The organism is Buchananella hordeovulneris (genome assembly GCF_001907235.1).
Taxonomy (GTDB): domain Bacteria; phylum Actinomycetota; class Actinomycetes; order Actinomycetales; family Actinomycetaceae; genus Buchananella; species Buchananella hordeovulneris.
This window is the reverse complement of sequence record NZ_MQVS01000006.1, coordinates 1-56850: the sequence shown is the minus strand read 5'-3', so window position 1 is coordinate 56850 and position 56850 is coordinate 1. Positions and strand designations below refer to the sequence as shown.

Annotated in this window: 52 protein-coding genes and 1 pseudogene; 44 read left to right on the top strand and 9 right to left on the bottom strand. The window is 68.0% G+C overall.

The window, feature by feature from the left end; genetic code table 11:
• Window positions 1-64 precede the first annotated feature (64 nt).
• The 20 genes from mraZ (at window position 65) to dnaE (ending at window position 23500) form a co-directional block, all read left to right on the top strand.
• Window positions 65-499: a division/cell wall cluster transcriptional repressor MraZ gene (gene mraZ, locus BSZ40_RS06740; protein ID WP_073824513.1), complete on the top strand. Its 435-nt coding sequence runs from the start codon at window positions 65-67 to the stop codon at window positions 497-499.
• A gap of 111 nt (window positions 500-610) precedes the next feature.
• Window positions 611-1606 (top strand): 16S rRNA (cytosine(1402)-N(4))-methyltransferase RsmH, encoded by a 996-nt coding sequence (gene rsmH, locus BSZ40_RS06735; RefSeq protein WP_073824512.1) that lies wholly within the window; start codon window positions 611-613, stop codon window positions 1604-1606.
• Window positions 1603-1989: a cell division protein FtsL gene (ftsL, locus tag BSZ40_RS06730; protein WP_073824510.1), complete on the top strand. Its 387-nt coding sequence runs from the start codon at window positions 1603-1605 to the stop codon at window positions 1987-1989. The genes rsmH and ftsL overlap by 4 nt, the downstream gene beginning before the upstream one ends.
• Window positions 1990-2078: 89 nt before the next feature.
• Complete coding sequence (locus BSZ40_RS06725) at window positions 2079-3887, top strand: peptidoglycan D,D-transpeptidase FtsI family protein (protein ID WP_073824508.1); 1809 nt, start codon at window positions 2079-2081, stop codon at window positions 3885-3887.
• Window positions 3888-3940: 53 nt separating this feature from the next.
• Window positions 3941-5491, top strand: a complete 1551-nt coding sequence (locus tag BSZ40_RS06720) for a UDP-N-acetylmuramoyl-L-alanyl-D-glutamate--2,6-diaminopimelate ligase (RefSeq protein WP_084542687.1) — start codon at window positions 3941-3943, stop codon at window positions 5489-5491.
• 8 nt (window positions 5492-5499) lie between these two features.
• Window positions 5500-6900, top strand: a complete 1401-nt coding sequence (locus tag BSZ40_RS06715) for a UDP-N-acetylmuramoyl-tripeptide--D-alanyl-D-alanine ligase (RefSeq protein WP_342741914.1) — start codon at window positions 5500-5502, stop codon at window positions 6898-6900.
• Window positions 6897-7991: a phospho-N-acetylmuramoyl-pentapeptide-transferase gene (mraY, locus tag BSZ40_RS06710; protein WP_073824505.1), complete on the top strand. Its 1095-nt coding sequence runs from the start codon at window positions 6897-6899 to the stop codon at window positions 7989-7991. Before BSZ40_RS06715 ends, mraY begins: the two co-directional genes overlap by 4 nt.
• Complete coding sequence (gene murD / locus BSZ40_RS06705) at window positions 7988-9469, top strand: UDP-N-acetylmuramoyl-L-alanine--D-glutamate ligase (protein ID WP_245793923.1); 1482 nt, start codon at window positions 7988-7990, stop codon at window positions 9467-9469. Before mraY ends, murD begins: the two co-directional genes overlap by 4 nt.
• Window positions 9462-10685, top strand: coding sequence for an FtsW/RodA/SpoVE family cell cycle protein (locus BSZ40_RS06700; RefSeq protein WP_073824503.1), 1224 nt, complete (start codon window positions 9462-9464; stop codon window positions 10683-10685). The genes murD and BSZ40_RS06700 overlap by 8 nt, the downstream gene beginning before the upstream one ends.
• Window positions 10682-13174, top strand: coding sequence for a UDP-N-acetylmuramate--L-alanine ligase (gene murC, locus BSZ40_RS12460; protein WP_073824501.1), 2493 nt, complete (start codon window positions 10682-10684; stop codon window positions 13172-13174). The genes BSZ40_RS06700 and murC overlap by 4 nt, the downstream gene beginning before the upstream one ends.
• A complete protein-coding gene (locus BSZ40_RS12370; protein ID WP_084542686.1) occupies window positions 13171-14085 on the top strand; it encodes a cell division protein FtsQ/DivIB in 915 nt (304 codons plus the stop codon). Before murC ends, BSZ40_RS12370 begins: the two co-directional genes overlap by 4 nt.
• A gap of 135 nt (window positions 14086-14220) precedes the next feature.
• Window positions 14221-15504: a cell division protein FtsZ gene (ftsZ, locus tag BSZ40_RS06685; RefSeq protein WP_073824497.1), complete on the top strand. Its 1284-nt coding sequence runs from the start codon at window positions 14221-14223 to the stop codon at window positions 15502-15504.
• The gene (locus BSZ40_RS06680; protein ID WP_073824495.1) at window positions 15504-16247 is read left to right on the top strand and encodes a purine nucleoside phosphorylase YfiH/LACC1 family protein; all 744 of its coding nucleotides are present in this window, start codon (window positions 15504-15506) and stop codon (window positions 16245-16247) included. Before ftsZ ends, BSZ40_RS06680 begins: the two co-directional genes overlap by 1 nt.
• Window positions 16248-16321: 74 nt before the next feature.
• Window positions 16322-16726: a cell division protein SepF gene (locus BSZ40_RS06675; protein WP_073824493.1), complete on the top strand. Its 405-nt coding sequence runs from the start codon at window positions 16322-16324 to the stop codon at window positions 16724-16726.
• A 4-nt stretch (window positions 16727-16730) separates the two neighbouring features.
• Window positions 16731-17018, top strand: a complete 288-nt coding sequence (locus BSZ40_RS06670; protein WP_073824491.1) for a YggT family protein — start codon at window positions 16731-16733, stop codon at window positions 17016-17018.
• Window positions 17019-17164: 146 nt separating this feature from the next.
• Window positions 17165-17773 carry a DivIVA domain-containing protein gene (locus tag BSZ40_RS06665; RefSeq protein WP_073824489.1) on the top strand — a complete coding sequence of 203 codons (609 nt, stop codon included), beginning with the start codon at window positions 17165-17167 and terminating at the stop codon, window positions 17771-17773.
• Window positions 17774-17848: 75 nt separating this feature from the next.
• Window positions 17849-18454, top strand: coding sequence for a signal peptidase II (locus BSZ40_RS06660; RefSeq protein WP_073824487.1), 606 nt, complete (start codon window positions 17849-17851; stop codon window positions 18452-18454).
• Entirely contained in the window at window positions 18451-19368 is a 918-nt protein-coding gene (locus tag BSZ40_RS06655; protein WP_124851018.1) for an RluA family pseudouridine synthase, read from the top strand. The genes BSZ40_RS06660 and BSZ40_RS06655 overlap by 4 nt, the downstream gene beginning before the upstream one ends.
• Complete coding sequence (locus BSZ40_RS06650) at window positions 19365-19910, top strand: GNAT family N-acetyltransferase (protein ID WP_073824485.1); 546 nt, start codon at window positions 19365-19367, stop codon at window positions 19908-19910. Before BSZ40_RS06655 ends, BSZ40_RS06650 begins: the two co-directional genes overlap by 4 nt.
• Window positions 19911-19921: 11 nt before the next feature.
• Window positions 19922-23500: a DNA polymerase III subunit alpha gene (gene dnaE / locus BSZ40_RS06645; RefSeq protein ID WP_073824482.1), complete on the top strand. Its 3579-nt coding sequence runs from the start codon at window positions 19922-19924 to the stop codon at window positions 23498-23500.
• Window positions 23501-23510: 10 nt separating this feature from the next.
• Here dnaE and BSZ40_RS06640 read toward each other — a convergent pair whose 3' ends face one another.
• The gene (locus tag BSZ40_RS06640) at window positions 23511-23756 is read right to left on the bottom strand and encodes an RNA-binding S4 domain-containing protein (protein WP_073824480.1); all 246 of its coding nucleotides are present in this window, start codon (window positions 23754-23756) and stop codon (window positions 23511-23513) included.
• A gap of 21 nt (window positions 23757-23777) precedes the next feature.
• On the opposite strand from BSZ40_RS06640, the gene hisD reads away from it, so the two are divergent.
• A complete protein-coding gene (gene hisD / locus BSZ40_RS06635; protein ID WP_073824478.1) occupies window positions 23778-25118 on the top strand; it encodes a histidinol dehydrogenase in 1341 nt (446 codons plus the stop codon).
• 4 nt (window positions 25119-25122) lie between these two features.
• Here the strand turns inward: hisD and BSZ40_RS06630 are convergent, their stop codons facing one another.
• Window positions 25123-26175 (bottom strand): MupG family TIM beta-alpha barrel fold protein, encoded by a 1053-nt coding sequence (locus BSZ40_RS06630; protein ID WP_073824663.1) that lies wholly within the window; start codon window positions 26173-26175, stop codon window positions 25123-25125.
• 77 nt (window positions 26176-26252) lie between these two features.
• On the opposite strand from BSZ40_RS06630, the gene BSZ40_RS06625 reads away from it, so the two are divergent.
• The 6 genes from BSZ40_RS06625 (at window position 26253) to BSZ40_RS06600 (ending at window position 32499) form a co-directional block, all read left to right on the top strand.
• The gene (locus tag BSZ40_RS06625; protein WP_073824662.1) at window positions 26253-27365 is read left to right on the top strand and encodes a histidinol-phosphate transaminase; all 1113 of its coding nucleotides are present in this window, start codon (window positions 26253-26255) and stop codon (window positions 27363-27365) included.
• Window positions 27362-27961, top strand: coding sequence for an imidazoleglycerol-phosphate dehydratase HisB (gene hisB / locus BSZ40_RS06620; RefSeq protein WP_073824476.1), 600 nt, complete (start codon window positions 27362-27364; stop codon window positions 27959-27961). Before BSZ40_RS06625 ends, hisB begins: the two co-directional genes overlap by 4 nt.
• 9 nt (window positions 27962-27970) lie before the next feature.
• Window positions 27971-28552 carry a hypothetical protein gene (locus tag BSZ40_RS06615; RefSeq protein WP_073824475.1) on the top strand — a complete coding sequence of 194 codons (582 nt, stop codon included), beginning with the start codon at window positions 27971-27973 and terminating at the stop codon, window positions 28550-28552.
• Window positions 28553-28781: 229 nt separating this feature from the next.
• A complete protein-coding gene (locus tag BSZ40_RS06610; protein ID WP_073824473.1) occupies window positions 28782-30713 on the top strand; it encodes a serine hydrolase domain-containing protein in 1932 nt (643 codons plus the stop codon).
• Window positions 30714-30733: 20 nt separating this feature from the next.
• Window positions 30734-31855, top strand: coding sequence for a sensor histidine kinase (locus tag BSZ40_RS06605; RefSeq protein ID WP_073824471.1), 1122 nt, complete (start codon window positions 30734-30736; stop codon window positions 31853-31855).
• Complete coding sequence (locus BSZ40_RS06600) at window positions 31852-32499, top strand: response regulator (protein WP_073824469.1); 648 nt, start codon at window positions 31852-31854, stop codon at window positions 32497-32499. The genes BSZ40_RS06605 and BSZ40_RS06600 overlap by 4 nt, the downstream gene beginning before the upstream one ends.
• A gap of 224 nt (window positions 32500-32723) precedes the next feature.
• Here BSZ40_RS06600 and BSZ40_RS12070 read toward each other — a convergent pair whose 3' ends face one another.
• Complete coding sequence (locus BSZ40_RS12070) at window positions 32724-33881, bottom strand: DUF2510 domain-containing protein (protein ID WP_073824467.1); 1158 nt, start codon at window positions 33879-33881, stop codon at window positions 32724-32726.
• A gap of 177 nt (window positions 33882-34058) precedes the next feature.
• Here BSZ40_RS12070 and hisH point away from each other — a divergent pair, with 177 nt between their 5' ends.
• The 8 genes from hisH to BSZ40_RS06555 all read left to right on the top strand — a co-directional run bounded on the left by hisH (window position 34059) and on the right by BSZ40_RS06555 (window position 39579).
• Entirely contained in the window at window positions 34059-34700 is a 642-nt protein-coding gene (gene hisH / locus BSZ40_RS06590) for an imidazole glycerol phosphate synthase subunit HisH (RefSeq protein WP_073824465.1), read from the top strand.
• A 36-nt stretch (window positions 34701-34736) separates the two neighbouring features.
• On the top strand, window positions 34737-35462 hold the full coding sequence (gene priA, locus BSZ40_RS06585; RefSeq protein ID WP_073824463.1) for a bifunctional 1-(5-phosphoribosyl)-5-((5-phosphoribosylamino)methylideneamino)imidazole-4-carboxamide isomerase/phosphoribosylanthranilate isomerase PriA: 726 nt from the start codon (window positions 34737-34739) through the stop codon (window positions 35460-35462).
• A complete protein-coding gene (locus BSZ40_RS06580; RefSeq protein ID WP_073824461.1) occupies window positions 35459-36235 on the top strand; it encodes an SseB family protein in 777 nt (258 codons plus the stop codon). The genes priA and BSZ40_RS06580 overlap by 4 nt, the downstream gene beginning before the upstream one ends.
• Before the next feature lie 157 nt (window positions 36236-36392).
• Window positions 36393-37028 carry a translation initiation factor IF-3 gene (gene infC / locus BSZ40_RS06575; RefSeq protein WP_073824459.1) on the top strand — a complete coding sequence of 212 codons (636 nt, stop codon included), beginning with the start codon at window positions 36393-36395 and terminating at the stop codon, window positions 37026-37028.
• Window positions 37029-37077: 49 nt separating this feature from the next.
• On the top strand, window positions 37078-37272 hold the full coding sequence (gene rpmI / locus BSZ40_RS06570) for a 50S ribosomal protein L35 (RefSeq protein ID WP_073824457.1): 195 nt from the start codon (window positions 37078-37080) through the stop codon (window positions 37270-37272).
• Window positions 37273-37296: 24 nt separating this feature from the next.
• A complete protein-coding gene (gene rplT / locus BSZ40_RS06565; protein ID WP_073824455.1) occupies window positions 37297-37677 on the top strand; it encodes a 50S ribosomal protein L20 in 381 nt (126 codons plus the stop codon).
• 56 nt (window positions 37678-37733) lie between these two features.
• Window positions 37734-38510, top strand: coding sequence for a TrmH family RNA methyltransferase (locus BSZ40_RS06560; protein WP_245793934.1), 777 nt, complete (start codon window positions 37734-37736; stop codon window positions 38508-38510).
• A complete protein-coding gene (locus BSZ40_RS06555) occupies window positions 38494-39579 on the top strand; it encodes a thiamine-phosphate kinase (RefSeq protein ID WP_073824451.1) in 1086 nt (361 codons plus the stop codon). Before BSZ40_RS06560 ends, BSZ40_RS06555 begins: the two co-directional genes overlap by 17 nt.
• A 449-nt stretch (window positions 39580-40028) precedes the next feature.
• On the opposite strand, the gene rpmB is transcribed toward BSZ40_RS06555, so the two are convergent.
• Window positions 40029-40226, bottom strand: coding sequence for a 50S ribosomal protein L28 (gene rpmB, locus BSZ40_RS06550; RefSeq protein ID WP_073824449.1), 198 nt, complete (start codon window positions 40224-40226; stop codon window positions 40029-40031).
• A 246-nt stretch (window positions 40227-40472) separates the two neighbouring features.
• On the opposite strand from rpmB, the gene BSZ40_RS06545 reads away from it, so the two are divergent.
• The 8 genes from BSZ40_RS06545 (at window position 40473) to BSZ40_RS06510 (ending at window position 48285) form a co-directional block, all read left to right on the top strand.
• The gene (locus BSZ40_RS06545; RefSeq protein WP_073824448.1) at window positions 40473-42137 is read left to right on the top strand and encodes a DAK2 domain-containing protein; all 1665 of its coding nucleotides are present in this window, start codon (window positions 40473-40475) and stop codon (window positions 42135-42137) included.
• Window positions 42134-44350, top strand: a complete 2217-nt coding sequence (locus BSZ40_RS06540) for an ATP-dependent DNA helicase RecG (protein ID WP_187343211.1) — start codon at window positions 42134-42136, stop codon at window positions 44348-44350. The genes BSZ40_RS06545 and BSZ40_RS06540 overlap by 4 nt, the downstream gene beginning before the upstream one ends.
• A gap of 59 nt (window positions 44351-44409) precedes the next feature.
• The gene (gene rsmD, locus BSZ40_RS06535; protein ID WP_073824446.1) at window positions 44410-44970 is read left to right on the top strand and encodes a 16S rRNA (guanine(966)-N(2))-methyltransferase RsmD; all 561 of its coding nucleotides are present in this window, start codon (window positions 44410-44412) and stop codon (window positions 44968-44970) included.
• A 9-nt stretch (window positions 44971-44979) separates the two neighbouring features.
• Window positions 44980-45462 (top strand): pantetheine-phosphate adenylyltransferase, encoded by a 483-nt coding sequence (gene coaD, locus BSZ40_RS06530; protein ID WP_073824444.1) that lies wholly within the window; start codon window positions 44980-44982, stop codon window positions 45460-45462.
• 1 nt (window position 45463) lies between these two features.
• Window positions 45464-46012 (top strand): YceD family protein, encoded by a 549-nt coding sequence (locus BSZ40_RS06525; protein WP_073824442.1) that lies wholly within the window; start codon window positions 45464-45466, stop codon window positions 46010-46012.
• Window positions 46009-46707 carry a ribonuclease III gene (gene rnc / locus BSZ40_RS06520; RefSeq protein ID WP_073824440.1) on the top strand — a complete coding sequence of 233 codons (699 nt, stop codon included), beginning with the start codon at window positions 46009-46011 and terminating at the stop codon, window positions 46705-46707. Before BSZ40_RS06525 ends, rnc begins: the two co-directional genes overlap by 4 nt.
• Before the next feature lie 5 nt (window positions 46708-46712).
• Window positions 46713-47609: a bifunctional DNA-formamidopyrimidine glycosylase/DNA-(apurinic or apyrimidinic site) lyase gene (gene mutM / locus BSZ40_RS06515; protein ID WP_073824438.1), complete on the top strand. Its 897-nt coding sequence runs from the start codon at window positions 46713-46715 to the stop codon at window positions 47607-47609.
• A gap of 61 nt (window positions 47610-47670) precedes the next feature.
• Complete coding sequence (locus BSZ40_RS06510; protein ID WP_073824437.1) at window positions 47671-48285, top strand: response regulator; 615 nt, start codon at window positions 47671-47673, stop codon at window positions 48283-48285.
• Between the two features lie 45 nt (window positions 48286-48330).
• On the opposite strand, the gene BSZ40_RS06505 is transcribed toward BSZ40_RS06510, so the two are convergent.
• From BSZ40_RS06505 to BSZ40_RS06485, 5 genes are all read right to left on the bottom strand, one after another.
• Window positions 48331-49998 carry a sensor histidine kinase gene (locus BSZ40_RS06505; RefSeq protein WP_073824436.1) on the bottom strand — a complete coding sequence of 556 codons (1668 nt, stop codon included), beginning with the start codon at window positions 49996-49998 and terminating at the stop codon, window positions 48331-48333.
• On the bottom strand, window positions 49995-51752 hold the full coding sequence (cydC, locus tag BSZ40_RS06500; RefSeq protein WP_073824434.1) for a thiol reductant ABC exporter subunit CydC: 1758 nt from the start codon (window positions 51750-51752) through the stop codon (window positions 49995-49997). The genes BSZ40_RS06505 and cydC overlap by 4 nt, the downstream gene beginning before the upstream one ends.
• The gene (gene cydD / locus BSZ40_RS06495; protein ID WP_073824432.1) at window positions 51749-53425 is read right to left on the bottom strand and encodes a thiol reductant ABC exporter subunit CydD; all 1677 of its coding nucleotides are present in this window, start codon (window positions 53423-53425) and stop codon (window positions 51749-51751) included. Before cydD ends, cydC begins: the two co-directional genes overlap by 4 nt.
• A gap of 84 nt (window positions 53426-53509) precedes the next feature.
• On the bottom strand, window positions 53510-54622 hold the full coding sequence (gene cydB, locus BSZ40_RS06490) for a cytochrome d ubiquinol oxidase subunit II (RefSeq protein ID WP_073824430.1): 1113 nt from the start codon (window positions 54620-54622) through the stop codon (window positions 53510-53512).
• A gap of 14 nt (window positions 54623-54636) precedes the next feature.
• Complete coding sequence (locus BSZ40_RS06485; RefSeq protein ID WP_073824427.1) at window positions 54637-56136, bottom strand: cytochrome ubiquinol oxidase subunit I; 1500 nt, start codon at window positions 56134-56136, stop codon at window positions 54637-54639.
• Window positions 56137-56554: 418 nt separating this feature from the next.
• On the opposite strand from BSZ40_RS06485, the pseudogene BSZ40_RS06480 reads away from it, so the two are divergent.
• Window positions 56555-56850: pseudogene (locus BSZ40_RS06480) on the top strand (hypothetical protein); the annotation flags it as partial.

The window sequence follows — 56850 nt, the reverse complement described above, 5'->3', positions numbered from 1 at the left end:
GGGGAAAAGTGGGGGAAAGTGGAGTAGAGTGGCGAGCCATGGAGCTCTGCGGGGGAGGTGAGCCGTGTTCTTCGGGACGTATGAACCACGTCTGGATGACAAAGGTCGGCTCATCTTGCCTGCAAAGTTCCGTGACCAAGTGGCCACCGGTCTGGTGCTCACTCGGGGGCAAGAAAGAGCGTTGGCGGCATATCCGTCGGCGGTCTTCGAGGCCATCCACGCGAAGCTGGTCAGTAAGCCACTTCCCGGGATGCAGGTGCGCGACTTCGCGCGACTGCTGTTTTCTGGGGCGGCGGACATCGTGCCGGATAAGCAGGGGCGCATAACAGTGCCCCCGGCTCTGCGCGAGTACGCCCACCTGCAGCGTGACTTAACGGTCATCGGGGTGGGCGACCATTTTGAAGTGTGGGATGCCCAGTCCTGGAGTCAGTACCTGCAGGAGAAGGAGGAGGTGTACGCCGCCAGTCAAGACGCAATCTTTGGCAGCGAGTTGTCTTAAGGCTCGTGGTCGCGTGAGGTCTCCTTCCGTGCACCGGCGGACTTCCCCAACGCCGGAGGGGCGGCGGGAGTCCTGACGCAGACCAGCACAGATAACGAAAGGAGGAAAGCCATGGATACTGCAAACCGAACCCCCGATGAAGTGGCTGACCTCCACGTGCCTGTGTTGCAGGCACGCTGTGTGGAGCTGTTGGCCCCTGCGCTGACCCAACCTGGGGCCGTCGTGATCGACGCCACCCTAGGCATGGGCGGCCACACCGCCGCCCTGCTGGCGGCGTTGCCAAACTGCCGGGTGGTGGGCATCGACCGCGACCCGCAGGCCATTGCATTGGCTACGCAGCGTTTGGCCCCGTACGCCGACCGCTTCATTGCGGTGCAGGCCACCTACGACACCATCGACGACGTCGCTGCCCGCCACGGGCGCGGGGGACAAGTTGATGGCATCTTGATGGACTTGGGTGTCTCTTCCCTCCAGCTCGACGACGCCGAGCGAGGCTTTAGCTACGTGCGCGATGCCGAATTGGACATGCGAATGTCCGACACTGGCCCCACCGCCGCGCAGCTCTTGGCCAGCGCCAGCGAGGTGGAGCTGCGGCGGATTCTCCGGGTCTACGGAGAAGAAAAGTTTGCCCCCCAGATTGCCAAGCGCATCGTTGACCAGCGCCAGCAGCGGCCGCTACGGCGCACCAGTGAGTTGGCGGAGTTGGTCAAGACGGTAATCCCCGCCCCGGCCCGCCGTACCGGCGGCAACCCGGCCAAGCGGACCTTTCAGGCGCTACGCATCGCAGTCAACGATGAGTTGCGCATCTTGGAGGCGGCCTTGCCACGCGCCATCGCCAGCTTGGCGGTGGGCGGCCGCATCGTCGTCGAGTCCTACCACTCCCTCGAAGACCGCCTGGTGAAGGTGGCCTTGGCGGCGGGAGCCAATCCCCCCGCCCCCGTCGGGCTACCGGTCTTGTTACCCGAGCACGAGCCCTACCTGCGTCTGCTGACGCGCGGAGCAGAACGCGCCGATGCTGCCGAGATCGCGAACAACTCGCGGTCCCAGTCTGTGCGTCTACGCGCCGCCGAACGTATTCGATCCGCCAATGTTAGGAGCAAGAGATGAGCGCCATTCCTGTTCGGTCCACCCGGCCAACAGTCCGGGCGCGCGAACTGCCGCCGACGCTGACCCTGGTCAGCACGGCGCCGGTAGTGCGTCGACGCTTCGTGCCCACCTTGGGTGTGATCCTGCTGTTGATCCTGACGATCCTTGTCTCGCTGGTGTTCCGCGCCAAGTCGGCGGCGGCCGCCTACGATATCCAAAAGCTCGAGCGGGAACTATTGGTGTTGGAGGACGAGTACCAGTCGATGACGGCGCAAGCCCTCCAATCCAAGTCCCCCCAAGAGCTAGCTCGCCGGGCCCATGAGCTTGGTCTGGTGCAGGCAGGTGACGCCGGAACCATTACGCTCGCTACCTCGGAGGTGGTGCCGGGCACCCCGGCGAAGTAGGAGCAGATAGTTAAGGAAACGGAGCGGCCGTGGTCAGAGGCGGGCAGACCCGAGGAATAGGCATCCCTCTTGGCATCTTCTTGTTATGCATGCTGGTGGGAGTCGTTGGGTCGTTGGCTCGCATCCAGATCGTTGAGGTCGGTCCCCTGGCCGCGCGGTCGCTGGATTGGCGCCTAACGCGCTCCAAAATCCAGCTACCGCGCGGCGACATCAAGGACGCCAACGGCAACGTGCTGGCGACCTCTGTCAAGCGCTACGACATCCTCGCGGACACGGAACAGGTGCGGGGGTTCGTGGAATACAAAATGTGCCCGGGGCCCGCTGGGGAAGAACAGCTGTGCACGGAGCTAAACCCGCAGACGCAACAGCAAGAACCAGTCGTGCTGGGCCGCGGGGCCTACCACGCGGCCAAACTCTTGGCACCACTGCTGGACGTCGACCCGCTGGTGCTCGGAGGGGTGCTGGCGGGCGAGCAGCGCTTCCCAGTGCTCGCTAAGAATGTCTTGCCTGCCCGTTGGCACGCGATAAAGGCCCTGAACATCTCTGGCATAGACAAGATAGAGACCTACGTGCGGGAGTACCCGGCCGGGGCCACGGCGGGCACCGTAGTGGGTTACTACCGGGACGACGTGTTGGGAGAGGACGGCAAAGTCACCGAGACGGGGGCGGGGCTGGAGTACTCCCAGCGGGACTATCTGCGCTCGGTGCCCGGAGAGCAAGCGGCAGAAACGGGTGCCTTCGGGCAGGTGCTGCCCGAGGGGGAGTACCAGGTGCTCGTGCAGGCCGAGCCCGGCCGCAACGTGCACACCTCCCTCAATTCAGATCTGCAGTTCTCCGCGCAAAGTGCCCTGGACAAGGCCGTGGTCGACTTTAAGGCCGAGTGGGGCAGTGTCGTCGTGCAGGAGATCGACACCGGCCGCATTCTGGCCTTGGCTGACTCCAATTCGTTGGATCCCGGTAAACCGGGCGAATGGGACAGGCGGACGATGAACTCCCTGGCCGTGACTACCCCGGTGGAGCCTGGCTCGACCGGCAAGGTGGTGACTTTGGCCTCCGCTCTTGACCAAAACAAGGTCACACCCACCAGCGTCATCGTGTCCCCGGACCACTGGACGGCGCCCAACGGGCAGTCATTCTCCGATTCCCACCCCCATGAGGTCAAGAACTACACGGCCACCGGGGTGCTGGCGGCTTCCTCCAACACCGGCACCGTGCAGATCGGCGACATGCTGACTGACACACAGCGGGAGAAGTACCTCCGCGACTTTGGGTTCGGGGAGGTTACTGGCATCGAACTGCCGGGAGAGACCGCGGGCATGCTGGCCCCCGCCTCCCAGTGGGACGGCCGCCAGCGTTACACCGTCATGTTTGGGCAGGGATTTTCGGGCACCGTCGTACAGACCAACGCCATGCTCGCCGCGGTGGGGGCGGGCGGAATCTACCGGGCCCCGCGCCTGGTCGACGGGTATTCCGACGTCAACGGCAACTTCACCGCCGCCAAACGGCCCGACGAACGGCGGGTCATGCAGGAAAACCACGCTCGTGATCTAGTGACTATGCTGGAATCTGCCACCCTGGAAGGAGGCACCGGACAATACGGAGCCGTGGAGGGGTACCGGACGGCGGGGAAAACTGGCACCACGCAGATCATTGGGGCAGGTGGCGAAATCGAGGGCACCGTCGCCTCCTTCACTGGCTTGCTGCCGGCAGAAAAGCCGAAGGTGGCCATCACCGTCATCGTCTATAAGCCGACCACCTCCATCTGGGGCAGTGATGTGGCTGCTCCCGTCTTCCGGACCATCGGCGCGGACGCCATGCGCATGTTGCAGGTGCCGCCCTCCAGCGGGCCCGTCACCCTGTTTCCCGTCGAGGCGGGAGGGACAGATGAGGAACAGTAGTGGGGCCGCTGCTGCCACTCGGGCTGTGGCGAGACAGGTGAGCCGCTAGATTAATGCGCGTGGAAATGTGTGACTTGCGGCCCGCGCCTCGCAGCGCCCGCCTATCCTCCCTTGTCCAAGCATTCGAGCTGCAGGGCGAGCTGCCCGGCGACTTGCGCGTGACCGGCGTCAGCGTGGACTCGCTCGACATCGCCCCCGGCGAGCTGTTCGTGGCATTGCCGGGCTTTAAATCTCACGGAGCGCAGTACGCTGCGCAGGCGGTCGCGGCCGGGGCCAGGGCCATTGTGACCGACGAGGCGGGCGCGGCACTGTGTGCTGCGGCAGGCGTGGAGGCACCGGTGCTCCTATGCGCCGACCCGCGGGCGGTGGTGGGGCCGCTGGCTAGTGCCGTCTATGGACATCCCGCCGCGGAGATGTTGACGGGGGCCGTCACCGGCACCAACGGCAAGACCACGACCTCGTATTTTTGGGCCGCCATTCTCGCCGCGCACTGCGGGGATTGCGTGGTGGCTGGCACGGTGGAGCTAAAAGTCGGGCAGATTTCGGTGGAGTCGCCGCGCACCACTGTCGAGGCGCCGGTGCTCCAGCGCCTGCTGCGACTGGGGCGGGAAGAGGGCGTGCGTGCCGCCGCGTTAGAGGCTTCCAGCCACGCCATCGATCTGCACCGGCTGGCAGGCATCCGCTTCGACGTTGTCGGTTTCACCAACCTGCAGCGCGACCACCTCGACTACCACGAGACGATGGACCAGTACCTGCAGGCCAAAGCCGCATTGTTCACCCCGGCGGCGGCCGCACGAGGAGTGGTGTGCGTCGACGACAGTTACGGACAGCGGCTGGCCGCCCAGGCCGCCATCCCGGTCCAGACCTTGCGGGCCTACGACGGCCCCCAGGAGGCCGACTGGACGGTGCACGACGAGCAGGTCTCACTGGAGGAGGCGGCCTCGACATTTACGTTGCGCGGACCGCAGGGGCAGGAACTGGCTGCCGCCTGCCCGCTGCCGGGGCGCGTCAACATCCAAAATGCGGCGTTGGCTATCGTCATGGCTTTGAACGTTGGTATCCCCGCTCCCACCGCCCTGCGGGCAGTGGCGAGCGCCCACAACATTCCCGGCCGGATGCAGCGCATCAGCCAGCGCGACGGCACGCGCGCCCTGTGCATCGTCGACTTTGCGCACACGCCGGATGCGCTACGGCTGGCCCTGCAGGCCATTCGCCCGATCACGCCGGGGCGCATAATCATCGTCTTCGGCTCAGACGGGGACCGTGACCAGGGCAAGCGCCCCATGCTGGGGCAGGTGGCGGCTGAACTGGCTGACGTCCTGGTGGTGACGGACGAAAATCCCCGCAGTGAGGATCCCGCAACCATTCGCCAGGCCGTGCTGGGCGGGGTGCGGCAGGTCCGGCCCGACCTGGCAGGGGTCTACGAGGCCAACAGCCGTGCCGAGGCGGTGCGGCAGGCAGTGCAGCTGGCGAACCCGGACGACACCGTCATCGTCACCGGGAAAGGCCACGAGCCCTACCAAGAGATCGCCGGCGTCTTCCACCGATACAACGATGCACCCGTCCTGCGCGAAGCGGTGGCGGAGAAATGGGGCGAAGCATGATCAACCTGGTGGCAGAGTCAGTAGCCGAGTTCGTCGGCGGGCAGTTGGTGGGGATGGACCCCGCCACGGTGCTGCGGGGTCAAGTAGTGCGGGACTCCCGCGAAGTGGCCGCGGGGGACATTTTCGTGGCCATTAAGGGCGAGAAGAGCGACGGGCACGACCACGTGGCGGCTGCGCGGGCCGCCGGGGCGGTGCTGGCAATCGTCGACCGCCCAGTGGATGGCCCCCACGTTCTGGTGTCCGACACTGTTGTGGCCCTTGGTCGCCTTGCTGCCGGGGTGCTGGACCACCTGCGGCGAGACGCACAGGAGGCGGAAGCCAAGTTGACGGTGGTGGCGGTCACCGGCTCGGTCGGCAAGACCACCACCAAGGACCTCCTGGCGGCCCTGTGTGCCCGTCTCGGGCCGACGGTGGCACCGCAAAAGTCCTACAACAACGAGATCGGGCTGCCGCTGACCGTGCTGCAAGCCGACTACGACACCCGCTACCTGGTGTTGGAAATGGGAGCCTCCGGGCCGGGACACATCGCCGAACTAGTCAACATCGCGCCGCCGGACATCGCGGTGGTGTTGATGGTCGGCACCGCTCACCTGGGCGGCTTCGGTTCGCCCGCGGCGGTGGCGGCCGCCAAGGCCGAGATCTTGGCAGGCCCGGCGCAGCGGGGCGGCACGGCGGTGTTAAATGCCGACGATCCCGCGACGGCAGCCATGGCGCAGGATTGCGAACAAGTGGTGACCTTCTCCGCCACCGCTGGCCCGGCTGACGTGCAGGCCCTCGGAATTAACCTGGATGAGACCTCCCGCGCCGCCTTTACCCTGGTAACTCCCGACGGGTCGGCTCCAGTGCACCTAGCCCTCGTGGGGGCCCACCACACCGCCAACGCCCTGGCGGCGGCGGCCGTGGCCTACCTGCTGGGGCTGGGGGTGGCCGACATTGCCGATGTGCTGTCGCACACCGGGGCCCGTAGCCCGCACCGAATGGCCGTCTCCACACCGCCCGCAGGTTGGCTTCTGCTCGACGACTCCTACAACGCCAATGAAGACTCCATGCGGGCCGGGCTGATTGCTTTGGCGCAGCTGACGCAGCCGCGGCGAGCGGCGGGGGCGCGCTCCATCGCCGTGCTCGGCGAGATGCTGGAGCTGGGGCAGACCTCCGCCGAGATTCACGCGCGGGTGGGGGACTACGCCGGGCAGCTGGGTGTGGATGTCGTGATCGCGTTGGGAAGCGATGCCCAACCACTGGCGGCAGCGGCGGCCGCGCGTGGGGTGCACACGATTTGTGTTGATTCACCCGCCCAGGCCACGGAGGCAGTGACCCAGCTGGCGGTGCCGGGGGACGTTATCCTCGTCAAGGGTTCCAACTCGTCTGGGGCCTACCAGGTGGCCAACGCCCTAGGAGGCAATGAATGATTCCAGTTCTCGTCTCGTTTGGCGTGGCCCTGGCCTTGTCTTGGGGCTGCACCCCGTTCTTCATTCGTTTCCTGGTCCGCCACCAGTACGGGCAGTTCATCCGGCAGGACGGCCCGACGAGCCACCACACGAAACGCGGTACCCCAACCATGGGGGGCGTGGTCTTCATCGGGGCCACGGTGGTGGCCTACCTGGTAGCCCATCTGGTGATGCAGCGCGGTCCCTCAGCCTCGGGGCTGCTGGTGCTGTACATCGTGCTCGGGTTGGGCCTCATCGGTTTTCTGGATGACTACATCAAGATCTCTCGGCAGCGTTCCCTCGGCCTGAATCCGTGGGCGAAGCTGGTGGGGCAGGCCGTGGTGGGCGTGTCTTTCTCCGTGATGGTGTTGCTGTTTCCCAACGGATACAACGTCCCGCCCGCCACCCCTGCTGTCTCCGTGGTGCGCGATGTGGCGATGCTTGACCTGTCGCAGTGGGGCATCGGCCTAGGCTTCGTGTTGTTCATTGTGTGGGCCAACTTCCTCATCGCGGCATGGTCCAATGCCGTTAACTTGACTGATGGCCTGGACGGGCTGGCCACCGGTGCCTCGATCTGCGTATTTGCCGCCTACACCCTGATCGCCTACTGGCAGGAGTCCCAGGCCTGTCACGTGCTGTTGGCTAACCCCGGCTGTTACAACACCCGCGACCCGAAGGACCTGGCGATCATTTCTGCCGCCCTGGTCGGTGCCCTGCTGGGCTTCCTCTGGTGGAACGGCTCGCCGGCCCAGATATTCATGGGAGACACCGGGGCCTTGGCCCTCGGCGGGGCGGTGGCCGCCATGTCCATCCTCACCCACACCCAGGTACTGGCCATCATCATTGGCGGACTGTTCGTGGCCGTCGTGGTGTCCGACGTCGTCCAGATCAGCTGGTTCAAGCTCACCGGTAAACGGGTCTTCCGGATGGCACCGTTGCATCACCACTTCGAGCTGAAGGGGTGGGCAGAAATCACCATCGTGATTCGCTTCTGGATGATTGCCGGAATCGCGGCTGCGCTCGGCGTGGTGATCTTCTACGCCGAGTGGGTGCGGGCAGCATTGGGGGAGTGAACGGCGTTTCTTCCTTCGTTACTGATCTTGCGCGTCCGTTGGTCCTGGGCCTAGGGGCTACAGGGGCGGCGGTTGTCGAAGTGCTGACCACGCTCGGGGCAAAGGTCGATGCGCTCGACGTCAGCGAGGCGGCCATAGAGCGGGCCCGCGAATTGGCACCCCAAGCCAACTATGTGCTCGCCCGCGATGCCACCGATCTGGCAGCCCAGGCGACGCGCTTGGCTCCGCGCCTGGTCATCACCTCGCCCGGTATCTCGCCCTTTACGCCGGTCCGGCAGCAACTGTCGCTCGCTGGTAGCGAGGTAATTTCGGAAATTGAGCTGGCTCGCCGGTTGCAGGACGCGGGGGGCTTTAGTCAGGTGCCGTGGTTTGCCATCACGGGCACCAACGGCAAAACCACGACGGTGCGCATGCTGGCGGCAATGCTCAGCGCCGCCGGTTACCGGGCGCCCGCCGTCGGCAACGTGGGTGACCCGCTGGTGCGCGTAGTGGCCGAACTGGGGGCGGCGCACGGCGCCACGGCAATCCCGTTGGAGCTGTCCAGTTTCCAGCTGTTCGATACCCAGCAACTGCGCGCCCACGGGGCAGTGTGTCTGAACCTGGCACCTGATCACTTGGATTGGCACGGCAGCGCCCAGCACTACGCTGACGCCAAGGCACGGGTCTATGCCGGGGCGCAGTCGGTGTGTGTCTACACCCAGGACCCGGCCACCCGACGCATGGTGGAGGAAGCCGACGTCGCCCCCGGCACCCGGGCCATCGGGGTGACCACGGGGGTGCCCACGGTGGGGGAACTGGGCGTCGTGGAGGAACTGCTGGTTGACCGGGCGTTCCTGGCGAAGAGGCAGCGCGAGGCGCGGCCATTTGCCACCCTGGAGGACTTGGCGCACCTGGCGGGCGGGCAGGTGCCGCCCCGCCACTTGGTGCAGGACGCGCTGGCCGCCGCCGCCCTGGCCTTCAGTGCCGGGGCGAGCCCGGAGGCGGTGCGGCAGGCGCTGACCGACTTCACCCCCGACGCTCACCGCGGCGACGTGGTAGCGGAACAGGATGGGGTGCGCTGGGTCAACAACTCCAAGGCCACCAATCCGCATGCGGCCCGCGCGGCGCTGGCGGGCCTTGCTGCGGGTAGCGCCGTCTGGATTGCGGGCGGAGACAGCAAAGGCACCGAGTTGGCCTCCTTGGTGCACGAAGTGGCTGACCGGCTGCGGGCGGTGGTCATCATCGGCAAGGATCCGACCCCGTTGGCGAGTGCGGTAGGGCAGCTTGCCACGCCGGTGGCCGCCGTGGTGGTCCCCGATGGCAGTGCAGAGGCGGTCATGCGGGCGGCAGTTGCGCACGCCCACCGCCTGGCACAGCCCGGGGACACAGTGCTGCTGGCTCCCGCCTGCGCCTCATGGGACCAATTTTCGAGTTACAGCCAGCGCGGTGCGCTGTTCACGGCCGCCGCCCGGGAGCAGGTGGGAAGCGCTGATGCTTAGTAAACAATTCGAGCGCATCGACCGGTGGTTCACCCATCCGCGCACGTCGGCCCGCGGCGACACGCTGATACTGCTGGTCCTCACCGGCATGTTGGCTGTCGCCGGTTTCCTGGTGGCCGCCTCGCTGGGGGCCATCTCGGGCCTGAAGGAGGGCCAGAGCATCTTTAGCTGGATCGGCATGCACACCGCCTACTTTCTGGTAGGGGTGGTGTGTCTGGTGGTCGGCGCGCTGGTACCCGCCCACCTGTGGCGCTTGCTGTCCCCGGCCCTCTACGTGCTGGGGCTGATATTGCTAGCGCTGGTGTTCACGCCCCTGGGGGAGGTGCGGGGCGGTAACCGGGCGTGGATTGCCCTGTTCGGTATCACGATCCAGCCTTCGGAGTTTGCCAAACTGGCGATGATCCTGTTGCTGGCCCGCATCATTGCCCGCCCGGGCTTCGACATAAACAAGCCGCGTGACCTGTTGCTGTGGCTGGGCGGCCCGGTGCTGGTGGGGCTAGGCCTGGTGCTGCTCGGGAAAGACCTCGGCTCAGCGTTAGTGTTCATTGCTTTCATCGCGGCCACCCTGTGGGTGGCGGGTTTGCGGCGCTGGTGGTTTATCTCCTTGGGCGGCTTGGCGGTCTGCGTGGTGACACTGTTGACCATCTTTAGCTCCAACCGGTCCAACCGCATCGCTGACGTGTTCCGCAACCACGGGATCGAGCTGGAAAAAGAGGGGCCGGAACAGGTGGATCACGCGGTGTGGGCATTGGCCAACGGTGGTCTGACGGGAACCGGTCCGGGTGGCTCGAAGCAAAAATGGAGCTACCTGCCGGCGGCGGACAGCGATTTCATCTTCTCCATCTGGGGGGAAGAATATGGTTTTGTGGGCGCGGTTGCCTTGGTGCTGATCTACATCGGGCTGGTGTGCATCGTCCTGCGTATCGGGATGCGCTCCCTCAACCCGTTCATCAAGCTGGCCGCCTGCGGCATCGCCTTCAGCTTTGCGACGCAGACCTTCATCAATATGGGCGTGGCGACGGCTATCCTGCCGGTCATCGGCGTGCCGCTACCCTTTATCTCGGCGGGGGGTTCCTCTCTGGTGTCATCACTGGCAGCGGTGGGGGTGTTGGTTTCATTTAGTCAGGCCAACGAGCGTGCTGAAGCCCAAGCGCCGCACGGCCCGGGGGCAGGGCGACGTTCGAGTGCTGTTCTGGCGGGAAGGTCCGGAAAATGACGCGCATCCTTTTGGCTGGTGGGGGCACTGCCGGCCACGTCAATCCGCTGCTGGCAACGGCCAGCGTGCTGCAGGGCCACGGGATTGCTGCCGAGCAGCTGGTGGCTTTGGGGACCACTGCCGGTTTGGAGACCAAGCTGGTGCCCCAGGCGGGCCTGCGCCTAGAAACTATTGAGAAGGTACCGGCGCCGCGGCGGCCCAACAAGGCGGCGCTGGCGTTTCCGGCGCGCTGGCTGCGGGCGCAGCGGCAGGCGCACGAGATCTTGGTCCGGGAGCAGGTCGACGTGGTGGTCGGCTTTGGTGGCTACGTCTCGACCCCGGCCTACCGGGCCGCCCGCAAGCTGGGGCTGCCGGTGGTCATTCACGAACAGAATGCGCGTCCAGGGTTAGCCAACCGGTATGGGGCCCGTTTCGCGCACACCGTGGCGGTGACGTTCCCCTCCACGCCGTTGCGGGCCCGGCAGGGACACACCGAGGTTATCGGCCTGCCGTTGCGGGCGGCGGTGGCCGAGCTGGCGCGAGCGCGGGCGGCTGGGCGAGGCCAGGAGCAGCGGGCGGCGGGCGCGGCGGCGTTGGGGCTGGATCCGAGCCGACCGATCCTGGTGGTGACCGGTGGCTCGCTGGGGGCCAAGCGTCTCAACGATTCCTTCGCGGCTGGGGCCGCGCACTTGGCTCAGGTGCAGGTGTTGCACCTGACCGGGCGGGGTAAGGACGCTGAGGTGCGACAGGCCACCAGCGCTTTCCCGGACTACCACGTTCTGGACTATCTGGGTCAGATGGAGGCGGCGCTGGCCTGCGCCGACCTCGTGGTATGCCGGGCCGGGGCGGGCACCGTGAGTGAGCTGGCGGCGTTGGGCGTGCCCGCCATCTATGTGCCGTTGCCGATCGGGAACGGGGAACAGCGGTTGAACGCCGCAGATGTGGTGGCGGTGGGCGGGGCCGAACTGGTACCCGATGCCGAGGTGGGCGATGCTTTCGTCGCCCGGGTAGCCGAATTGGTGCTGGACAGCGAGAAACTGTCCCGCATGGGGCAGGCGGCGGCGCAGGTGGGTCGCGTCGACGCGGCCGAGCGGCTGGCGGAACTGGTGCTCGCGGCCGCAGATCGGGGTGCCACCGCGCGGGCTTCGCGCCCCTCCTTCCATTTCATCGGTCTCGGCGGGGCGGGCATGAGTGTGATTGCCGAGTTGCTGCACGCCCAGGGGGCGCAGGTCTCCGGCTCGGACCGGGCGGCGTCTGCCACCCTGCGACGCCTGCAGCAGTTGGGCATCACCGGTCACGTTGGGCATGCCGCAGACCAAGTCCCGCCCGGTGCCCGGGTGGTGGTCTCCTCGGCGGTTCGGCCCGACAATCCGGAGTTGCGGGTGGCGCGGGAGCGGGGCCAAGAAGTGCTGCACCGGTCCGAAGCCCTCGCTTTGGCGGCGCGGGACGCCCGCTTTGTGGCGGTGGCGGGTGCCCACGGCAAAACCACGACGTCGGCGATGACTGCCTTCGCTGCGCGGGCCACTGGCCTGGATCCGTCGTGGGCGGTGGGGGCCTCCATCACCGGTCTCGGGTCGGGGGCGCACCTGGGAGCAGGCGACATATTTGTGGCGGAGGCCGACGAATCCGACGGGTCGTTCCTGAACTACCGGCCTGCGGTGGCGATCGTGACCAACATTGAGCCCGACCACCTGGACCACTACGGCAGCCGGGAGGCCTTCGAGCAGGCCTTTGCCGACTTTGCGCAGCGGATCGCACCGGGCGGGGCTTTGGTGGCCTGCGCCGACGACGCGGGGGTCGCCCGTCTTCTAGAGCAGCTCGGTGGGCAGGAGCAGGCACCGCGCCTCGTGTCTTATGGCTTCGGTCCGGCGCCTGCCGCAGCCGCTACGCACTACCAGCTGGTGCGGAGGCAGGCAGGCTACGCGCTCACCCAGGGAACCCAGCAGTGGGAACTGCGGCTGGCGCTGCCCGGCGACCACCTGGCCCTTGATGCGGCGGCGGCCGTGGCGGCTTTGGTGGAACTGGGAGGGCAGGCGGCCGCGGTGGTGGCGGCCTTGGCCGACTTCGCGGGCACGGGGCGACGCTTTGAACTGCGCGGTGAAGTCGGCGGGGTGCGGGTGGTGGACGACTACGCGCACCACCCGACCGAGGTGGCGGCCACGTTACGGACCGCCCGGGCGGTGTGCAGCGGCCAGGTGCGGGTGTTGTTCCAGCCGCACCTGTACTCCCGCACCGTCAACTTCCAGCGCGAGTTCGCTGCGGCGTTGGCGCAGGCCGACGATGTGGTGGTTACCGACATCTATGCGGCACGCGAGGACCCGGTACCCGGGGTGGACGGCCGGACCATCACCCAGCACGGCACCGGCGAGTACGTCGCAGACAAGGTGGCCGCCGCACGCCTGTTGGCGGCACGTAGCCAGCCGGGGGATCTGCTCCTCACGGTGGGGGCGGGGGACATCACCGAGCTGGCTGACGTGATGCTGGCGGCTCTCGCGCAGGCGGAACAATGAAAAGACCCAACGTGCCGGGGCGGCGGCCCGCAGACCGGGGGCCGGTGTCCGGCGAGCAGGAAAGCCTGCCTCCGCCGCCCGTGGAGGTGGGGCTGGAACATGAGACTGAGGCCCTGTTCACGCCCGCCTACGGGCATCGGCTGGCCCCGTCGGGCCAGTGGGAGGACATCATGTCCTCCCCCGAGGATCTCACGGCCCGCATAGCGGAACGCGAGGAAGCGCGCGTGCGGCGGCGACGCTCCGTGGTGATCACCTGCAGCCTGGTGGCGGCGTTGGCCGTGGCGATTCCCACTTTGCTGTTGACACTCCCGCTATTCAAAGTGCAAATCAGCTCTTTCGAGTTCGCGGTGGAGCCTGCGGGGGAGGAGCTGCCACCCTTGGGGCCGGTTTTACATCAATTCGTGGGGCGGCCGTTGCTGACTTTGGATAAGGAAGAGGTGAAGGGGGCCATCGAGCAGGTGACCCTGGTGCGGCAGGCGGAAGTCTCCACCTCTTGGCCCAACAGCGTGCAGGTGCAGGTGGTGATGCGCACACCGGTGGCGATAGCCCAGACGGAGCAGGGCCCGCAACTGGTGGATAGCGAGGGCGTCGTGTTGGGGCCCAGTCAGGGCGAGATGACGGGGTTACCGCTCGTGGAAATCCCGGTCAGCGACGTGCGCACCCGCCCAGCGCTGCAGGCCGCCCTGAAGTCCCTAGCGAGCCTGGATAAGTCGTTGCGGGAGCAGGTGGTGCGGGTGCAGGCGCAGAGCGCCGATACCGTCGTCTTCCTCCTGCCGGAGGACCGTGTAGTGGTGTGGGGAGACGCTTCCGAGTTGGAGCTGAAATCGAAGGTGTTGGCGACCCTGTTGACGATCCCCGCTAAGCGCTACGATGTGTCGTCGCCACATCGCCCCGCCACTTCCGAAAAATAGGGCCTGCGTGCCACGGGCGTGTCGCCTCGAAAGTGGCCGACGCTTTTCGTAGCGTTCAACTAGTCGGAAATGGCATAAAATCAACCCTCAGCTAGAGGTTGAAGGTTGGCGGAAGCAAAACGAAGGGAAACCGCGATGGCGGCACCACAGAACTACCTGGCAGTGATCAAGGTCGTCGGCATCGGTGGTGGGGGCGTCAATGCTGTCAACCGCATGATCGAGCAGGGGTTGAAGGGCGTGGAGTTCATCGCCATCAACACCGATGCCCAGGCGCTGCTGATGTGCGACGCCGACGTCAAGCTGGAAGTGGGGCGGGAGCTCACGCGCGGGCTGGGCGCGGGGGCTGACCCGTCGGTCGGGAAGCGGGCTGCCGAGGACCACGCGGAGGAGATCGAAGAGGTACTCAAGGGCGCCGACATGGTTTTCGTCACCGCCGGGGAAGGCGGTGGCACCGGCACCGGGGGGGCACCGGTTGTGGCGCGCATTGCCCGTTCCCTGGGGGCGCTCACGGTCGGGGTGGTGACCCGGCCCTTCAGCTTCGAGGGGCGACGCCGGGCAGAGCAGGCCGAGTCCGGTGTTGACGCGCTGCGCGAAGAAGTCGACACCCTCATCGTCATCCCCAATGACCGCCTGTTGGAGATCGCCGACCGCTCCATCTCGATGGTCGAGGCCTTCAAGACTGCCGACCAGGTGTTGTTGTCCGGTGTGCAGGGCATCACCGACCTCATCACGACACCCGGGGACGTCAACGTCGACTTCGCTGACGTGCGTTCCGTCATGAAGGACGCGGGCAGCGCCATCATGGGGATTGGGGCGGCTTCCGGGGAGGGACGCGCGCAGGCCGCAGCTGAGGCCGCAATTTCTTCGCCGCTGCTGGAGGCCTCCATTGACGGGGCACACGGCGTGTTGCTGTATTTCCAAGGCGGTTCCGACCTCGGACTGTTCGAGATCGAGGAGGCCTCCAACCTCGTCAAGGAGGCAGCGCACCCCGAGGCCAACATCATCTTCGGGCACGTGACCGACGACGCCCTGGGCGACGAGCTGCGCATCACGGTTATCGCGGCCGGCTTCGACCCCACCTCCCCGGCGCGGGAACGCGAGGACAGCGTCGTGCCGATCCCGAGCCGCCCACACTTGGCGCCGATCCCGCCGCACGCCGTGCCACAAGTGCCTCCCGCCCCGGCGCCTGCGCCGCGGCACCCGCAGCACCGGGTGCCCATCGTGCCCCCGCCGGTGGAGGAGATCGGGATCGAGGACGACGCTGTGATCATCTCCAGTGGCGATGAGGGGCAGCCAGTGGTGCCGCAGGTGCCGGTGGAGGAACAGCCGCCGACGGAGGCCCCCGCCCCCTACCCGCCGGTGCAGCAGCGGCCGCGTTCCATCGACATCCAGGTGCCGGACTTCCTCTCCGGGAACTGATGCTGCGCACGATTGCCGCCGGGACGGTTCGCCTCGATCTGCCCGGCGGCTTCGTGTTGCTGACTTCCCGCCCAGGTGGGCGGTCGCAAGGAGACTTCGCGGCGCCGACAGGCGGTGGAGCTAACCTCGGCGACCATGTGGGCGACAACCCGGAGGCAGTGGCAGCCAACCGGGCCCGACTGGCTCGTCTCGCGGGCAAGGACCTGGCATGGATGCAGCAGGTGCATGGTGCCACCGTGGCGTGCGGCAGCGCCACCACGGCACCGCGGGCCGATGCCTTGCTGTGCGGTCCTGAACTCGCGCCCGCCGTCGTCGTCGCGGACTGCGTGCCCATCGGCCTGCTGGCCGCCGACGGCAGCCTGGCGGCCGCTATCCACGCGGGCCGGGCCGGTCTGCTAGCGGGGGTAGTGGAGGCTACGATCCGGGCCGCGCGCCGCCGCCGCCCGGAGCAGGCGCTCACCGCCGTGGTGGGCCCCGCCATTTGCGGTTCCTGCTACGAGGTGCCGGGCGACATGGCGGCGGCCGCGGTCGCGCAGCTGCCCTCCTTGGCCTGCACCAGCCGCCGCGGCACCCCGGCGTTGGATCTGCGGGCCGGGGTGGTGAGCGAGCTGGATCGCTTGGGAGTAGCGGTGGCCTACTGCGATCCGCGCTGTACCCGCGAAGATGAGGAGCTTTACTCCTACCGGCGGGCCAGCCGCACCGGCCGCCAGGCTTTGGTCACGGTTGTGCAACACGCCGGTTGACAAATGGCCCCGTCGGCCTGCCAATCCCGATAACGTGAAGGCATTCAATCGTGCCCGATCCGAGGAGTGTCGAAATGTCTCGCCTGCAAAAGGTAAAGGGGCTGTTTACCAGCCCGGCGGAGTACGACTACGAAGACTCCCAGGTGGACATGGTCTATGACGACGACTACGAGGAAGAGCCCTTCGCCGAGGTGGCGCCCCTGCATCCGGAACTGCAAAACGACTCGCAGCGGATCCACACCGTCTCTCCCCGGGAGTTCGTCGACTCTGAGCTGCAGCCCATCTGCCAGCCCGTGCGGGAGGGCAGCGCGGTCATCCTGAACCTGTCGTTCGCCTCGGACCAGATGGTGCAGCGATTGACGGACTTTGCGTTCGGGCTAGCAGCCGGGGTCAACGGGCGGGTTATAAAGATCACAGACCTGGTCTATCTGATTGCGCCGCCGCACGTGTCCGTCGAGGGTGCGCTAGGTAGGAAGTAGCTAATTGTCCTGGCTTGCGTCGGCTGGTGCCGTCCTCATTTCGTTGTACCTGTTTGTCTTGCTGGGGCGGGTTGTGCTCGACTGGATCGCCTTTGCCAACCCCCGCTTCGCCCCGCGCGGTTTGTTGCTGGTGGCGGCCAACCTGGTCTACCTACTGACCGACCGGCCGGTGCGCCTGGTCAACCGCCTGATCCCGCCTGTGCGCCTGGGGCCGGTGGCCCTCGACCTCGGTTTTATCGCCCTGTTCTTTGGCTTGTCGCTGTTGGCGAACGTGTTGCGGGCGCTGGCCTGAAAACTGAACGAATCAATCGTGACCAAATTGTGGCTTAGCTCGCTTGGGGCGCTGAAACCTAGGTGCGGGGCCCATCGATCGGTTACGGTTGAGGAACGGGCAGCAATGCCCACGAAACTCATCAACTGAAATTTCGAGGTGACTTGATGGCGCTGCTGACCACAGAGGACGTGCTGCACAAGCGGTTTCAGCCGACTAAGTTCCGCGAGGGCTACGACCAGGACGAGGTCGATGACTTTCTCGACGAGGTTGCGGAGACCCTGCGTGTTGTAACGGCTGAAAACGACGAACTGCGCGAGAAGCTTGCTGCGGCTGAGCGGCGCATCGCGGAACTGTCCCAGGGAGGCGAGATCCACGTCTCCGAACCTGTCGTGGTGCCCGAGGTGTCGTCCGTGAAGGACACCACTCCCGACGTTTCCGCGTTTGGCGCCACTTCCGAGGCGGACCCGGAGGGGGCCACCTCCATGCTGCGGCTCGCCCAGCGGCTCCACGACGAGTACGTCGCCAACGGCCGCAAGGAAGGCGACCGGCTGGTGGCCGAAGCGCACGTGGAAGGCCAGCGCATTATCCGCGAGGCCGAGGAACAGCACTCCCGCACGCTGGCCAAGCTGGAGCAGGAGCGGTCGCTGCTGGAGCGCAAGATCGACGAGCTGCGCGAATTCGAGCGGGACTACCGTTCGTCGCTGAAGACCTACCTGGAGGGCCTGGTCGCGCACGTCAACGACGGCAACCTGGACCGCCCGACTCTCGGCTAGCCGACAAGATAATTTCACGCCTAGGGCGGTGACGGAGATTCGTCGCCGCCCTGCGCGTGTGAGGAGAAAGCGCTAATGCACGCCACACGACCACGCCACTGCGTGACACTGCTGGGGTTGGCGGCCCTCGGTGTCTACCTCGCCGACCAGGCCAGCAAATGGTGGGCGGTGCGCGCCCTGCGGGCCGACAAAAGCATCGACCTGCTGGGCAGCGGTTGGCTCGGCCTAGAATTGCACTTCAACCCGGGAGCCGCCTTCTCTTTCGCGACGGGCCTGACGTGGGTCTTCGCAGTGGTGGCGATCGTGGTCAGCCTCTACATCGTGCGGTTGGCCCCACGCCTGCGGTCGCGCGCATGGGCGGTGGTGCTGGGGCTGTTTTTGGGTGGCACCCTGGGCAACCTGACCGACAGATTGGTGCGCCCCCCCGGCCCGCTGCGCGGTCACGTGGTCGATTTCATCCGGTACGGAGACTGGTTTATCGGCAACGTGGCGGATATCGCCTTAGTGCTGGCGGCCGTTGGCCTGGCGGCCCTGGCGCTGGCCAACATCGAACCTACCGGGCCGCAGAAAACCGAGGCACCGACCATGTCCGCTGCGCCGGATGCAGCCCAGGCGGCGCAGGAAGACGACGGCGCTCAGCTGCCAGACGCAGTGGGCGGGCAGGAGGAGGCCACGCCGTGAGCGAGCGGTCTTTTCCGGTGCCCGATGCCTTGGTGGGGATGCGCGTAGATGCCGCGTTGGCCCGGCTGCTCGGGCTCTCGCGTTCCCGCGTGGCCGAGATCGCGGAGGCTGGGGGAGTGCAGGCCGCCGGTCGGGTGCTCGGCAAAGCCGATCCGCTGCCTGCGGTGCCGTGGATCGATGTCCAGGTGCCGGACCCCCGCCCGCCAGCCATCGCCCCCACCCCGGTGGCCGGCCTGCAGGTGATCCACGACGACGCCGACATTGTCGTCGTCGATAAGCCGGTGGGGGTGGCCGCGCACGCCTCGGTGGGATGGGAGGGACCGACCGTCCTCGGGGCGCTGACCGCGGCCGGCTACCGGATCTCCACGTCGGGCGTGCCGGAGCGGCAGGGGATTGTCCAGCGGCTGGATGTCGGCACCACCGGCCTGATGGTGGTGGCCAAAAGCGAGCTGGCCTACACCGTACTCAAGCGGGCCTTTCGCAACCGGACGGTCGACAAGGTGTACCACACCCTGGTGCAGGGCAGGCTTGATCCCTCGGTCGGCACCATTGAGGCCCCGATCGGGCGCCACCCCAGCCGCGACTTCAAGATGGCCGTCATCGAGGGGGGACGGCACTCGGTCACCCACTACGAGACGTTGGAGGCCATGCCGCACGCCTGCCTGGCGGAGGTGCATCTGGAGACCGGTCGCACCCACCAGATCCGCGTGCACATGGCGGCGGTGGGGCACCCGTGCGTCGGGGATCCCATGTACGGGGCCGACCCGACGCTGGCAGCGCGGCTGGGACTGGAGCGGCAGTGGCTGCACGCGGTGCAGCTAGGCTTCACTCACCCACGCACCGGTACCTACGTCGAGTTCTCCTCTGCCTATCCACCGGACCTCGTCCACGCCCTGGAGTTGATGCGCCAATGATCGAACTGACCCTAGTGACGGACCGCGCGGGCCTGGAGGAAGCCTGGGCGGTGCGGATGGCGGTTTTCGTGGAGGAACAAAAGGTGCCGGTCGACGAGGAGATAGACGCCGCCGACACCCACCCGGACGTGCTGCACCTGGTGGCCCGCGCTGACGGCCGAGCGGTCGGGACGGGCCGGGTGCTCGGTCCGGGCGTGCGCGGCGTGCCACCGCACCCCGACCATCCGCACTCCGTGGCCCTGGCCCGGGCCACGGGAGTAGATCCTGTCCCACCCGTGGTGCACCTGGGGCGCCTGGCCGTGGTCGCCGACCAGCGGGGCACCGGACTGGGGGCGGCGCTAGTGGCGGGGCTGGAGCAGGCGGCGGCGCGCCGCTGGGCTACCCAGACCGCGGGGCTGTTGGTGGTCGAGTTATCGGCGCAGGAGCAGGCGGTGGGATTCTACGAGCGGTGCGGTTACGAGCGCTTGGCGGGAGAGTCGTACCTGGATGCGGGCATCTGGCACTGCGATATGGCTCGCGTGGTGCGGCTGGCGACCCCGTAGACTGAGGCGCTATGGCTGCCTCTGATTTCGTTCACCTGCACGTTCACACCGACTACTCGATGCTCGACGGGGCGGCAAAGATAAATCGCGCGGTAGCCGAGGCCGCCCGGCTCGGGCAGGGGGCGCTGGCGATCACCGACCACGGGTTCCTCTTCGGCGCGTACGAGTTCTACCGGGCAGCAAAAAAGGCGGGCATCAAGCCGATTATTGGGCTGGAGGCCTACATGACCCCCGGCACCTCGCGATTCGATAAGTCCCGCGTGCTGTGGGGTACCAAAGAACAACAGCAGGCCGGGGACGACGTCTCGGCCCGCGGCTCCTACACGCACATCACGTTGCTGTCGCGCACCACCGAGGGCATGCACAACCTGTTCCGCATGGGCACCTCGGCCTCTTTGGAGGGGCAACTGGGCAAGCACCCGCGCATCGATCGCGACCTGTTGCAGCGGCACGGCCGGGGCCTGATCGGAACCACTGGCTGCCCGTCGGGGGAGGTGCAGACCCGCCTGCGCCTGGGGCACTGGGACGAGGCGGTGCGGGCGGCCGCCGAGTTGCAGGACATCTTCGGCAAAGAGAACTTTTTCGTGGAGTTGATGGACCACGGGTTGTCCATCGAGCGGCGGGTGCAGCGCGACTTGCTGCGGTTGGCCCGCCACCTCGACGCCCCCCTGTTGGCAACCAACGATTCGCACTACGTCACGAGCGACGAGCGGGACATTCAGGACGCCATGCTGTGCATCAACTCCGGCTCCACCCTCTCGGACCCGGATCGCTTTAAGTTCGACGGCTCCGACTACTACCTGCGCAGCAGCGCCGACATGCGCCGGACTTGGGCGGAGCTGCCGGAGGCCTGCGACAACACGCTGCTGGTGGCGGAGATGTGCGAGGTGGAGTTCAAGACCACGCGCGAAGGTGCTTCCTACATGCCGCAGTTCCCGGTGCCGCCGGGGGAGGACGAGCACTCCTGGTTCGTGAAGGAAGTCGAGCGGGGCATGGCCCAACGCTTCCCGCAGGGCATCCCGGCCGAGTGCGCCAAGCAGGCCGAGTACGAGGTGGGGGTCATCACCTCGATGGGGTTCCCCGGCTACTTCTTGGTGGTGGCCGACTACATTCAGTGGGCCAAGCGCCAAGGCATCCGGGTGGGGCCGGGGCGTGGCTCCGGGGCCGGGTCGATGGTGGCCTACGCCATGGGGATCACCGAACTCAACCCCCTGGAGCACGGCCTGATCTTTGAACGTTTCTTGAACCCCGAACGTATCTCGATGCCCGACTTCGACATCGACTTCGACGAACGACGGCGCGAGGAAGTCATCGAGTACGTGAAGAGTCGCTACGGCCACGACCACGTGGCCCAGGTGGTGACCTACGGCGTGATCAAAACCAAGCAGGCCTTGAAGGACTCCGCCCGGGTGCTGGGCTTCCCCTACTCGGTGGGCGATCAGTTGACGAAAAAGATGCCCCCGGCGGTGCAGGGCAAGGACATCCCCCTCACTGGCATCTTCGACACCGGCCACGAACGGTACGCCGAGGCCTCGGAGTTCCGTTCGTTCCTGGACGAAAACCCGTCGATGCAACCTATCGTCGAGCTGGCCAAAGGACTGGAGGGCATGACCCGGCAGTGGGGCGTGCACGCCTGTGCCGTCATCATGTCGTCGGTGCCCCTGGTCGAGGTGGTGCCGCTAATGATGCGGCCCTCCGACGGGGCCGTCATCACGCAGTTCGACTACCCCCAGTGCGAGGAACTGGGGTTGCTGAAGATGGACTTTTTGGGGCTGCGCAACCTCACGGTGTTGTCGGATGCGCTGGATAACTGTGAGCGCAACGGCAAACCGCGCCCCGACATCGACAGCCTCGGCTTGGACGACCCGGAGACCTACGCGCTGCTGGCGCGCGGGGAGTCGCTCGGCCTGTTCCAGCTCGACTCCTCCGGCATGCGGTCGCTGCTGAAGATTCTCAAACCCGACAACTTCGCGGACATCTCGGCCCTCGGCGCCCTCTACCGGCCCGGGCCGATGGGCACCAACACCCACACCAACTACGCGCTGCGCAAGAACGGGCGGCAGAAGATCGAGCAGATTCACCCCGAGCTCGCCACGGCACTGGGCCCCCTGCTGGAGGAAACCTACGGCCTGATCGTCTATCAGGAACAGGTCATGGAGATCGCCCGGAAGCTGGCGGGCTTCACCATGGGGCAAGCCGATGTGCTGCGCAAGGCGATGGGGAAGAAGAAACGCGAAGCCATCGACGAGCAGTTCGTCTACTTCAAGCAGGGCATGCTGGACAACGGTTTTTCCGAGGAATCCATCAACACCCTGTGGGAGGTGCTGGTTCCGTTCTCGGCCTACGCCTTCAACAAGGCCCACTCGGCCGCCTACGGCCTAGTGACCTATTGGACGGCCTACATGAAGGCCCACTACCCGGCCGAATATATGGCGGCGCTGCTGACCTCGACCAAGGACAACAAGGACCGCCTGGCCGTCTACCTGTCCGAATGCCACCGCATGGGCATCACCGTGCTGCCGCCCGACGTCAACCACTCGCTGCCCGACTTTGCGGCCGTCGGCAACGATATCCGCTTCGGGCTGACCGCGGTGCGTAACGTGGGCGCCAACGTTGTCGACGCCATCATCGAGACGCGCCAGACCAAGGGAAAGTTCACGTCTTTCGCCGACTTCCTGTCGAAGGTTCCGGCGGTGGTGTGCACCAAGCGCGCCATTTCCTCCCTCATTAAGGCCGGAGCCTTTGACGACATGGGCTACCCGCGCCGCGCCCTGACAGCCTGCCACGAGGACTTTATCGACGAGGTAATCGCCGTCAAGCGGAACGAGGCGATGGGCCAATTCGACCTTTTCGGGGACCTGGGCGGGGAAGAAGAGGTGGGCCTGACCTTTGCGGCCCAGGTCCCGGAATTGCCGGAGTGGGACAAGAGCGAGAAACTGAAGTTCGAGCGGGAGATGCTGGGACTGTACGTCTCGGACCACCCGTTGCACGGGCTAGAAAGCCTCATCAAGGCCCACGCCACCGTCGAGATCGGGGAACTGGAGCCCGCCGCCCCCGACGACGGCACCGAGCAGACCGGCACCAGCCAGTCCGTTAACGGCCAGGTAGTGACCGTGGCCGGTTTGGTGACCGGTATGCAGGTGAAAACCAACAAGAAGGGCAGCCAGTGGGCGCTGGTGACGCTCGAAGACCTCACCGGCACGATCGAGGTGCTTTTCTTCCCGCGCACCTTCGAGACGGTGCGCACGATGCTGGCCGACGACCTCGTCATTTCCGTGCGGGGGCGTCTGTCCGAACGCGACGAGACGATCGCGCTGCACGCCAACGAGATGCGGATATTGGACACCACGGGGGTGGGGGCCGGGGGACCGGTGGTCCTGCGGTTGCCCGCCCGGCGGTGCACCGAGGAGGTCAGCGGCAAGCTGCTGGAGTTGCTGCAGCAGCACCGGGGCTCCTCGCCGGTGCGGGTCATGGTGACCCAGCCTGGGCGCGAGACACTGGTCGAACTGGGGGCAGACCTCATGGTCGAGCGCACCACGGCGTTCGTGGCCGACGTCAAGGCCCTGCTGGGCGCGTCGGCCCTGGGCTAGCCAGCCGCGCCTACTCGGCTGTCTGGCCGACGACGGCCCCCACCCGCCCGGTGGGGGCGTCCACCTCCACCACGGCCCCGGCCGCCAGCTGGGCCCCGCGGCGCTTTTCCACCTGCCCGTCCACGCGCACATCGCCCGCGCGCACCGCGAGCGCGGCCGTCGCCCCGTCGTCCACCAGGCCCGCCAGTTTGAGGAACTGCCCGAGCCGGATCACGCCGCTTACATACACTGTGGGATAGTCGCTCACGGCCCTCATTGTCCCACTTAGGATTGGGCCATGCTTGACGTTTTGGATCTGCGTGGCAGTCAGTTGTCCGCGGCGGAACTGGCCACCCGGTTGCCCCGGGCGGCCCTCAGCACGGCGGCGGCCCTCGAAGCGGTGGCCCCGGTCCTGGCGGATGTGCGCGAGCGGGGGGCGGCCGCGTTGCGGGAGGCAGCCGAGCGGTTCGACGGGGTGCGGCCCACCGACCTGCGGGTACCGCCGACCGCCCTGCAGGCGGCCTTGGCTGACTTGGATCCCCAGGTGCGTTCCGCCCTAGAGCTGGCCAGTGCCCACGCGCAGGCTGGCCACGCGGCCCAGGTGCCGCCCGCCGCGGTCACCCAGATCGTGCCCGGCGGGCAGGTGCGGCAACGGTGGATTGCCGTGCGGCGCGTCGGCTTGTATGCGCCCGGCGGGCTCGCCGTCTATCCCTCGAGTGTGGTGATGAATGTGGCGGCGGCTCGGGCGGCCGGGGTGGAGCAGATCGCGCTGGCCAGCCCGCCGCAGGCGGCGCACGGTGGGCTGGTGCACCCGACCATCATGGCGGCCTGCGCCCTCTTGGGGGTTGACGAGGTGTATGCGGTGGGCGGGGCGCAAGCGATCGCCATGTTCGCGTACGGGGCGCGGCCCGCCACCCCCGCCGATGAGGCGGTGGCCCGGGAGGGGTGGCTGTGCGCCCCGGTCGACGTAGTCACCGGGCCCGGTAACGCCTACGTGGCGGCCGCCAAGCGGGCGGTGCGGGGCACCGTCGGCATCGACGCCGAGGCCGGCCCGACGGAGATCGCCATCCTCGCCGACGCCACCGCCGATGCCCGCTACGTGGCCGCCGACCTCATCTCGCAGGCCGAACACGACCCGGCCGCCGCCGCGGTGCTGATCACCGACAGTGCGGCGCTGGGGGAGCGGGTGCGCCAGGAGGTGGCCGCGCAGGTGGAGCGCACGCAGCATCGCGAGCGGGTGACCACCGCCCTGGCTGGCCCCCAGTCGGGCATCGTCTTGGTGGACGATCTCGATGCCATGGTGGCCACCGCCAACGCCTACGCCGCCGAGCACCTGGAGATCCACACGGCAGACGCGTCAGCGGTGGCCGAGCGTATTCGCAACGCGGGGGCGATTTTCGTCGGCCCCTACACGCCGGTGCCGCTCGGTGACTACGTGGCGGGCTCCAATCACGTGCTGCCGACCGGCGGCACCGCGCGCTTCGACGCGGGCCTCAGCGTGCTGGCCTACCTCAAGCCCGTGCAGGTGGTGGAGTACACGCGCGCGGCCCTGGCGCAACTGACTGAGCCGCTGACCGCCCTGGCTCTCGCCGAAGACCTGCCCGCCCACGCCTTCGCCGCGCAGGTGCGCGCCCAGTGACCGCCTAGGGGACGGGAACGAACTTGCAGCGCTGCCCGGGGGCGAGCAGGTCGAGGAGCAGCTCATAGCCGTCGGCGACCCGGCCGACGACGTTGACCCGGGAGTCGGCGGGATAGTCGCGACGCATTATCTGCATCTCGCCCGTGTACCGCGGGTAGGTGAGGTTGTCAACGGTGATGCTGCCGCGGGGGCGCGGCCCGGTTTGTCCCACCGGCACGTCGGCGCCCTTGGAGGCGTACTCCCGCGATTCCATGATGCGGAAGAGTCCGGCCGGGGTGTCGGCCCGCAGGGTCACCTCTTGTCCGGCTAGTTGCGCCACGCTCTGGTCCAGGTGCGCGGGCAGGCTGATGACCCCGGTGGCGCGGTAGTCGGCGATGAGGGCGATCTGGGCGGGGGAGATGGCATAGTCGCCGACGATGATCCCGTCCTGCCGTCCACGCAACGCCAAGTCCAAGTACGCCACGTAGGGCGGCAGGTGCCGGTGGGCCTCCACGGTGGGCAGGCCCGCGCCCACGGGGCCGCGCAGCTCGCCCTCGCCACTGATGAACGACAGCACCTCCAGGCCCGCCGCTTGCAGCCGGGCGGTCGGCTCCGCCAACTGTTCGAGATCGAGGCCGGTCTCGGGGCGCGGGTAGTAGTTGTGGGTGGCGCACATGTCGGCACGCAGCACCTCGAACCAGCGCTCGTCGATCAGCGAAGCGTTGATGCACAAGCGGTGCTTGCCCAGCAGGGCCCGAATGTGCTCCACCTCGACGCCGTAGTCGATCCGCACGACATCCAGCTCCAGGCGCTGGGCGACCGTCAGCAGGTCAGGAGCCTGAAAGTACTCCAAGGTACGGCCCGCCACGTCCGCCAAAATGACGGCCCCCCACTCGTGCAGCGTGCGGCACATGTGTGCCACCTGCTCCTGGTAGTCCGGAGCTGCCGCCTCCTCACCCATGTGCAGGCAGACGAAGACGTAGTCCCCCGGGCGCACCAGGGACGCTAGCTGCTCCCGATGGGCGGCAAAACGCGAGACGTAGGTGGAGAAGTACAGCGGCGGGGCGGGGTAGCTCATGTCTGCCACTTTAGTGCGCTCCCGCCCGCGCATTGAACAACAAACCCGACTTGCTGCCCGCCCCCTATGCTGAGTTCATGCGCCTGCCATTCCGACCCGAGCTGCAGGGGGTGGCGCCCTACGGTGCCCCGCACCCCGACGTGCCCGTCGTCCTGAACGTCAACGAAAATCCCTACGCCCCCAGCGACGCAGTGGTAGCCGAGATCGCTGCCGCCGTCGCCCACGCCGCTACCGGGCTCAACCGCTACCCGGACCGTGACTTTCGCGAGTTGCGCGCCGCGCTGGCGGCCTACCTCCAGCGGGAGGCGGGCGTCGCCCTGCCCGGCCAGCAGCTGTGGGCCGCCAACGGCTCCAACGAGGTGATGACCCACCTCTTCCTCGCCTTCGGGGGGCCCGGGCGGTCCGCCATATCGTTCACCCCCACCTACTCGATGTATCCCGAGTACGCCCGCGACACCCACACCAGCTACTACACGGCGCCCCGCGACCCCGACTACCGTGTCGACCTGGCGCGGGCCCAGGACCTCCTCGCCCGCCACCGCCCCAGCCTGCTGGTGCTAGCTTCCCCCAATAATCCCACCGGCACGGCCCAGGATCTGGCCTTGACCCGTCAACTGCTTGAGGCCACCCGCGCCTCCGGCCCGCGCGACGTTGACGGCGCACCCACCGCCACCGTCGTCGTCATTGACGAGGCCTACGGGGAATTCCGGCGGGCCGGGACTCCCTCCGCCCTGACGCTGCTGGCCGACTACGAACACCTCGTGGTCACCCGGACTATGTCTAAAGCCTTCGGGGCGGCGGGGCTGCGCCTGGGCTACTGCGCGGCAGCTGCGGCCATCATCGATGCCTTAACGGTGGTGCGTCTGCCCTACCACCTGTCCGCCATCACCCAGGCCGCGGCCCTGGCCGCCCTCAAACACCAAGACTCCCTCATGAGTCAGGTGGCCGCGCTGCGCGCCGAACGGGACGCGCTGGTGGACTGGCTGCGCGCGGAAGGCCTGGACGCGCTGGACTCCGACGCCAACTTCGTACTTTTTGGCCCCCTGCCCGAGCCAACCAAGGTCTTTACCGAACTGCTGGCGCGAGGCATCATCATTAGGCAAGTGGGCCCGGCAGGCTACCTGCGGGTGACCGTCGGCACCCCCACCGAAATGGCCGCCTTCAAAGCCGCCCTGAAGGAGAGCATGTGAACCGCATCGCCACCATCGACCGCACTACCGCGGAGTCCACCGTACACGTCGAACTCGACCTGGATGGCACCGGGCAGGCCGACATTAGCACCACCGTCCCCTTCTACGACCACATGCTCACCGCGCTGGCCAAGCACTCCCTGATCGACCTGCGGGTGCGGGCCAGCGGCGACATCGACATCGATGCGCACCACACCGTCGAAGACGTCGCCATCTGCCTCGGTCAGGCCCTGCGCAGCGCGCTCGGCACTAAGCAGGGCATCACCCGTTTCGGTGACGCGCTCGTGCCCCTCGACGAGGCCCTCGCCCAAGCAGTGGTCGACATCTCGGGGCGGCCCTATTGCGTGCACAGCGGCGAAAGCGAGGCGCACGCCCTGCACCTCATTGGCGGGCACTACACCGGCTCCCTGACCCGCCACGTGTTCGAAAGTCTGGCCCTGCACGCGGGAATTTGTTTGCACGTGCGGGTGTTAGCTGGACGGGACCCGCACCACATCGTCGAGGCCCAGTTCAAGGCCCTCGCCCGCGCCCTGCGTATCGCCCTGGCCCCCGACCCGCGCGTGGACGGCATACCGTCCACCAAAGGCGCACTTTAGGAGAGACAGATGGAAGACAACCTGGACGACGAATTTGCCCGCCTAGTTGCCTCCCTTGCTGAGGAAACCGAGCCTGACCCGGCGCGGCGCGCACTCGCCGTCGTGCTCACCCCGTTCGAGAGCGCCGAGGCGGTTGCTGCCCTCTGCGCGATGGGGAACCTTGCGGCGAGTGTCGTGCCCACGCCCACCGGTGCCGTGGTGGCTCGCGAACTGACGTTGGCCAGCTCGCCCGAAGCCGACCTCGACCAGCTGTTGGCCGTCACCCCACCCGCCGCCGACCAGATGGCCCGCCTGCTCTCCCGCACCAGCCGGGCAGGCGTGGTGCTGCTACTGAGCGAACTCGCCACCGACGTGGGCAACGAACAAGGCCTGTCCGGGCACATCACCGCCCGCCAATACAACGCTGGTGAACCAGGGGAAGAAGTGCCAGTCGGGCTCGTGCTAGCCCGCATGGACAGCCTGGTCGAAGACATCCTGATCGGCCGCCAGCAGCTCGCGCAGGCCCCCGGGGTGATCGACACCTCCACCGTCAAGGGCTTGGACGCCCTGAAGGCGCTGGGACGGCGCCGCTGGCGGTTCGGGGGGCGCTAACCCCCAGAGCTCGGGCCGCTGGTCACTCCGCGGCCCCGCCTGTGGCGGTGGGGCGCCCTGCCCGCGGTCGACCGTTGGGCCGTCCCCACTTGTTGGGGCGTCCCCACTTGTTGGGGCGTCTCCTCCCGCCGGGGGAGGGGCCGCCCCGCGCGGTTGCGTCGCTGGTCGCAACCGCGCTTCCCTCCCGCGCTGCTAGCGGCGGCACCTGTCGGCCCGAAAGACTGGAGGCATGAAGCCCATCACTTTCCCGCGCCGCCTGCTGGCTGCCCTAATACTCGTCCCCGCGGTGCTCCTCGGAGCCTGCGGCGGTCCCGCCACGGCCCCGCCCCCACCGGTCATCGCACCGCCCGACACGCACGAGCTCACCAAGGCCGACCTCGACGCCTGGCTCGACGGAAAACTCCCCGACGTGCTCACCCACGGCAAGGCCTCCGGGGCGGTTGTCACCGTCGTCAAGGACGGCGAGATCCTCACCAACCGCGGCTACGGCTACGCCACCCGCGCCGAGAACGGGCGCCCGGCCACCCCGGTGGACCCGGAAGCCACCCTGTTCCGCTGGGGTTCTATCTCCAAGGTCCCCACCTCAATCGCCGTGCTGCAACTGGTCGAACAGGGCAAGCTCGACCTGGACGCCGACATCGCCACCTACCTGGATTTCCCCCTCAAAAAGCAGCATGACGAGCCGATCACCCTGCGCCACCTCCTCACCCACACCGCAGGCTTCGAGGAGACCAGCACCATGTTCGTCCCCGCCCTGCAGAAGACGGCGTTGGCCGACTACGTCCGCCACAATCCGCCGGTGTCGGTGTATCGTCCCGGCACCACCCCCGCCTACTCCAACTACGGCATGACCCTCGCCGGGTACCTCGTTGAGCAGGCCAGCGGGCAGCCCTTCCACGAGTACGTGAAGAACCACGTCCTCAATCCTGCCGGGATGACCACCGCCAGTTACGACCAGCCCCTGTCGACACAGACGCTGGCCGTCGCCTACGACCCTGACGGGCAATCGGCCCCCTTCGAGTTCATTCCCGACACCCCCGCCGGCTCCCTGGCCGGTTCCGGGGCCGACGCCGCCGCCTTCCTGCTCGCCCAGCTGGACCGCTCGCCCGCGATCCTCAGCGCCGAGCGTTGGGAGGAAATGTGGACCCCCGCCCTCGGCGCGGACACCCTCGGCAACCTCGCCAACTCTCCCCGCATGGGGCTCGGCTACTTCACCGGCACCCGCAACGGCCACCGCATCGTCGAACACGGCGGCGACCTCAGGTACCACCACTCCCAGTTCGAGCTCTACCCCGACGACCAGGTGGGCATCTTCATCTCCTACGTAGACGACGGCGGCGGGAGCGACGCGGCCGCCACCCTGCGCGCCGACCTAATGGCGGGCTTTGCCGACCGCTACTTCCCGACCGCCGCCGCCGACACCCCGCCCCTAGAGGGCTCCGGCGCGCGCGCCAACCAGGTGGCAGGCACGTACTTCCTTAGCCGCTCCGTCATCACCACCTGGCAGTCGGCCTGGAGCGGGGTCACCTCGGTAACGATCCAAGCCCTGCCCAACGGGAACCTACTCGCCCAGAACCGGGAGTACGTGGAAATCGCCCCCTGGACCTGGCAGGACCCCCACGCCGACGGGTTCGGCAGCACCCTCACCGCCCGGGTCGTCAACGGCCAGGTCGAGGCCGTCGGCGTCGGGCCCGCCTTCACCCTGCTTCCTCTCACCTCGACCCAGCAGGCCCTCATTCCGGTGTTCCTCGCCAGCCTGGCCACTTTCACCCTGGTGCTGCTGGCCTGGGCAGTTGGCGCACTTAGGCGGTGGCGGCGCGACCAGCGCACGGCGGGACTGCCCTGGACGGCCCGGCTGGCCCGCCTGGGGGCCCTCAGTGCCACCGCCGCCCTCCTCGGGTGGATCGGTGTCGGCGCGAGCGCCCTACTCGGCGGCAACCTTGAGTTGCTCGGCAACATTCCGCTGCTGCGCACCATTCAGGTCCTCCAATGGGCGGGCGTCGCCGCCATTATCCCCGCCGTCTTCGACATCATCACCGTCGTCAAGACCCGGTCCGCCTGGCGCCGCCCCACCATGGCCGCGCTCCTCCTGCTCGCCCTCCTCGCCACCGCTTGGTGGGCATGGGCAGGACACAGCCTCAACCCCAACCTCGGGGTGTGAACCAAGGCAGACTGTCCCGCATGAGTCGACGACACGACGTGCTGCTGGCCCTGGGGATCGCCTTGATCTCCAGCCTGGGGGCGCTGCTGCCGGATCCGCTCCTCCACACGGTCTCCCACTCCCACGTGAAGTGGGAGACCGTGAGCGGGCTGCTGGCCTTGGAAGGGTTGGCGTTGATCTGGTGGCGCACCCGCCCCTTGCTCGCCCAAGGCCTCATCTTCCCGCTCCACCTCGCCGTCGTGTCGCTCCTGCCGCTCGAAATCCATCTCTCCGGTATCGCCCAGGCGCTGGTGGCTTTCTCGCTCGGCCGTCGCCTTCCCCTGCGGCGCGCCGCTACCATCACCAGCAGCCTGGCCACGCTCACACTGCTCGCCACGGTGCTGGCGAAGCACCCCACCTGGTTGGACACCGCCCATCTCCTGCTGAACCAAGCCTTCGACTTCCTCCTCCCCCTGGTCGGAGGGGCCATGCTCGCCAGCCGCGCTCGCCACGAACAAGCTGTGCGGCAACTGGCGGCCGCGGAACAAGACAAACAGCTGGCAACCGCGCTCGCGGAAGAACGCCGCCGCCTCGCCAGCGAGCTCCACGACGTCGCCGCCCACCACCTGGCCGGGCTAGTGGTGCAGGCCGCCGCCCTAGAACGGCTGATCGACCGGGACCCCGCGCGAGCGAAGGAAGCAGCCAAGCACCTGCGCGGCATGGGAAAAGAGGCGCTGACGGGGCTGCGCGCAGTGGTCAAGCTGCTCCGTCACGACGACCCACAACGCGGCCTGGCCGACATCCCCGACCTCGTCGCCACCACCCGCCAACTTGGAGTGACGATTACCCTGGATCAAGCGCAGACACCGCTGCTGCCACCATTGAGTGATGCCGCCGCCTACCGGATCGCGCAGCAAGCCATCAGCAACGCCATCCAGCACGCCCCCGGTGCCCCGATCCACGTCGAGGTCGCTGGCAATGGGCTGCGGGTCCGAAACGCCCGGGGGCAAGGCGAGGTCGGGCTCGGCTCGGGTGGGGTGGGCCTAGAGGTGATGCGGGAACGCGCTGCCGCCATTAGGGCGATCCTCGACGTCGGCCCCACGGATACTGGAGGATGGCAGGTGCAGCTGACCTGGCCACACCCCAGCGAGGAGGAATCATGATCCAGGTGGTGCTGGTGGACGACCAAGCCGTCGTGCGCGCCGGGTTCAAAGTGCTGCTGGAGTCGGAGCCGGACATCCAGGTGGTCGGGGAGGCCTCGGGTGGTCACCAGGCCCTGCAGATCGTGCGCCGCACCAACCCCGATGTGGTGTGCATGGACCTGCGGATGCCCGCCGGTGACGGCCTGGAGGCCACCCGCCGCCTCGTCGCCGAGCGCCAAAACGAAAAACCAGCCGTGCTCGTGGTGACCACCTTCGACCTCGACGCCGACGTCTTCGGTGCCCTCGAAGCCGGAGCCGACGGCTTCATCCTCAAAGACTGCGAACCCGAAGAACTAGTAACCGCCGTGCGCCGCCTCGCTGCTGGCTTCGGCCTGGTAGACCAAGCCGTCACCAAACGAGTAATCGCCGAATTCGCCCGCCGCCAGCCCGCCCAGCTCCCCACAGAGCCAGCCCACCACCTCACCCCACGCGAACAAGACATCATCACGCTACTAGCCCGCGGCATGTCCAACGCCGAAATCGCCGCCGAACTAGTGCTAGAGATCAGCACCGTGAAATCCCACCTCACGCGCCTGCTGCCCAAGATCGGAGCCAGAGACCGCGTGCAAGCCGTCATCTGGGCCCACCGCCACGGACTCGGCTAACAACATCCCCGCCCCCCCCACCCGGTGGGTGCGCCGACAACTTTGGGGGCCGCAGGAAACCTGCGACCCCGGTGTCTTTTGGGGCGCACCGGGTGGGTGCGCCGACAACTTTGGGGGCCGCAGGAAACCTGCGACCCCGGTGTCTTTTGGGGCGCACCGGGTGGGTGCGCCGACAACTTTGGGGGCCGCAGGAAACCTGCGACCCCCAAAGTTACCCACCTAGGTCAGTTGGGGCGGGGTTGGACGTGGCTCGTCCAGGCGTTGCCGTCCCAATACCGCACCATGGCGGGGTTCTGCGGGTCGGCGTACCAACCGGCCGCAATGCCCGTGGGCGAGCCCTGCTGGGCCTGGGCCGACTGCTCCTGCGCCTGCTGGGCCGACTGCTCCTGCGCCTGGCCCTTAACTTCGCTGGCGGCCTGCTGCAGATCCGAGACATGCTCCTTGGCGTCGCTAACAGCGTCCTTCAACTCGCCCAACTGGTCGCTCAGGCTCTCGCCCTCAGCCAGCTTCGCGGTGACATCGTCGTACACCATATTGGGCTCCAAGGACACCTCGGCCTCGTCGGCACCGACCGCTTCCTTCACTGAGTCGACCATGCCGGACGCCGCGTCCTTCAGCGCCCCGAAGCCACCAAAGCCACGCGAGACCGCCCCCGCCAGACCACCCCCGGAGGCAGCAGGCTGCGCGGGCTGTGCCGACTGCGCGGGCTGCTGCCCAAACTGGGGCTGAGGGGCAGCGCCGTGTCCGTACTGACCCGGCTGCCCATACTGGCCGGGCTGACCCGGCTGGCCGGGCTGACCCGGCTGACCCGGCTGCCCGTACTGGCCGGGCTGGCCGTACTGGCCCGGGACACCAGCGCCCTGCTGCCAAGCTGCTTGGGCCTGCGCCTGCTGCCCGAACATCTGCTGAGCCTGGCCAACACCCTGCTGGGCGAGCCCGCCCACCTGGGAAGCACCCTGCGCGAGCGCGTTGTTCAAGGCGGTGAGCTCGGCCTGCTTGCCATTACCCATGATGATGGGCGAGGGGGTGATGTTGAAGTACTTCAACAGTGCCAGCTCTGCGATGGCTAGCGCCGCGGCAATCAACAGCACGATCCAGGCCAGCGTGAGCGTGACCGGGGCCCCACCGAAGAAACTGGAAGTGATGCTCAGCAGGAAGGAAAACTCCGCCAAGCCGCCGATCGCTGCGGCCCACAGGCCCGCGCGCATCCAGTTACCGTCGCGAAGCAGAGCGATCCCGATTAACGCGATGGGCGCAATGGTCACGACAAATGTGTGCAGGAAGAGCCAGAAACTGAACCCATTGGACAAGCCGATGAGCTCGAAAACAAATGCCAACAAGAGGGCAAGGCACGCCCCCAAGGCGAGTGGACGAATCTTCATATCGCTCCGTTCGTGGAAAGTTACCGCCTCTAAGCCTAGAGGCCTTGCCCGCCCCACGGGTTGGGGCGCTCGCCCCAAAAAAGCCAATCGTTCATTAATCGCGAACCGGTTTGTCTCCCCTGGTCGGGGGCTGGACAGGAAATGGGCCCGCTGCCTCGGCCCCGCTAAGGTGGCAGGGTGCAAAAAGTGGTCGTCTTGTCTTACGGAGCGGGCAACGTGCGTTCGGTGTGCCGAGCGCTGGAACGAGCCGGGGCGCAGGTGGAACTGACTGCCGAGCCGCGGGCCGTGGAGAACGCTGCCGGGCTCGTGGTCCCCGGGGTGGGGGCATTCGGGGCGGTGATGGCCGGCCTGCAGGCCGTCGATGCGCCCCGGCTCATTGAACGCCGCCTAGCCGGCGGGCGGGGCGTGCTCGGCATCTGTGTCGGCCTGCAAGTCATGTTTGCCGCCTCCACCGAGAAGGCGCAGGGTGCACCGACGCCCGGACTGGGGCAGTGGGACGGACTAGTAGACCGACTGCAGGCCGACGTCGTCCCCCACATGGGATGGTCGCCGGTGCGCAGCGCCCCGGGCAGTGCACTGTTTTCCGGGGTCGAAAACGAGATGTTCTATTTCGTGCACTCCTACGCCGCTCACCGTGATCCCGCCGCCGACCTCGACCCGCACGGCCCCACCCGGCTGCCGCTGACGACCTGGGCCACTCATGGTCGCGATTTCGTGGCCGCAGTCGAGAACGGGCCGCTGGCAGCCACCCAGTTCCACCCCGAAAAGTCTGGCCCGGCGGGGGCCCAGCTGCTGCGCAACTGGCTCCAGACCCTGTAATACCAGTTGCCGCTACTGAACAAGTAAGGAGAAGACATGGCACGCCTGGAGCTGTTGCCTGCCGTAGACGTGGTAGGCGGGCAGGCCGTCCGCCTGGTACAGGGCGAGGCGGGCAGCGAAACTGCCTACGGGGACGCGGCGGCAGCGGTCGCCGCCTTCGTGGAGGCCGGGGCCCGCTGGATCCATCTGGTGGACTTGGATGCGGCCTTCGGGCGCGGATCGAACGCCGAGCTGTTGCGCGATATCGTGGCCGCCACCCCGATCGACGTCGAGCTGTCGGGAGGCATCCGTGACGATGCGTCACTGGCGCGAGCGCTGGCCAGTGGCGCCACCCGCGTCAACCTGGGGACCGCGGCCTTGGAACAGCCCGAGTGGACCGCCGAAGTTATCGCGACCTACGGGGAAAAGATCGCGGTGGGCCTGGACGTACGGGGCACCACCCTGGCGGCCCGCGGCTGGACCCGCGCAGGCGGTGACCTCTTTGCCACCCTCGACCGCCTCAATGAGGCCGGGTGCGCCCGCTATGTGGTCACCGATGTCACCAAGGACGGCACCCTGCAGGGACCGAACCTGGAGCTGCTGCGGCAGGTGTGCGCCCGCACCGACGCGCCGGTGGTGGCCAGCGGCGGCATCTCCAGCTTGGCTGATATCGCGGCAGTAGCCAGCCTGGTGCCGGAGGGAGTAGAGGGCGCCATCATGGGCAAGGCGCTGTACGCCGGCGCCTTCACCCTGCCCGCGGCCCTGCAGGCGGCGGGCTGGTGAGCCTGACCCCCGAGCAACGCGCCCGCTTCGCCCAGCGGCTTTCCGGCCGTTTCGCAGCCGACGACGGCACCGCTCCCGCGGCGTTGGCTGCCGCCCTGGAACTGCCCGCACCCGATGCGCGGCGGGCCGAGGCCGTGTATGTCGCCCTGCGCGGGGCGCGCCTCCTCGTGCCAGTCACCCCCCATCCCCATCCCGGCCGCCTAAGCGATGGGGGTGTGGCGCCGCACGCGCCCGCCGCGCAGGCCGACCCGTGCGCCCAAGCAGCGCTGCGCGAGGTACGCACCGCCGCAGGCAAACGCGCCCTGCCGGTCTTCAGTAGCGTCGCTGCCTTGCACGCGTGGGACCCGACCGCCCGGCCCGTGCCCGTGGAGGCCGAACGGGCCGCCTTGGCTGCTCTGGCCCACGTCGACGGGGTGCTGCTGCTAGATGTGGCCGGTCCGCGCCCCGCCGTTGTCTCCCGCCCCGCCGTCGTCGCGCTGGCTACCGGCGGCCAGTGGCAGGCGCCGTGGCGGGACGAAGCCGTGCACGCCGCCGTCGCCCAGCTGTGCAGGCCGCCGCTCCAGGACCTGCAACTGGCGGGTGGGGCGGAGGGCCAATTGCAGGTGCGGGTGGTTCTTGACCCGGCCGCCCCGCGCGCCAAGCATCAGGCGGCTGTCTCCCGGCTCGGCCAACAGCTGGCCGATTTGCGTCTTGCCTGCGACGCCATAGAGCTGCAGCCCGTGCTGGGAGTCACAGCCCCGCCGGGCCAGAAGACTGGTAGCATTACCCCTTGACCGATCGCGGGCACCTGCCCGTGGTACGTAAGCGGAGTCACTCCCACCTGGGTTCCAACCGCGGCATGCGCCCAACAGGAGCCGGGTCTAGGTCCGCCACTGGCTGTGGCGGCGTGAGCCTCCGTGCGCGTTCGCACCGGAGGCTTTTGCTTTCGGGGTGGCGGCGAAGCGACTATCGAAGGAGCACCTCATTAACGAGCCCCGCATCAACGACCGGATCCGTGTCCCCGAGGTCCGTCTGGTGGGACCATCCGGTGAGCAGGTGGGCGTTGTCCGGGTCGAGGACGCGCTGCGCCTAGCGCACGAAGCCGACCTCGACCTCGTTGAGGTTGCGCCGGATGCCAAGCCGCCGGTATGCAAGCTCATGGACTACGGAAAGTTCAAGTACGAGTCGGCAATGAAGCAGCGCGACGCGCGCCGCAACCAGGCCAACACCGTGCTGAAGGAAATCCGTTTCCGTTTGAAGATTGATGACCACGACTACGCCACCAAGCGGGGCCATGTCGAGCGCTTCCTGTCCGGGGGCGACAAGGTCAAGGTGATGATCATGTTCCGGGGCCGCGAGCAGTCCCGGCCCGAAGCCGGGGTGCGGTTGTTGCAGCGGCTAGCTGACGACGTCGCCGAACTCGGCACGGTCGAGTCAATGCCCCGGCAGGACGGGCGCAATATGACCATGGTTATTGCCCCTCTGAAGAAGAAGACCTCCGCCCGCTCCGAACAGCGCCGCAAGCGCGAAAGGGAGCAAGCTGAGCGGGAATCCGCCGCGCAAGCCAGCGCCGAAGAAACCGCCTAGCTCAAACTTGCCCGGCGCAGCCAGGCAACCGCAAGTAAAGGATCACAAGATGCCCAAGATGAAGACGCACTCCGGTGCCAAGAAGCGTTTCCGCGTTACCGGGAGCGGCAAGCTGATGCGCGAACAGGCCGGCAAGCGCCACCTGTTGGAGCACAAGTCGTCGCGTCGTACGCGCCGCCTGTCCATGGACCAGGGTGTGGCCCCGTCCGATGTCAAGGCCGTCAAGCGCCTGCTCGGCAAGTGATACGGAAGTAAGGGAGAAACTTTCATGGCACGTGTGAAGCGTTCTGTTAACGCCAAGAAGAAGCGTCGCACTATTCTCGAGCGCGCCTCGGGCTACCGCGGGCAGCGTTCGCGCCTGTACCGCAAGGCCAAAGAGCAGGTGACGCACTCGCTGGTCTACGCATTCGACCACCGCAAGGACCGTAAGGGTGACTTCCGGCGGCTGTGGATCCAGCGCATTAACGCGGCGGTGCGCGCCAACGGCCTGACCTACAACCGTTTCATCCAGGGCCTGAACCTGGCCGGTGTGGAGATCAACCGGAAGATGCTGGCCGAGCTGGCCGTGCACGACCAGGCGGCGTTCGCTGCCCTGGTGGAGGTCGCTCGCCAGGCCCTGCCGACGGACGTAAACGCCCCGGCGGCCTGATTTCCCCGATGCGCCCGGACATGCTCGCCAATCCGCGCTCTGAGCGCGTGAATAGGGTGGCGGCATTGTCCGGGCGTTCGGCACGACTGAAGCACAACCAGCTGCTGGTGGAGGGGCCGCAGGCCGTGCGGGAGCTGCTGATGCATCGCGCCCCCACGGTGCGCGATGTGTATCTAACGGACGCAGCCCGCCAGCGATACCCCGACGTGGCTGAGCTGGCCGCCGAGCGGGTGCGGTTTGTGCACTTGGTTTCGCCGCAGGTGGCGCGCGCCATGTCCCCTGACTGCCAGGGGGTACTGGCGGTCAGTCAACTGGCGGCCATCGCCGGGCGGCAGGCCGACATTGCCGACGTGGTGGCTGGGGCCCGCCTGGTGGTGGTGTTGCCCGCCGCCTCCGATCCGGGCAACGTCGGCACCATCATCCGGGCTGCCGACGCTTGCGGGGCCGACGCCGTGCTGGTGGCGGTTGGCAGCGTCGACGTGACCAGCCCGAAGGTGGTGCGCGCCACGGCCGGTTCCCTGTTTCACCTCCCGGTTCTCACCGGCCTAGAGCTGCCGAATATCGCTGCTGCACTGCGCCAGGCCGGCCTGCAGATACTGGGGGCCGACGGCTACGGCTCCCTGGTTTTAGAGGACAGCGGCGAGCTGTTGGCGGCACCAACCGCCTGGGTGCTGGGCAACGAGGCCCACGGCCTGGGGCAGGCCGAAAAAGCCATTTGCGACGACACCGTGCGGATCACGCTGCACGGCGCTGCCGAGTCGTTGAATGTGGCGGCGGCGGCCGCCATCGTCCTGCACGCTACCGCGCACGCCCAGCATGCGGCCCGCGCCTGAGGTCTTCGCCCCGCAGGTCCGGGTCGAGCAGGTGGACGAAGGGGAGCTGATCGCTGCCTTTACGCCGCTGCTGCCCCGTGGGGCACACACGCAGTTGGGCCCCGGTGATGACTGCGCGGTGGTGGGCACCCCGGGCGGCAACGTGGTGGTGACCTGTGATCTCCTGGTGGAAGGCCGTCATTTTTGGCTCGACGTCTCTAACCCTTGCGACATCGGGCGGCGGGCGGCAGCCCAAAACCTGGCCGATGTGGCCGCCATGGGGGCGACGCCGACAGCCCTCGTGTGTGCCTTGGCCTTGCCCGGGCAATTGCCCGCCCAGTGGGTGGTGGAGCTGGCCTACGGGCTGGGGCAGGCAGCGGCCACGGCCGGAGCGGGCGTGGTTGGGGGAGATCTGACCGGCGGCAGCCAAGTCGCCGTGTCCATTACCGCTTTCGGGCAGTTGGCGGGGCGGGCGGCCGTGACCCGCGCGGGCGCCCAACCGGGGGACGTGGTGGCGTTGGCAGGCACGGTGGGCATGTCGGCCGCCGGCTACGAGGTGGCGCGCCACCTGCGGGCACGGCCCACAGCGGATGCCGGGCAGACCGGGGCCGGGCAGCGCCAGGCAGCACCACACCTGTCGCGCAGCGACGAACTGCCCACCGCCGTCGCGGCGTGCCTGGAGATTTTTCGCGCCCCGCAGCCGCCCCTAAGCGCGGGCCCGGCGGCCGCTCGCGCCGGTGCCACCGCCATGCTGGATGTTTCTGATGGGCTCCTGCGGGACGCCGGTCGCCTGGCCCGGGCCTCCGGTGTCGCGGTCGCCTTAACCGAGGCCACGACGTGGCTGCCCGCGGTGACTGCGACGTTGCAGGCCAGCGCGGCCTGGCTCGGGCACGGGGAAGAAACGGTGCGGCGCTGGCTGCTGACCGGGGGAGAGGACCACGGGCTTTTGGCCTGCTTCCCACCGGGGGTAGCTTTGCCCGCTCCGTTCGTCCCGATTGGGCGGGTGGTCGATGGCCCACGCGGGCAGGTCCGTGCCCCCGGGCCGCAGCTGGCTAGTGCCGGGTGGGATCATTTCGCGCCCGTGCCCTAAGGCGGGGCCAGGTTGGTGGCGGGGGTTCTAAGGTGGCAGGGGAAGCGCTGCGTCTGGCCTGCTGGCGGCGGCGTCTAGCTATGCACGGCTCTTGGGGAATAGCTGCCCGCTGGCGGGCCACCATCATGTCCTTAGTTCACCATCATGCCCTTGTGCGACCATCATGCCCTTAAAACACCGAAATAAGGACATGGCGGTGAGCTAAGGGCATGGCGGTGAGTTAAGGACATGATGGTGAGCTAAGAACATGATGGTGAGCTAAGGACCTGATGGTGAGCTAAGGGCACGATGGGCAGATGCCAAACCCCCCACCACGACACGCCGCGCCTGTACATCCATGCGCCTTCCGCCAACCCACCGGGCAGCTCTTAGGTGCGTGGGGGCAGGTGGTGACAGACCGCTCCCGCACACGAAACGGCGGCCCCGCGGGGCCGCCGTTTCGGAAAATCTCAGAAGGACACGCGCCGCTCAACACGGTCCGACTTCAGGCAGGTGGTGCACACGTTCAGGCGCTTGGGGGCACCCTTCACGATGGCGCGCACGCGCTGAATGTTCGGGTTCCAGCGGCGAGACGTACGCACGTGGGAGTGCGAGACGCTCTTGCCGAAGCTCGGGCCCTTGCCACACACGTCGCAGGTGGAAGCCACTGTCGTTCTCCTCAACATCTAACCCAAAAGTAACTGCGCGACCCATTTGCGCGCCTGCCGGGCCGCTTTAGCGTTCCCAGGCAACCTGCAAAGCGTAGCTGATGGCGCGGCTTTTGCCCAAAACTGGCCCCGAAACTGGCATGTGCAACGTGACACATTGTGGCAGCGGCCAGGGCTTGTCCGCCTGGCTTGGCCGCGTGGGGGCGGTCAGCGGTAACCTAGCGGCAGCCAGAGCCAGGAGTAGCAATGACCGATGTTTCCGTCCCGCGGGTCAGTCACTTGACCGGCGAGCAGCTGCTGCGGTGGCTCACTGAGGGCGCGCGGGCCCTAGCACAGTACCGCGAGCGCATTAATCAACTTAACCACTTCCCGGTGCCTGACGCCGACACCGGCACCAACATGCTGGTGACCTGGGAGGCGGCGTTGGAGGTCGCCGAAGCCCAACTGGCAGCCGCCGACTTGGCGAGCGTGGCGGAGAGCGCCGCCGCCGGGGCTTTTCAAGCCGCCCGCGGCAACTCCGGCATCATTTTGGCCCAGGTGTTGGCGTCGTTCGCCGCTGCCTGCCAGGATCGAACTAGCCTGCACCCCGTCGGCTTCAGCCAGGCTCTGCAGGCATTGGCGGACGCCGCCTGGGAGGCAGTGGCTAACCCGGTAGAGGGCACCATGCTCACGACCTTACGGGCGGTGGCAGAGACGCTGGATTACTACCACGAGTTCGCTGACGCCACCGAGGTGAGCCTAGTGGCCTCGATGGCCGGGCGGCAACAGATCCAGGAGTACGACTCCGGTCCCACCGGCACCGCCGACGCGGGGGCCGTGGGCATGTCGCTGCTCCTGGCGGTCCTCGCGGACGTGCTTGGGGCAGGCACCCGCGAGGTGGCTCTGTGGCAGGAGGAAACCGCCGCATTGCTGGAGCTGGGTGGCTCCCAGAGCCCGGCCCTGGCCGACGAATTCGAGGTCATGTACGTGCTGCACGGCCCGGCTTCCCTCGCCCACCAGGTGCGGCAGCTGCTGACCACCTTCGGCAACTCCGTTGCGGTCACCGGCAGCGAGGACCTCCTGCGTGGTGGCCAGTGGCAGGTGCACGTGCACACCATCCAGCCGCAAAGGGCCTTGGCCTTACCCGGGCAGCTGGCACCGGCGGGCTTGGGACCCGCGCTGCGCTTTGGGCACGTGCGGCACCTGGGCGGCGGCGCAGGCATGCTGGGCTTGGAAGAGCCTGCCACCACTACCGCGCCAGGCGTCAGCCTGCTGCAGCGCAGTGGCCGGGCAGACCAGGCGCTGGTGGCCCCGGGAATAGTGGCGATCACTGCGGCCCCCGGCCTGGTCGAGCAACTGGCCCGCACGGGCGCAGTGGTGGTCTACGCCGCCGCCGAGGAGCCCGCCGCTGCCCGCGCCGCCATCGGCAAAGCCATTCGGGAGGTCGGGCAGGACGTCGTGGGCGTGAGCGCCTGCAGTCCACAGTTGCGCCAAGCGGCTGCCAGCGCCAGCCAGCGCCTGCGGGATGGGCAGCGGTGGGCCGCCGACACTCACGTGGTGGTAACTGACGCGGAGGACGAAGCGGGAGTGCTGGCCGCCACCCTGGCCCTGGCGGGGGCGCTACCGCGCACGTGGCCGACCGAGCAGCGGGCAGCGGAGGTGGCGCGGCGAGGGGCCCGAGCCCTGCACGACACCCGAATTGTCGCCTTGCAAGACCCCAGCGAGACAGAGTTCGACGACGCCGTGCGGTCCCTGCTGGTCGACCAACCCGAGGTGCTCACGGTGATCGTTGGCGCCCACCTCGACCCTGCCCTGCCCGATCGCTTGCCGTTCCTCCTGTCCCCCCTCTCCGGCTGGGTGGACGGCGAAACCGATCTGTTCATCGTTCAGGGAGGGCAAAGCCGCCCTGACGTGCTGCTGAGCGCAGAATGAGCGCCCCGCTCCGCCGCGACGTCGGCAGCGTGCTGACCGAGCCGCTGCCCCGCCTCGTCGGGGCCGCTACCGCCAAGAAGCTGGCCAAGCTGGGACTAGCCACCGGGGCTGACCTGCTCACGCACTATCCGCGCCGCTACGACACCTGGGGGGAACTGACCCCGATCGCCTGCCTAGCCGAAGGGGCGGACGTGACAGTCCAGGCGCGGGTCGTGGCGGCCCAGACCCGCCAGATGCGGGCCCGCTCCGGTGCCATCCTCACGGTGCGCATCTCCGATGGCACCGACGAGCTCACCCTGACGTTCTTCGGTAAATATCCCGGGGCGCTGCGCCCCCACGAGGCCCGCCTGCAGCCGGGAGCCACCGGCCTCTTCGCAGGCACCGTCTCCACCTACCGCGGGCAACGCCAGCTGACGCACCCCGACTACCAGCTGCTGGCCGACGAAGTGGGCGAGGCAGATGCCCGCGCCTGGACACAACGCCCCGTTCCCGTCTATGCCGCCACCGCCGGACTGCCCACCTGGGTCATCGCCCGGGCGGTCGGCATAGTGCTCGACAGTTTGGCGGACGCCGAGGTACCCGAGGTGCTGCCACCCGAGGTGCGGGCCGCCCGCGGCCTGCCCGCGGCCCGGCAAGCGTTGGAGTTGATCCACCGCCCCGCCACCCCCGCCGACTGGCAAACCGGCCGCCGCCGCGCCAAATTCGAGGAAGCCTTCGTGCTGCAAACTGCCCTGGCCCAGGCCCGCAGTGCCGCCGATGCCGCAGAAGCACCCACCTTCCCCTCCACCCCCGGACCGCTCGCTGCGGCCCTGGACGCCCGCCTGCCGTTCCCGCTCACCGCGGGGCAGCGCGCTGTCGGCGAGCAGATAGCCGCCGATCTGGCCCGCCCCACCCCCATGTCCCGGCTCCTACAAGGCGACGTCGGGGCAGGCAAAACGGTGGTGGCGCTGCGCGCCATGCTCCAGGTGGTCGACGGGGGCGCCCAAGCCGTGCTGCTGGCCCCCACCGAGGTGCTCGCCGCCCAGCATTTCCGTTCCCTCCGTGAACTACTCGGCCCCCTGGGCAACGGCGGCATGCTTGCTGGGGCCGACCACGCCACTCGGCTAGTGCTGCTGACCGGTTCTCAGGCAGCCCGCGAGCGGCGCGCCGCCCTCGCGGAGATCGCGGCGGGCACGGCGGGGATCGTGGTCGGCACCCACGCCCTGCTCGGCCAAAACGTGCAGTTTGCCCGCTTGGGTTTGGTGGTGGTCGATGAACAACACCGGTTCGGCGTTGAGCAGCGAGAACGGCTGCGCGAGCGGGACACGCGGGGGGTACACCTGCTGGTGATGACCGCCACCCCGATCCCGCGCACCATCGCTATGTCAGTCTTCGGAGACCTGGACGTCTCTGTGCTCCCGGAGCTACCCGCCGGGCGGCAGGCGGTGGAGACCTTCATCGCGCCCGCCGCCAACGAAACGTGGGTGGAGCGCGTCTGGCAGCGGGTCGCCGAGGAGGTAGCGCGCGGCGGGCGAGCATTCGTCGTCGTGCCCCGCATAGACGACGAGACGCACGAGGAAACCCCCACCGAGCTAGCCCCCGCCCCCGAGACAGGCCGGGTGCTGACCTCCGTTACCTCCCAGGTGGCGCAGTTGCGCGCGCACCCGGCCCTGGCAGGCATCAAGGTCGGGGCCCTGCACGGCCGACTGACTAGCGCCGAGAAGGACGCCGCCATGCGGGACTTCGTGGCCGGGGTGACCCCGGTGCTGGTGGCCACCACCGTCATCGAGGTGGGGGTGGACGTGCCCAGCGCCTCCATCATGGTCATCTGCGACGCCGACCGCTTCGGCATCTCGCAGCTGCACCAGCTACGTGGCCGCGTGGGGCGGGGCGGGGGCGCCGCCGTGTGCATTGCCATCTCCGCTGCCCCGCCCGGCTCGCTCGCCGCCGCGCGCCTGGCAGCCTTCGCCGCCACCGCCGACGGCTTCGCCCTGGCCGAAACAGACCTGCGGCTGCGCAGCGAGGGCGACGTGCTTGGCCAAACCCAGTCCGGGCGGGCCTCCTCCCTGCGCCTGCTGCGCGTGGCCCGCGACGGCGATGTCATCGCCGACGCGCGCGAGGCGGCGCGCGCCCTGGTGACAACCGACCCGCAGCTTACCCACCACCCGGCCCTGGCGGCGGCGCTCGCGGCCCGTTTGACGGCCAGCAGCGAGGCGAACCTGCACCGTAGTTGAGCGGACGCTGCCGCACTTGGCTTGGGCGGTGCGCCAGGCAACGGTTTAGCCTTGAGCCCATGAGCAGAATCGTGGCCGGCAAGTATGGCGGGCGCAGTCTCAGGGTGCCGGGCAGCGGCACCCGTCCCACCTCTGAGCGGGTGCGCGAGGCCCTGTTTTCGCGGCTGGAGCATCTCGGGGTGGTGAACGGGGCGCGGGTGTTGGACGGGTATGCCGGTTCGGGGGCGCTCGGCCTGGAGGCCGCCTCCCGGGGGGCCCGGCACGTGACCCTGGTGGAGAAGAATCCGCAGGCTGCGGCCGTGTGCCGAGCCAACGTCGCGGCTTTGCGGGCAGGTGCGGAAGTCAGTGTGCTGGTGGCAGATATTGGCGGTGTGCTAGCGGGGCCGCCAAACCTGCCGATCGGTCCGGTCGACTTGCTGCTGCTCGATCCGCCCTACGAGGTGGCCAACACACAGCTGGCCACCGTTTTGGCGGGCACGGCGCAGTGGCTGACCGACACGGGGGTCCTAGTGGTCGAGCGCGCCGCCCGCAGCGGTGAGCCGCCGCTGCCACCCGGTCTACGGGCGCTTAAACCCAAGAAGTACGGGGACACCGTCATCTACTTCTACGAGCACGCGTAGGCTAGCCCAATGCGAATCGCTGTCTACCCTGGCTCCTTCGACCCGCCGACCCGCGGCCACCTGGACATCGCTGCCCGCGCCGCCGAGATCTTCGACGAGGTCATCATCGCGGTGGCGCGCAATGCCAGCAAATCCGGTCTCTTTCCTGCCGCGCAACGAGCGGACCTGCTGCGCCAGGCCCTGGCGGGCCAGGCCCGCGTGCGGGTGGCGGAAGTGGACGGCCTGGTGGCAGACTTTGCGCGCGACCAGGGGGCCTGTGCCCTGATCCGGGGCATCCGCTCCGGCCAGGAAGCAGACCAGGAGGCCGCCCTGGCCCACATGAACAGTGCCCTAGGGGCCCCCACCACGGTGCTGCTGCTGGCCCGCCCCGAGTTGGCGCACCTGTCGTCGTCGTTCGTCAAGGACGCCGCCCGCCACGGGGCCGACGTCAGCCAGTTCACTACCCCGGCCGTGGCCGCGGCCCTGGCCGCGCAGTTTTCCAAGGAGTCCTGACATGAGTGCCAACCCGTTCCTCATCTCCACCCACGACTTGGGGCGCTCGCCCGGCTCGCACCGCGACTACTCGCTGACCGTGCCCGCCCCAGCCGATCTGGGAACCGACGTCATTGGGGTGCCGGAGGGGGCCGAGCTGGAGCTGCAGCTCGGCTTGACCGCGGTGTCCGATGGGGTGCTGGCCACCCTGGCCGGTACGGTGCCGCTCGCGGGCGAGTGCGTGCGCTGCTTGACTCCCCTGCAGCGGCAGCAGGCCGTGCAGGCCACCGAAATGTTCTTCTACCCCAGCGCCCGCCTGGCTGCCGCCCATGGGGAGGACGACGACGAGATGGCCGAACTCAGCGGCGAGGGCATCGACTTTGAGCCGCTGCTGCGCGACGCCGTCGTGCTCGACCTGCCCTTCGATCCTCTCTGCCGCCCCGACTGCCGGGGCCTGTGTCCGGATTGCGGCCTGCCGTGGGCCGAGCTGCCCGCCGACCACGGCCACAGCGTCATCGATCCGCGGTGGGCCGCCCTGGCCGCGCTGCAGACGCCCCAGGAGGACAAGTGAACGGGGCCAAACGCATCGATTTGGGGGCACTGCTAGAGAGGTGGGGCACCAGCATCGATGGCGAATTGTTGGTGCTCGCGTTGACACACCGGTCGTTTGCCAACACGGTGGGTGGACCCCACAACGAGCGCCTGGAGTTCCTAGGGGACTCGGTGTTGTCGCTCGTGGCCGCCGACTACTTCTATCGGGAGCAGCCCGGCCTGGCCGAGGGGCAGATATCGCGCCTGCACCACGCCACCGTCTCCGAGCCGACATTGGCGGCCCTGGCCCGCCGCCTAGACCTGGGCGACTATTTGCTGCTGGACCAGGCGGCGGACGGTTACGGCGCACGCGCGCAGGACTCAGTGCTCGCCGACGCGGTGGAGGCGCTCATCGGGGCCACCTACCTGTGTCACGGCTACGACGCCACCGCCCGGGTGGTGCGTTCACTGCTGGACGAGGTGTTCGCCGACGCCCCGCGCCTGGCCTTTCTCCAGGACCCGAAGACGCCGCTGCAGGAGTGGGCCGTCAAGCACGGCTACAGCCACCCCGTCTACGCCTCGCAGCACACTGGTCCCGACCACGCCCGTGTCTTCGCCGCCACTGTCAGCCTGGACGGCAAGGTGTACGGGCGCGGTAGTGGCACGTCCCGGAAGGCCGCCGAGGTCCAGGCGGCCGCCGAGGCTTGTGCCCGCCTCGGCGTGGACGGGAAGTAGCGGCCATGCCCGAACTGGCAGAAGTAGAGACCATTCGCCTGGGTTTGGCCCCCCGGCTGACGGGGGCGAGCATTACCGAGCTGGTGGCCCGCCATCCGCGCGTGACGCGGCACCAAGATGCCGCCCTCGGATACAGCGCCGCCGTGGGCCGCACCGTCACGGCCGTGGTGCGGCGCGGTAAGTTCCTGTGGGCGAGCCTGGGGGAGGACCTCGCGGTGCTCGTGCACCTCGGCATGAGCGGGCAGCTGCTGTACGACACGGCCGGGCACCTGCCGCCAGCACAGTCGCCTGCCGACCGGCACTTGCGGGCGGTGGCTCTGCTCCGCGGCGCCGATGGGGTCCCTTTCACGCTGCGTTTCGTGGACCAGCGGACCTTCGGCTACCTCAGCGTCGTGTCCCTCGTGGCGACCACAGACGGGGCGCCCGGGGGGATGGGCAGCGACGCGGCGTGTCTGCCCAGCTCCTGCGCCCACATCGCCCGGGATGCCCTCGACCCAGCCTTGGACGTAGCGCAAGTGGCGGCGGCCATCACCCGCCGACGCACCCCGATCAAAACCTTGTTGTTGGACCAGACGATCGTCTCGGGCATCGGTAACATTTACGCCGACGAGGCGCTGCACGGGGCCGGGCTGGCGCCCCACCGTCCCGGCACGAGCCTGCGCGGCGACGACGTGGCCCGCCTGTTGGCCGCCGCCCGCCAGACCTTGGCGGCAGCCATCGCGGTGGGAGGCACGTCGTTTGATGCACTTTACGTGGATGCTGACGGCACGCCGGGCTATTTTGCCCGCCAACTGCAGGTCTATGGCCGGGCGGGCGAGCCGTGCCGCAGCTGTGGTGCGCCGCTGGCGCGTGACACCCTGGGCGGGCGGTCGACCACGTACTGCGAATACTGCCAGGACTAAAGGCTCAAGTAGACTTGAAGGCATGGCAGGTACCAGCACCGACAGCGCAGTTGTCCGCGTAATGATCATCGACGATCACGAGATCGTCCGCCGTGGCATCGCCGAGATAGTGGACCGCGCCGACGGACTGTCCGTCGTGGCCGAGGCCGGCACGGTAGCCGAGGCGTTGCGGCGCGCCGACCTGGTGCGTCCCGACGTCGTGCTGGTGGACCTGCAGCTGCCCGACGGCACCGGCATCGATGTGATGCACAGCCTGCGCGACTCCAACCCGGCCATCAAGTCGATCGTGCTCACCAGTTTCGACGACGACGATGCGCTCGCGGAGGCGCTGGCGGCCGGGGCGCGCGCCTACCTCCTCAAGACCGTGCGGGGCGCGGAGATCGCCGAGGTCGTCAAGGCGGTGGCCGACGGCCGCACTTTGCTGGACGAACGCACCATCACGCGGCGGCGTGCAGACCACGACGACCCCACCGCCGACCTCACGCCCTCCGAACGCAAGGTGCTCGACCTGATCGCGGACGGGCTGTCCAACCGGGAGATCGGGGAGCGGCTGGGCGTGGCGGAGAAAACCGTAAAGAACCACATCACTTCGCTGCTGTCCAAGATGGGGCTGCAACGCCGCACCCAGGTGGCCGCCTGGGTGGCCGGCCAACGCGCCGCCGGCTGGCGCCACTGACCGCGCCAGCCCAACCGCAGCGAGGGCGCGGTCGCCCGGCCGAGGTCAGGTCAGGGGTACCTGCCACACCAGTTGGGTTCCGGCCCCCGTTTCGGTACGCCCAACGGTGAACGTGCCGCGGTGGCGGCGGGCCCGGGCCGCCAGGTTTTCCAGGCCAGAGTTGCGGGTGCGGTCCGTCGGCACCCCCACCCCATCATCAAGTACCTCGACCAGGACGTGGCCGAGGAGCCCGTGTCCGCTCACCGCCACCCGCACCTGCACCGAGGCGGCCCGGGCGTGGCGGGCCGCGTTGGATAGCCCCTCGCGCACCACCGCCACCACGTCGTCGGAAATGTCACTGTCCACCCGGTCCGAGACCTGCTGGGTCAGTTCCTCCGGGTTGGGGGCACTTGCCAAGCTCACCCCGTCTAGTTCGATCGTGAAGGACGGGGCAAAGCCTAGGGCGGTGCGGGCCAGGGAAGCTTCGCGGCGAATCCGCTCCGGCAGGTCAACCTCCTGATCCGGTTCCTTCAAAGAACGGACGATGGCCCGAATCTGGCGCACCGAATCGTCCACCGACGTCAGCGCCTGGTTAAGCAACTCCTCCACCCGTTGCTGGTTTTCCTCGCCGCGGGCAATGCCGGCCCGGGCGGTCTCCAACTGCATGCCGGTGGCAAAAAGCTGCTGGATCGCTAGGTCGTGCAGGTCCCGGCCGATGCGGGCCCGCTCGTCAAGAAGCGCAGCACGGTCTTCCGCATGGCGGGCCGAGGCGAACTCCAGCGCCAGGGCGGCTTGGGCCGCGAACGACTCCGCCATCTCCAGATCCGAACGGGCAAACTCCATGCGCCCGCGCCGCCGCAGCAGTATCAGCACGCCGATGCCGCTGCCGCGCGCCATGAGGGGGGCGTAGAGGGCCGGGCCGAAGCGGGCCAGCTGCGGCACGCGCAGGGTACGGGCCCGGGCCAGCGAATCGACGACGAGACCTGCGCCGTCACGCAGCACGGTCACCGCCCGGCCCTGCGGCGGAAACTGGATGCCTATCAGTCCGGCCGCTTCGTAGCCGTCGGCGATCTCGCACACCCACGATTGGCCAATGGAAGGCAACACGATCAAGGCGGTGTCAGCCTCCGCCACCTCCCGCACGAGGCGCGCGATGAGGGCCAGGGCCTCCTCCTCTTCTGTGCCTTGCAGGAGGGTGGTGGTGATTTGCTGGGACGCGCTCAGCCAGCGGCCCCGGTTCCGGGCCTCGGCGAACAAGCGGGCGTTTTGCACGGCGACCGCGGCGGCGGCGGCCAGGGTCTCGACGTTGGTGGCGTCCTCAGCGCTAAAGCCTCCCTCCTTGTCACACAAGTACAGGCGGCCAAAAGTCTGGTCCCGCAGGCGCAGCGCGGTCCCCAGGTAGTTTTCCATCGGGGGATGGCCAGCCGGAAAGCCCGAAAACTGGGGGTGGCCGTCCAGGCTGTCGATGCGCAGCGTGCCGTGGTCGGGGATGGCACCGATGACCCCGTGCCCGAGCGGCGGGTGTGGTAGCAACGCCGCGTCCGCGCTCGACATGCCGTGCTGCACAAACTGGGCGGTCTCGCCCCGGTTGTCCAACACCGACAGGGCACCGTAGCGGGCCCCGGTAATGGTGCAGGCCGAGCGCACAAAGATCCGCAGGGCTTCGCTCAGGTCCAATTCGCTTGCTAGTTCCAGGGTGGCGGCTAGCAGCGCGGGGGAGGGCAGGGACGTCATGCTTGTTCTCCTTCCACCGCGTCGCGGTAGGCCGGGCAGTTGGCAAGCAGCTGCGCGTGGGTGCCGCGGGCGGTCACTGTGGTGCCCTCCGCGGTGGGGGAGAGGACCAGGATTTCGTCGGCCGCCGCCAGGGCACGCAGCTGATGGGTGGCGACGACGACGCCCCGCCCAGCCCGGCTGGTTGCCAACAGGTCGCTGACCAAGCGGGCGGCAGTCTCCGGCTCCAGATGCTCGCCGGGCTCATCGATCAGGAGAAGGGGGGCCGGGGAGGCTAACGCGCGTGCCAGCAATACTCGGCGGCGCTCCCCACCAGACACACTTACCGCGTCCGAGCCCAGGTGTGTGTCCAGCCCGTCGGGTAGGCCAGCCAGCCACGGCCCCAGCCCGGCAGCGGTAAGCAGTTCGGTCGCTTGGGGGCGACTGAGCGCCCCGTTTGCCACCCGCAGGTTCTCGAACAGGGTAGTGGCGAAGATGTGGGCGTCCTCGGCGGTGAAAGTCACGTACGTGGCGGCAACGGTGCGCGGCAACTCGTGGGGTGCCACCCCACCCAGCTCGACGCGGCCCGCCCGGCTGGGCAGCAGCCCGGCCAGGGTCGCCAGCAGGGTGGTTTTCCCACTGCCAGACGGTCCCACTATTGCTACCGCCCGCCCGGGGGCCACCTCCAGTTCCACCCCGGTGAGCACAGGTTTGTCGGTGCTCCATCCCACCGCGAGATCCCGGGCCTGCAGCACGCTGGCGGAGGGTCTGGCCTCCGATGGCGGCGCGGCCACACTGTCGGTGGGCAGCAACGCATTGATGCGGGCGGCGGCTCCCGCCGACCGCACCCACTGCACGGCGGCGGCTGGCAGCCCGGCCACGGCCTCGAAGGCGGCGAAAGGAGTCAACGCCAGGACCGCGAGGCCCACGGCGGGCAACGAGCCGTTGGTGACCGCCGGAATACCGACCAGCAGGCAGCCAAGCACCGTGGCCCCGAGGGCGACGGTGTCTAGGGCGGTCGCGAAGGCCGCCGGGCGGGCGGCGTCGTCGGCCACCTGCGCCAGCTCGTTCTCCAATTGGTCGCGGCGGTGCTGGACTGCGGGCAGCTGGCTGCCAACCAGCACTTCGGCGGCCCCTGCGAGGGAGTCTTGGAGGAGCGCTGTCATCTCGCGGGCGGCGGCCTGCCGGTGATACTCGGCCCGGCGCGCGGAGCGCAGCGCCAACAGCGGACCACCGACCCCCGCCACCACCAGACCAAGGGCTAACACTAGGCCTGCCCACGGCAGCCAGCTGGCCAAAATCGCCACCGCCACGCCCCCCACGGCGCCGGCCACCAGCACCGGCAGCAGCGCACGGACCACCAGATCGCCCACCGCGTCGACGTCGGCACCCGTACGGCCGAGGACATCGCCGCGCCGCAGCTGGGCCACCTCGTTACTGGGGGACTGCGACAGCCGGTCGTAGATGCCGGCCCGCAGGCTCGCCATGCCGCTGAGTGCCACCCGGTGGCTGGCCAGTCGCTCCAGGTAACGCAGCACGGGGCGGGCGATACCAAACATGCGCACCGAGACGGCTGCCACCGTCAGAGAGAGCACGTACGGCATTTGGGAAGCGCGGGCAATGAGGTAGGCCGAGGTGGCTGTGAGGGCCACACCAGCGGCTAGCGACCCGGCCCCGAGCAGCACTGCCAACGCCAGGCGGGTACGGCGGACCCCCAACAGGGGCCAGATCTCGGTCACGGCGGCCCGTTCGGCCGCGAATGTGGGGAACTGGTTCATGCCGGCACCTCCGTGTAGGTCACCGTCAGCACCGCGTCAGCGATGCGGAGCAGACGCGGGCGGTGGGCGATCACGACAACGGTGCGGCCCGCCGCACGCAGCTCGGTCAGGCAGGCCAGAACGTAAGACTCGCTGACATGATCCAGGTGGGCTGATGGCTCGTCGAGAATTACCAAGGGGGAATCGCTGAGCAGGGCCCGGGTCAATGCCACCCGCTGACGTTGGCCCACCGACAGCCCCACCCCGCCGTGCCCGACCGGGGCCTGCCAGCCACCCACGTTGGCGACCACCTCAGCTAGGCCCGTGCGTTGTGCGGCGGTCTGCAACTCGGTGTCACTTACTTCCCGTCCCGGTGGGGCGACGGCCTGCCGGAGGGTCCCGGGTGTCAGCAGGGGGCGCTGGGCGACCCAGGTGACCAGCTCGTGCCAATCGGCGGCCTCCACGTCAGCCAGGTCTATTACCCCGGTGGGGGTATGCAGCAGGAGTTGACCGTCAGTGGGGGTGAGTAGGCGGGCCAGGCATTGGGCGGTGGTGGTTTTGCCTGCTCCGGATGGGCCCGCCAGGGCGGTTATCTGCCCAGGTTCGATCCAGCCACTCAGGTTTGCCGGGGCGAGGCGGCCCCGGGCCTCCACCGTGACCCCGCGTAGTTCTAGGCGCCCGGATCGCACGTCGGCGGCCGTGGGGTGGGCTCGCCGCTCCGCGGGCACCGGTGGTACGGCGGGGGAGGCCTCGATCAGGTCGCAGGCGGCCTGTGCGGCTGCCACCCCGTCGGCCGAGGCGTGGAATTGCTGCCCGACGCTGCGTAGGGGAGCGTAGACCTCGGGTGCTAGCAGCAGCACGGTCAGACCCGGGAGCAGGGGCAGCAGGCCGTGCACCATGCGCATGCCGATACCGACGGCAATCAGCGCCACCGACAGGGTCGCCAAGAAGTCCAACACCGCCCCGGAGAGAAAGGCGACTCGCAGCGTCGACATCGTGGTGTGGGTGTATTGCGTGCCGAGCTTCCGCACTCGGGCGCGGGGGGTGTCTTGCCGCCCGAAGGCCCGCAGGGTGGTCAGGCCCGCCAACAGGTCCAGCAGCTCCCCGCCCAGGCGGTTCATGACGGCGATGCGGGCGGCAGCAAAGTCCCGTGTCACTACCCCCACCAGCCACATGAAGATCGGGATGAGGGGCAGGGTGAAGATGGCGATGAGGGCGGAGGGGTAGTCCAGCCACCAGATGGTCAGGACGGTGGCTGGGGTGAGCGTGGCCGCCAGCACCAACTGCGGGAGGTAGGAGACGAAGTAGGGGCGCAAATCCTCTAACCCACGCGTAAGCAGGGTCGTGGTTTGTGCCGCCTGTGCCGTCACGAACCGGGGACCGCGGGCGATAGCTGCCTCGTGGGCGGCTGCCCGCAGCTCGGCCACGACGGCCGTGGCCGCGCGGTGAGACAGCCGGTCGCGCCCCCACACCACGCCCGCCCGGGCCCCCACCAGTGCCGCGATGAGTGCCAAATGTGGGAGCGTGGCTGCAAGGTGGAGGCGTCCCTGGGTGACACCTGCAACGACGTAGGCCAAGGTGAAGGCTTGGGCAATCGTCAAAGCAGTGGCAACAATGCCAAGGACAGCGGTGACAGCCACGTGACGCCGGGCGGCGCGGGCGTACCGCAAGAGACGCGGATCGACTGGCTTCACGTTTCTCCTGGTAAGCGCTGGCGGCAGCCCCCGGGTGGGACCGCCGCCAGCAATTGTCGCAGCTGCGTAGCGCTACTTGGGACTTCAGTCCGTGAGGAAGGTGCGGATCTTGGTCGGGTGCAGGCCTGCGCCCTGTTCCAGATCGACCGTGTCGGCCACGACCCGCTTGCGGAACACCCAGTAGGTCCAGCCCTGATAGGCCAGCACCACCGGCACCAGGCACAAGGCCACCACCGACATGATCTGCAGCGTGGGCACACTGGAGGAGGCCTGATGCATCGTCAAGGAGTAGGCCGGGTCAATCGCGGAGCGCATCACGTCGGGAGCCATCGCCCCGAAGATGAAGATCACCGCGGCGGCGATCGCCACCCCGTTGAAGATGAAGGCCCAACCTTCACGGCGGCGGGCCGCCATAGCTACGGTGCCCACCAGCGCGAGGGCCGCTACCACGAGCGGGGCCCACGTCCAGGCCACCGGCGAGTAGGCCAACTGCGCCCACAACACCCACACCGCCGCGATGACGGTGGCCACGACACTCAGCGAGAAGGCCAACTTGCCAGCTCGTTTTTGCAGGTCCCCGCCGGTCTTCAGCGCGGTGAAGATCGCGCCGTGCGCGGCGAAGATGCTGAGCGTGACCAGGCCCCCGAGCAGGGTGAACGGGCTGAGAAGGGAGAAGAAGCCGCCGGTGAGCTGGTGGGAGGAGGTGGCGAACTTCTCGGCCACCTCGGCGGGCGGCACCACGGTGCCATCGGCGCGACTGACCAGCTCGATGTGCATGCCCTGCACGAGGTTGGCAAACGCCACCCCCCACAGCAGGGACGGCACGTAAGCCGAGATGGTGTGGGTCCAATCCCAGGCATTGCGCCACTTGGGGGAATCAACGTAGTTGCGCCACTTCAGCGCACACACCCGCACGATCAGGGCCAACAGGATTAACAGCAGCGGCAGGTAGAAGCCCGCGAACATGGTGGCGTACCAGGCGGGGAAGGCCGCAAAGGTGGCCCCACCAGCGGTAAGCAACCACACCTCGTTGCCGTCCCAGACGGGGCCAATGGTGCGCAGCATGGCGCGGCGCTCTTGCTCCGAGCGCGGCAGGATGCGCACCAGCATGCCCACACCAAAATCGAAGCCCTCCAGGAAGAGGTAGCCGGTCCACAAGACCGCGATGAGGATGAACCAAAGAGTCGTCAGATCCATTGTCGCGGCCTTTCTCAGTATCCGAAGGACAGGTCGTCGGTGGCGGTGGCTGGGGCCTCAGTGAGGCTAGCCGGGCTCAGTTCGGTGACCCCTTCCCGGGCGTAGCGTTTAATCAGCCAGTACCAGACCACCCCGAGTGCGCCGTACAGCAGGGTGAACAACGCCATGGAGGTCAGCACTGAGGCGGCGGTGACATTGGGAGAGACGCCCATTTCGGTCAGCATCGCGATGCCGGCCAGGGGGTCGTCCGGGTTGGGGGCCACCACCCACGGCTGGCGCCCCATCTCGGTGAAGATCCAGCCGAAGGAGGCGCCGAGGAACGGCATGGGGATGGTGATCAGGGCGAGGCGGGACATCCACTTGGAGTCGGTGATCCGGTTCTTCCGCAGCTTGAGCCACCCGAAGAAAGCCAGGGCCGAGGTGAACAGGGCGGTGCCCATCATCAAGCGGAAAGACCAGTAGGTCACGAACAGGTTGGGGGTGTAGTCACGGCCGGTACCGAACAGCTCCTCGTTTTCGGCCTGCACCTCCTTCAGCCCCTTCACGTAGGAGTCCTCCCCGGTGAAGCTGCCGGTGGCCAGGAAGGAGTAAACGTAAGGGATGGTGATAGGTGCGGAGATGCCCTCGCAATCGCCGGAGAAGTTGTGGAAGGCGATCGGGGTAAAGCCTGCACTTTCACTGCCCACGCAGTGGCCCTCGGCCGCGGCCATCTTGCCGGGCTGGTACTTCACGACCTGCTTGCCTTGGATGTCACCGGAGACGACGACGGTGAGGGACGAGATGAGGATCACCAAGAAACCGAACATGGCCAAGGGACGCCACATACGGCGGGCGGAGTCTTCGTTCTTCGCCCGGGTTTCGCGCACCAGCCACCACAGGGACAGGCCGGCCACGAAAGTGCCCGCCACCAGGAAGGAGGTGGCCACCGTGTGGAAGAACGTGGTGAATACCTTGGGGTTGGTGACTACCTGCACGAAACCGTTGATGCCGTCCAGTTCGGCGCGCCCCGTTTCCGGGTTGAACTTGGCACCCACGGGATGCTGCATCCAAGAGTTGGCTACCAGAATCCAGAAGGCCGACAGGTTGACGCCGAGGGCCACCATCCAGATGCACAGGGTGTGCAGCCACTTGGGGAGCTTCTCCCATCCGAAGATCCACAGACCGAGGAAGGTAGATTCGAGGAAGAACGCCGCGAGGGCTTCCACGGCGAGGGGAGCGCCGAAGATGTCGCCGACGTGCAGGGCATATTCGGACCAGTTCATCCCGAACTGGAACTCTTGGACAATCCCGGTGGCCACGCCGAGGGCGAAGTTGATCAGCAGGAGCTTGCCGAAGAACTTGGTGGCCTTGAGCCAGTGCTCTTTACCGGTGCGCAGCCACAGGGTCTGCATGATCGCCACCAGCGGCGCCAGACCGATGGTGAGCGGCACGAGGATGAAGTGGTAGACAGTTGTGATACCGAACTGCCAGCGCGCGAGGTCAAGGGCCTCGAGCGCCATGGGTGAGGGAGTCACCTCGTCACCTTCCTAAAGTGTTGGGGCATTGGTCCCACGCACGGGACAAACATTGCCCCATTGTGGCGGACTTTTGGGCCTGGTTGTGACGCAGCGTCACTTTGAGGGTGGGCGGGGCGCGTATTTTCGCGCCCCGCGGATGGCGCCACGCGCCAACTGGCAGTTACTTGTGTGGGCAAATTAGCGAACTGTGGGCGTGACAATTTCGCCCGCGGCAAGTCTCCCGCGGATGCAGGGCCCGGTGTGGGATACTGGCCTGGCTGGTTCGCTCCGCATCGCGAGCCTTCATTTTTTCGTGCGTGTTGGCGCCTCATCCGACGGCCGCCTCGGGCACGAACCACAGACTTTCGGTTCCTGAACCTAAGAACCATTCGCGGCAGCGGCAGATGTGGGGCGCTGCCCGGGTAGGAGTACCGCTATGGCGACCACCCGCAAGAAGACAACGAGCGAGCCAACGGAAGAAACGGCCGAGCAGCCGACGGCGCCCGCCGGACAGGAGGCTGCGCCGGTTAAGGCCAAGCGCACCCGGCGCAAGGCAGCTACCCCGGTGGCTGAGCCAGAAGCTCCGGTCGAGGCGCAGCCGGTGACGGTAGGTGAGGGGCAGGTCGAGGAGGCTGCGCCGGTTAAGGCCAAGCGCACCCGGCGCAAGGCAGCTACCCCGGTGGCTGAGCCGGAAGCCCCGGTCGAGGCGCAGCCGGTGACGGCAGGCGAGGG

Bases quoted from the DNA above. Each gene is read 5' to 3' on its own strand.
- rpmI (WP_073824457.1), top strand. From the start codon at position 37,078: ATGCCCAAGATGAAGACGCACTCCGGTGCCAAGAAGCGTTTCCGCGTT.
- mutM (WP_073824438.1), top strand. From the start codon at position 46,713: ATGCCCGAACTGGCAGAAGTAGAGACCATTCGCCTGGGTTTGGCCCCC.
- BSZ40_RS06650 (WP_073824485.1), top strand. From the start codon at position 19,365: ATGATCGAACTGACCCTAGTGACGGACCGCGCGGGCCTGGAGGAAGCC.
- cydB (WP_073824430.1), bottom strand. From the start codon at position 54,622: ATGGATCTGACGACTCTTTGGTTCATCCTCATCGCGGTCTTGTGGACC.
- priA (WP_073824463.1), top strand. From the start codon at position 34,737: ATGGCACGCCTGGAGCTGTTGCCTGCCGTAGACGTGGTAGGCGGGCAG.
- BSZ40_RS06510 (WP_073824437.1), top strand. From the start codon at position 47,671: ATGATCATCGACGATCACGAGATCGTCCGCCGTGGCATCGCCGAGATA.
- ftsZ (WP_073824497.1), top strand. From the start codon at position 14,221: ATGGCGGCACCACAGAACTACCTGGCAGTGATCAAGGTCGTCGGCATC.
- dnaE (WP_073824482.1), top strand. From the start codon at position 19,922: ATGGCTGCCTCTGATTTCGTTCACCTGCACGTTCACACCGACTACTCG.
- BSZ40_RS12070 (WP_073824467.1), bottom strand. From the start codon at position 33,881: ATGAAGATTCGTCCACTCGCCTTGGGGGCGTGCCTTGCCCTCTTGTTG.
- BSZ40_RS06525 (WP_073824442.1), top strand. From the start codon at position 45,464: ATGAGTGCCAACCCGTTCCTCATCTCCACCCACGACTTGGGGCGCTCG.
- BSZ40_RS06720 (WP_084542687.1), top strand. From the start codon at position 3,941: ATGCGCGTGGAAATGTGTGACTTGCGGCCCGCGCCTCGCAGCGCCCGC.
- BSZ40_RS06630 (WP_073824663.1), bottom strand. From the start codon at position 26,175: ATGAGCTACCCCGCCCCGCCGCTGTACTTCTCCACCTACGTCTCGCGT.
- mraY (WP_073824505.1), top strand. From the start codon at position 6,897: ATGATTCCAGTTCTCGTCTCGTTTGGCGTGGCCCTGGCCTTGTCTTGG.
- BSZ40_RS06665 (WP_073824489.1), top strand. From the start codon at position 17,165: ATGGCGCTGCTGACCACAGAGGACGTGCTGCACAAGCGGTTTCAGCCG.
- rsmH (WP_073824512.1), top strand. From the start codon at position 611: ATGGATACTGCAAACCGAACCCCCGATGAAGTGGCTGACCTCCACGTG.
- coaD (WP_073824444.1), top strand. From the start codon at position 44,980: ATGCGAATCGCTGTCTACCCTGGCTCCTTCGACCCGCCGACCCGCGGC.
- BSZ40_RS06640 (WP_073824480.1), bottom strand. From the start codon at position 23,756: ATGAGGGCCGTGAGCGACTATCCCACAGTGTATGTAAGCGGCGTGATC.
- murC (WP_073824501.1), top strand. From the start codon at position 10,682: ATGACGCGCATCCTTTTGGCTGGTGGGGGCACTGCCGGCCACGTCAAT.
- BSZ40_RS06625 (WP_073824662.1), top strand. From the start codon at position 26,253: ATGCGCCTGCCATTCCGACCCGAGCTGCAGGGGGTGGCGCCCTACGGT.
- rsmD (WP_073824446.1), top strand. From the start codon at position 44,410: ATGAGCAGAATCGTGGCCGGCAAGTATGGCGGGCGCAGTCTCAGGGTG.
- BSZ40_RS06660 (WP_073824487.1), top strand. From the start codon at position 17,849: ATGCACGCCACACGACCACGCCACTGCGTGACACTGCTGGGGTTGGCG.
- ftsL (WP_073824510.1), top strand. From the start codon at position 1,603: ATGAGCGCCATTCCTGTTCGGTCCACCCGGCCAACAGTCCGGGCGCGC.
- BSZ40_RS06725 (WP_073824508.1), top strand. From the start codon at position 2,079: ATGCTGGTGGGAGTCGTTGGGTCGTTGGCTCGCATCCAGATCGTTGAG.
- BSZ40_RS06555 (WP_073824451.1), top strand. From the start codon at position 38,494: ATGCGGCCCGCGCCTGAGGTCTTCGCCCCGCAGGTCCGGGTCGAGCAG.
- rplT (WP_073824455.1), top strand. From the start codon at position 37,297: ATGGCACGTGTGAAGCGTTCTGTTAACGCCAAGAAGAAGCGTCGCACT.
- BSZ40_RS06615 (WP_073824475.1), top strand. From the start codon at position 27,971: ATGGAAGACAACCTGGACGACGAATTTGCCCGCCTAGTTGCCTCCCTT.
- BSZ40_RS06610 (WP_073824473.1), top strand. From the start codon at position 28,782: ATGAAGCCCATCACTTTCCCGCGCCGCCTGCTGGCTGCCCTAATACTC.
- BSZ40_RS06600 (WP_073824469.1), top strand. From the start codon at position 31,852: ATGATCCAGGTGGTGCTGGTGGACGACCAAGCCGTCGTGCGCGCCGGG.
- cydC (WP_073824434.1), bottom strand. From the start codon at position 51,752: ATGAACCAGTTCCCCACATTCGCGGCCGAACGGGCCGCCGTGACCGAG.
- BSZ40_RS06545 (WP_073824448.1), top strand. From the start codon at position 40,473: ATGACCGATGTTTCCGTCCCGCGGGTCAGTCACTTGACCGGCGAGCAG.
- BSZ40_RS06605 (WP_073824471.1), top strand. From the start codon at position 30,734: ATGAGTCGACGACACGACGTGCTGCTGGCCCTGGGGATCGCCTTGATC.
- BSZ40_RS12370 (WP_084542686.1), top strand. From the start codon at position 13,171: ATGAAAAGACCCAACGTGCCGGGGCGGCGGCCCGCAGACCGGGGGCCG.
- BSZ40_RS06675 (WP_073824493.1), top strand. From the start codon at position 16,322: ATGTCTCGCCTGCAAAAGGTAAAGGGGCTGTTTACCAGCCCGGCGGAG.
- BSZ40_RS06540 (WP_187343211.1), top strand. From the start codon at position 42,134: ATGAGCGCCCCGCTCCGCCGCGACGTCGGCAGCGTGCTGACCGAGCCG.
- BSZ40_RS06700 (WP_073824503.1), top strand. From the start codon at position 9,462: ATGCTTAGTAAACAATTCGAGCGCATCGACCGGTGGTTCACCCATCCG.
- BSZ40_RS06505 (WP_073824436.1), bottom strand. From the start codon at position 49,998: ATGACGTCCCTGCCCTCCCCCGCGCTGCTAGCCGCCACCCTGGAACTA.
- hisD (WP_073824478.1), top strand. From the start codon at position 23,778: ATGCTTGACGTTTTGGATCTGCGTGGCAGTCAGTTGTCCGCGGCGGAA.
- BSZ40_RS06680 (WP_073824495.1), top strand. From the start codon at position 15,504: ATGCTGCGCACGATTGCCGCCGGGACGGTTCGCCTCGATCTGCCCGGC.